The organism is Streptomyces amritsarensis (assembly GCF_001953875.1).
Lineage (GTDB): Bacteria > Actinomycetota > Actinomycetes > Streptomycetales > Streptomycetaceae > Streptomyces > Streptomyces amritsarensis.
Map to the genome: position 1 here is coordinate 1 of NZ_MQUR01000036.1, position 55,557 is coordinate 55,557.

Below are 55,557 nucleotides of genomic sequence, written 5' to 3' on the forward strand. Positions count from 1 at the left end.
ACGGGACGGCCCACCGCCCCCACGCACGCTGAAGGGGGCCGCCCGGCTTTCGGCCGGGCGGCCCCCTTCATGGTGCGGTGCGTGCGGGCGATCCCTAGATCTTCGCCTCGCGCTTGAAGGCCGAGCGGGCCCACAGGAAGCCGAGGAGGCTCAGGACGACGCCCCAGCCCAGCGCCAGCCAGGCGCTGTTGCCGATCTCGGTGCCCATGAGCAGGCCGCGGAGGGTGTCGGTCATCGGGGTGAAGGGCTGGTACTCGGCGAACCAGCGCAGGCCGACCGGCATGGACTCCGGCGGGACGATCGCGCTGCCGAGGAAGGGCAGGAAGGTCAGCGGCATGGGGGCGTTGCTGGCCGCCTCGACGCTGCTGGAGCCCAGGCCGATGGCCGCGGACAGCCAGCTGAGGCCGAAGGCGAGGAGGGCGAGGATGCCGAGGGCGGCGAGCCACTCGACGAAGGTGGCGTTGGGGCGGAAGCCCACCAGGAGCGCGACGCCGATGACCAGGACCAGGCTGATCATGGTCTGGATGACGTTGCCGACGACGTGCCCGGTCAGCACGGAGGACTTCGAGATCGACATGGTCCGGAAGCGGTTGATGATGCCTTCGGTCATGTCCGTGCAGACGGAGACGGCGGTCGAGACGGCGCCGGCGGTGGCGGCCATCAGGAGGATGCCGGGGGCGACGAAGTTGGTGTAGTCGCCGCGGTCGCCCGTGCCGCCGCCCGGCAGTTCGATGCCGGCGCCGAGCGCGCCGCCGAAGACGTACACGAACAGCAGGAGCATCAGGATCGGCATCGCGACGATCGAGATCGTCATCGAGGGGTAGCGCTGGGCGTGCTTGAGGTTGCGGCGCAGCATCGTCATCGAGTCGCGCATGGCGTACGTCGTGCTCATCGGCGGGCCTCCTGCGCCGTGGTGGCCGGGGTGGGAACGGTGGTCGCGTGGTGGCGCGACCCGTCACCGGTGAGGGCGAGGAAGACGTCGTCCAGGTCGGGCGTGTGGACGGTCAGCGCGTCCGCCTGGACTCCCGCGCTCTCCAGCAGGTCGAGTACGGAGCGCAGCGCGGGGATGCTGCCGTCGCTCGGGATGTGCAGGGTGAGCTTCTCCTCGTCGCGGGCGCCGGGGCCGAGGGCGAGCCGGTGGGCGGCGGCGTCCAGGCTGAGCACGTCGGAGAACTGCAGGCGGATGTGGCCGCCGGGGATGCGGCGCTTGAGCTCGTCCGCGGTGCCCTCGGCGACGATCTTGCCCTTGTCGAGGACGGCGATCCGGTCGGCGAGCTGGTCCGCCTCCTCGAGGTACTGCGTGGTGAGGAAGATGGTCACGCCCTGGGCGGTGAGCTGCTGGATCAGGTGCCACATGGTGCGGCGGCTGCGGGGGTCGAGGCCGGTGGTCGGCTCGTCGAGGAAGATCAGGCTGGGGTTGCCGACGAGGGTCATCGCCAGGTCCAGCTTGCGGCGCATGCCTCCGGAGAAGGTCGAGGCCATCTTGCCGGCGACCTCGGTGAGTTCGAACTGCCGGAGTAATTCGGCGGTGCGGCGCTTGCCCTCCGCGCGGTCGAGGTGGTGCAGGTCCGCCATGAGGAGCATGTTCTCCTCGGCGGTCAGCAGCCCGTCGACCGCCGCGAACTGGCCGGTGACACCGATCTTGGCACGAATGGCGTCCGCGCTCCGCTGCAGCGAGTGCCCCACGACGGTCGCCTCGCCGCCGTCGGCGGAGATGAGCGTCGAGAGGATCTGGACGGTGGTGGTCTTCCCCGCGCCGTTCGGACCGAGGAGCGCGAAGATCGTGCCCGCCTGCACGTGCAGGTCAATCCCGTCGAGTACGAGCTTCTCGCCGTACGACTTGCGCAGGCCGACTGCGCTGATCCCCTGGGGCGGGGCCTTCTGTTCGGTCGCGGCACTCATCGTGCCCCCTCCATTTCGTAGCTGTTGCGAGGCAGAGCTCTGACGTCAGGCGCCGTGCGCACGCTGGATGGTGATGTCGCCGAGGCTGGTCCTCGCGTGCACCTTGACGGTCTCCGCGCCCTCGGTGGGGCCTTCGGCGGAGCCGAGGGTGCTGTAGACCGTCCCGGACTGGGAGTTGATGTCGAGCCAGGCCGCGGTGCCCTGGCGGATCCCGACTTCGAGGTTGCCGGCTTTAGTCTGGAGCTCGACGGTGCCCCGCGCCACTTCCTCGATGCGTACGTTGCCGTTCGAGCTCTTTGACGACACGGACCCTTGCGCCCGGCCGACGGTGATGTTTCCATTGGCGACCTTCAGTCGCAGATCGCCCGCCACGTCGTCCAGCCACGTGTTGCCGTTGGAGTTCTTGATGTCGGCGTCGCCGCCGACGGTGCGGATCCTGACCTCGCCCGAGCCGGTGGTGACGTCCACGTCGCCCGCCGCCGTGTCGAGCTGGATGTCGCCGTGCTGGGTCTTGAGCCTCGCCGCGCCGGTCTGGTCGAGGCGGATGTAGCCGGCGCTGGTGCGGACCTCGCACTCGCCCAGCGTCCCCTTGCAGGTGATGTCGCCCATCTCCAGCGTGCCGACGAGACGCGAGCCCTGGGGCAGGGCCACGTCGACGGTGACCGAGCCGCGGGCGCTGAACAGGCCGCGCGCCTTCGGGGTGCGGATGGTCAGGGTCCCGTCGGCGAAGTCGACCTTCGTCTCCTCGGCGGCGCGCTGGTCGTCCTTGTCCCCGGCGGTGCGCGGGTGGATCTCGACGACCGTGTCGGTGCGGTCGCCGGCGCTGATCCGGGCGACTCCGACCTCGACGTGGATGGTCGCGGTGATGGGTCCCTTGGTCTCGTAAGAAGGCATGGCTGTCCCGTCCTCGTGGGTCTGGTGGCCGCCCCCGCTCCGGGGACGTGAAGACGGCGCGGGAGTGGTCGGCTCCCGTACGCCGGTGTCGTGTCCCGGCGCCGCCCCCTGCGGCGCCGGTCCGCTGTACTAGCTCACCCAGCCGGTGAAGCTCCGCCTGCCGCTGCCGCGCCGGGGCGCCTGGGTCTCGGCCGGCCGGCCGCCGCCGGTGTCGAGGGCGCCCGAAACCGCCCTGACGAGCCAGGCGTTGAGGGAGAGCCCCTCACGCGCCGCGGCCTGCTCGGCCCTCGTCTTGACGTGGCCGGGGAGCCGGAGGTTGATGCGTGCGGTGCTGCTGTCCTCCCCTTCCGGCGCGAGCGGTACGGCGGGCAGGGCGGCGGGGGCTTCGTCGAAGTCGCCGGCCTCGAAGGGCTCTTCCCTCGGCGGGGCGGTCACGACGAACTCGGGCTCGAGCCCGCGCAGCCGTACGTCGACCGAGCCGGGAGCGAGCTCCCGGGTGACCTCGCCCATGGCGTCCGACAGGGCGGTCAGGAGGGTGAGCCTGGCTGCCGACTCTAGCGGGGCGGTGAGGCGCTCGGCGAGAGCGCGGGCTTCTTCGCCGCCCGCTTCGGCGGCCACCGCGAGCTCGTTCCGAAGATTTGCGACGTAGGGGCTGAGGTCCATGTCCCCAGCATGACACACAGATGGCGCCATGGCGAGCCATTTTGGCGCCACTGGTGCCACCATTTACGAAACCGCAGGTCAGAGCGTGTGCCACGAGTGAGCCAGGCTGAGCCACCCGGCGCCACCACCCTCGCCTGGTGCCACCACGCCACCAGACGCGGGAAGCCGCGACACCGAGGCTCCGCCGCGTGCCGCACGGCGGACGGCGGACGGCGGACGGCGGACGGCGGACGGCGGACGGCGGACGGCGGAGAATTCGAGAGGGGGTGCCCGCCATTCCCCAATTATCCGGCGGAACGCATAAGAATTCACGGCGCCCCGATATGCGACCGCGGGGCCGTCCTGTCGACAGGACGGCCCCGCGGGGGTGCGGCGAATTGCGTCGCCGACCGAATACCGGGGCGGACCGAATCGCCCGGCCCGGCACGGAAAGCGTGGACCCGGGGAGGGATACGGCCCGACGGGTCAGCCGGCGGCAGGCGCCGGACGCAGTTCCAGCGTGCAGCACTTGGCACTGCCGCCGGCCTTGAGCAGTTCGGACAGGTCGACGCCGATCGGCTCGAACCCGCGTTCGGCGAGCTGGGCGGCCAGCCCCCGCGCCTGCTCGGGCAGCACCACGTGCAGGCCGTCGGACACGGCGTTCAGCCCGAACGCCACCGCGTCGGCCTCCTCGGCCAGGACCGCGTCGGGGAACCGCTCGGCGAGCACCTCGCGGCTCTCCTGGGAGAACGCCGCCGGGTAGTACATGACCTCGTCGCCGTCGAGGACCGCGAGCGCGGTGTCGAGGTGGTAGAACCGCGGGTCGACCAGGGTCAGCCCGAGGACCTGCCGCCCGAAGAACTCCTGCGCCTCCTGCTGCGCGCGCGGGTCGCTGCGGAAGCCGCTGCCCGCCAGGAGGGTGTCGCCGGCGAGCAGGAAGTCACCCTCGCCCTCGTTGACGTACTCCGCCTGCCGGACCTCGCCCCACCCCTGCCGGGCGAACCAGTCCAGGTACGCCGGGGACTCGCCGGCCCGGTATGCGTGCCGGAAGCGGGCGACCAGGACGCGCCCGTCCAGCACGGTGGCCCCGTTGGCCGCGAACACCATGTCCGGCAGGTCGGGCACCGGCTCGACGAGGTCTATCCGGTGCCCGAGCTCGACGAACAGGTCGTGCAGCCGCTTCCACTGGGAAAGGCTGGTTTCCGTCACCGTGGGCTTCGTGGGATCCATCCACGGATTGATCGAATACCGTACGTCGAAATAGTGCGGACGGCACATCAGATAATGCCGCGGCCTTGCCGTTCGCCCTGATTGGCTCATGGTTTCCCTCGATGCGGAGTCGGTTCACGGATACCTCGTGCCACGATATCCGCGCCGCCGCCACACTCAATAGGAGCGGGTGAACAGGTGGCCAATTTCCGGTTTCAGGGCATGGCCTCGAGTACGGCGTCCACGGTGAGTTTCCACGCCGGCTCGGCACCGGTCCCGAACGCCGCGGCGAGCGCGTACCCGACGGCCGCGTCGTACGCCTCCGGCTTCCCGTCCTCCCACTCGGCGGTCACCCGCCCGTCCCCGGTCGACACGAACACCCCGAGCCGCACACCGGCGCGCGAAAGCCGGCTGCCGTCGAGCGAGACGGGAACGAACCGGTGCTCGCCGACGTCGACGCGGTAGGACGCCCGGGTCAGGAACCCCTTGGAGGGCCGCAACTCCACCTCCTCGCCCGCCACCCGCATCACCAGGCTCGCGGGGTCCCTGGTGCCGATGGGCACATGGCTGTGCACCTCCGCCCCGGCGGTCCGCTCCATCACGACCCGCGGCACGCCGTCGCCGGTCACGACGAGGGTCCCCGCCTCGTGGTCGAGTTCGACGGTGACCGTCCCGAACAGCGGGTCCTCGGTGGGCGGGTGGGAGTACGACTGCATCGACCGTTCCTTGCTCTGCGGTGCTGGGGACACCATTGTCAGCGACCCCGGCACCGCAAGATCAACAAGTCGGACGCCGGACCTCCCCGAAGGCCGGCCTGTCGGCCTGTCGGCCTGTCGGTCCGTCAGTCCGTGACGGGGATCGAACCGTTCACGGAGGCCGGGCCCGCTCCCCCGCCCCGCGCCTTCCCGGCCTGGTCGGCCGCCAGGCCGCGGAGCATGGCGCCGAGGTCGATCCCGGTGGCGGAGCCCAGCAGCTCGACCCCCTGGGCCACGTTGTCGGTGACCGTGCGGGAGAGCTTGGAAGCGCCGTCGGTGGAGATGACGGGAAGCAGCGGGCCAGCGTACGGAAGTCGGCGGAGCGGTCCGAGCGTCCGGCCCGCCGCTCGTTCAGCGCCCGTACGACGGCCAGCAGTTGCGGGATCGCACCCAGCGCCCGGCCGCGCAGCAGTCGGGCCTGCGACTCGCGGCCGTCCCGGCTGAGGAACCGGGCGGCCAATCCCGTCCACCGGCCGGCCCACCGCTCGTACGCGGCCTCACGGGCGGCGGCCGCCCGCAGCAGCTGCTCGATGCTCCCGCCCTCCTCCAGCTCCAGGATCAGCCGGGCGATGCGGCCACCGAGGGTGATCAGGTCCTGGATGAAGCGCTCCAGGTACTGGATGAGCTGGTCCTTGTAGGCGAGGAACACCTCCTCCCCCACGTCGTGGAGGTCGATGGTCCGCTGGAGGGATCCATGAAGGCCCGCGCATTGTCGGCGAGCGCGCCGAAGCGACTGGCCAGCCCGTCCAGCGCCAGATGGGCTTTGGCCGCGTCGGGCTCCTCCTCGGCCGCGAGCACGAGCAGAGCCCGCAACTGCGTCACGATGTCGTGCAGCGCGACGGCCTGCAGCGCGCCGCGCCGGCCGAGCGCCTCGTCATACGCGGACAGGGCCTCTTCCGCAGCCTCGCCCTCCCGCGTGAGCTGGTAGATGAACCGCTTCCGGTAGAAGTCCTCGACGGCGGTGACCCGCCCCGTGTCCGGGTCGGCCCGCAGGTTCCCCCACACCACCAGGCTGTCGAGCGCCTTGACCACGGCGTCGAGCTCGGCCGGCCGGGCGGCGGAGGCCGGGCCCGCGTACACGTCCTCGGGCCGCAGATGCACGGCGAACCGCTCCTTGGCGACGAGGAAGGCCCGCATCACCGACCGGTAGAGCAGCACGTTCGGGGCGGTGAGATGCGCGAAGGGCCCGTACCCGTCGGGCGGGCCCTCCGCCCGCGGAGAAGTCGTGTCCATTGCCCGCCATCCTCCTGGAGCCCCGCCGGCGCTGGGGACAGCGGGCGGCCCCCGGTCGAGGCGCCCCGCCGGACCGGCCGGACGTCGGACGGGGACGCCGTCCGGGCCGGCCGCTCCGTGCCGGTCAGGACCCGTCGGCCGCGGCGCCGACGAGTTCGTCGAGCAGGTCTTCCATGGTGACGAAGCCGATGACGGTGCCCTTGGTGCCGGTGACCGCCGCGAGATGGGTGCCGGCGGACCGCATGGCCGTCATGGTGTCGTCGAGCGGGGTGTCGATGGCGACCTTGACGATCGGGTGCAGCGCCGCTCGCGGGAAGGGAGCGGTGCGGTCCGCTGCGCCGATGGCGTCCTTGATGTGCAGGTAGCCGAGGATCTCCCCGGCCTCGTGGGTGACGGGGAGTCGGGAGAAGCGGTGTTCGGCCGCCGCCCGTTCCAGGCCCTGGGGGGTGATGTCGTGGGCGACGGTGACGATGCGGTCCAGGGGCACCATCACGTCGCCGACGGGGCGGGTGCCGAGTTCGAGGGCGTCCTGGAGGCGTGCGCCGTCCTCGGGGCCGAGGAGGCCGGCGGCGCTGGAGTCCTTCACCAGTCGGGCGAGTTCGTCGTCGGTGAAGACGGAGCCGACTTCGTCCTTCGGTTCGACCCTCAGCAGCCGCAGCAGGGTGTTGGCGAAGGCGTTGATGCCGAAGACGAACGGCCGCAGGGCGCGGGTGAGGGCGACCAGCGGCGGGCCCAGGAGCAGTGCGGTCGGCGCCGGGGCGGCGAGTGCGATGTTCTTGGGCACCATCTCGCCGATGAGCATGTGGAGGTAGGTGGCCAGGGTGAGTGCGATGACGAAGGCGATCGGGTGGATCAGGCCCTGGGGCACACCGATCGATTGGAAGGGGGGCTCCAGCAGGTGGGCGATGGCCGGTTCGGCGACCGCGCCCAGGACGAGGGAGGAGACGGTAATGCCGAGCTGGGCGGTGGCCATCATCGCCGAGAGGTGTTCCAGGCCCCACAGCGTGGTCTTCGCCCGCCGGTTGCCCTTGATGGCGGCAGGTTCGATCTGGGAGCGGCGTACGGAGATCAGGGCGAACTCGGCGCCGACGAAGAAGGCGTTGGTGATCAGGGTGAAGGCGCCGATCATGAGCTGGATCGCGGTCATCGGGCCTCCTCCTCGGAGACGGCGGCGGTGGCGGTGGCGGTGGTCGGGACGGTGATCGACACCCGGTCGGCGCGGTGGTGTCCGACGTCGAGGACAGTGAGGTTCCAGCCGTCCACGTGCAGGGTGTCGCCGACCAGGGGGATCCGCTCGAGTCGGGTGGCGATCAGACCGGCGAGCGTCTCGTACGGCCCCTCCGGGGGTGTGAAGCCGATGGCCTCCAGCTGGTCGAGGCGGACGCTTCCGTCGGCCTGCCACGACGTGCGGCCGTCCCGGTCGGGGGCTGCGAGCAGGTCGGGGACCTCGATCGGGTCGTGCTCGTCGCGGACCTCGCCGATGACCTCTTCCACGATGTCCTCGACGGTGGCCACACCCGCGGTGCCGCCGTACTCGTCGATGACCACGGCCATGGTCCGGGCCTTGCGGAGCCTGCCCAGCAGCGTGTCCACGGGCAGCGAGTGGGGTGTGAGCAAGGGCTCGGTCATCAGGTCGGTCACGGGCGTCATGGCCCGCTTCTCATCCTCCAGGGCGAGGACGTCGCGGATGTGGAGGGTGCCGATGACCTCGTCGAGGCTGTCCTTGTAGACGGGGAATCGGGACAGGCCGGTGGCCAGGGTCAGGTTCTCGGCGTCCGCCGCGGTGGCGTGCGCCTCCAGGGCCTGGACGTCGACGCGCGGGGTCATGACGTTCTCCGCGGTCAGCTCGGCCAGGTGCAGGGTCCTCACGAACAGCTCGGCCGAGTCGGCCTCGATCGCACCCTGGCGGGCGGAGTGCCGGGCCAGTGCCACCAGCTCCTCGGGCGTACGGGCGGAGGCCAGCTCTTCCGCGGGCTCCAGACCGAACCGGCGTACCAGGCGGTTCGCGGTGCCGTTCAGGTGTCGGATCAGCGGGCCGAACGCGGCCGTGAAGGCGCGCTGCGGGCCGGCCACCACCTTCGCGACGGCCAGGGGGCGGGAGATCGCCCAGTTCTTCGGCACCAGCTCACCGACGACCATCAGCACCACGGTCGAGATCGCGACACCCAGCAGGGTCGCGGTCGTGGACACCGCCCCGGCGGGCAGGCCGATCGCTTCCAGGGGGCCGCGCAGCAGCGCGGAGACGGACGGCTCGGCGAGCATGCCGATCACCAGCGAGGTCACGGTGATACCCAGCTGGGCCCCGGAAAGCTGGAAGGTCAGGCGCTTGGCGGCCTTGAGGGCGCCTTCGGCGCCTCGCTCGCCGGCCGCGGCGGCACGCTCGAGCTCACTGCGCTCGACGGTGGTGAGCGAGAACTCGGCGGCGACGAACACGGCGCACGCCAGCGTCAGCGCGAGCGCCAGCAGGAGCAGGAGGACTTCGGTCACCGTGCCACCCCCGCTCCCGGCTCAGTGGTTCTCGGGCGGGGCGTGGCACGGTCGGGACTGGGAGGTTCACCCATTGCGGGTCTGCTGCTCCTTCTTCACTCGGGCTTACTGGCGCGGACGGCGCACAGGGCGGTTCAAGTATCCGTACGACGACTGTAAAGGAGCAGTAAAGCCCCTGGCCAGTGGTGTTTCACACGGCGCGAAGGGTTGCCTTTTCGGACATTCCCGCCGCATCGCATCCTGTGGCCTCGACAGCGGCCGCACTGCTCCTATGCTTCTACATGCTTGTAGATAGCGCCAGGGCGGGGGTGGCTTGCTCCGTGCTGCCCTGGCGGTGGTGCGCGCCGGCCGGCGCGCGTACAGGAGGGGAGACAGTCATGGCTTCGATCGATCTCGACAAGGTGCTGGACAAGGCGTGGGCGGACAAGAGCCTGCCCGAGGTGCTGGCCGCACCCGTGTCCGCGCTCAAGGGGGTCTCCGACCGGCAGGGCGAGCTGCTCAGGGAGGCGTTCGGCGTCAAGACCGTCGGCGACCTCGCCGACCTCAAGTTCGTCGGCTGGGCGAAGGCCCTCGCCGCCCTGGATGCGGCGAAGTAGCAGTGTGCGCGAGGCGCCGCGGGCCGGATCCCGGGTTCCGCGGCGCCTTCGGGCTCCTCAAGAGACCACCACGCAAGACATGTGAAGGAGAACGCCACGATGGTGTTCAAGCGCCTGCTCGGCTCGATGGGTGTCGGCGGCCCCGCCGTGGACACGGTCCTCGACGTGACCACCGCGGTTCCCGGCGGCAGCCTGACCGGCGAGGTCCGCCTCACCGGCGGCTCGGCCGGCTTCGACATCGAGCACATCACGCTGGAACTCGTCGCCCGCGTCGAGGCCGAGACCGAGGATGGCGAGCGCGAGGGTACGGTCGCTTTCGAGCGGTTCCACATCGGCGGCGGCTTCCGCCTCGCCGCGGCCGAGAACCGCTCCGTGCCGTTCGCCGTCACCCTGCCGTGGGAGACGCCCGTCACCCAGCTGCACGGGGAGCCTCTGGGCATCGTGCTGGGGGTGCGCACCGAGTTCGGCATCGCCGGCGCCAGGGACAAGGGCGACCTCGACCCCCTCTCCGTGGGTCCGCTGCCGGTGCAGGAGGCGATCCTGGAGGCGTTCGGGCAGCTCGGCTTCGGCTTCAGGTCCGCCGACCTCGAATCCGGGCGCATCGGCGGGACGGGCCAACAGCTGCCCTTCCACCAGGAGATCGAGCTCACCCCCGCCCCGCAGTACGCCCACCGGATCAGCGAGATCGAGGTGACCTTCCTGGCGAACCCGGGCGGGCTGGAGGTCGTCCTGGAGGCGGACAGGCGCGGCGGCCTGTTCTCCGGCCGCGACGCACTGGGCCGCCACGTGGTCAGCCACGACGGCGCGGCTCACCGGGACTGGAACGCCGTGGTCGAGTCCTGGATCAGCCAGCTCCTCGACGCCCACACCGCCCGCGCGGCCCACACCGCCCACAGCCCCTACGGCGACGACGCCCACGCCCACGGGGACGGCCACGGGCAGCACGGCGGCCACCGGTCCGAACCGGGAATGGGCAGCGTGGCCGCTGCCGGTGCGGCCGGTCTCGCGGTCGGGGTGGTCGGCGGGATGGTGGCGGCCGAGGCCGTCGACGAGATCGGCGACTTCTTCGAGGGCGACGAGGACGAGGGCGGCGACGAGGAGGCGTAGCGGCTGCGACACCCACCCGGCGGCTTCTGCCGTGGCGCGGAGATGACCGGTCCGGGCCGGCTCCCCTCAGAGGTCCGCGCCGTCGTCCCACAGGCCCGAGCGCACCACGGCGACAGGGCAGTCGGCATGGTGCAAAACGGCCTGGCTGACCGAGCCCAGCAGCAGTCCGGCGAATCCGCCGCGTCCGCGCGCGCCCACCACGATCAGCTGGGCGTGCCCGCTCGCCTCGATCAGCGTCGGCCGGGTCCGGCCCCGAACGACCCGGGGGCGTACGGCCACCTCCGGGTACCGCTCACGGTGCCCGGCCAGCGCCTCGGCCAACAGCCTCTCCTCCGCGGCGCGCTGCCGGTCCGCGTCACCGATCGTGTCCACGAGTTCCCCGGGACGGCCCGGTCGGTGCGCGCCGTGATCGCCCCACGCGCTCCAGGTGTGCAAGGCCACCAGTTCACCGCCCCGGATCGATGCCTCGGCGAACGCGAACGCGATCGCGCCCCGCTCCCGGGGGGAACCGTCCACCGCCACCAGCACAGGCCCCTCGGGGTCGGTCCGGCCGCGCACGACCATCACCGGGCAGTGGCCGTGCGCGGCCAGGTGGACGGCCGCCGAACCGAGGAGAACCTCCCTGACACCCCCCGAGCCGCTCCGGCCCACCACCATGAGCTGCGCGGTCCGTGACTCGGCCTCCAGGGCCGCCACCGCCTCCCCCGGCATCACCGCGCTCGTGGCCCGCACTCCCGGAGCCGCGGACCGGGCGCGGTCGACGGCCTCGCGGAGCAGGTGCTCGACGGACTCCCGTACGCCCCCGCCGGGCGGACCGAGGGCCGAGGCACCGGGCGGGACGTGCAGGGCGGGCCAGAGGAAGGCGTGCACCACGTGCAGCTCGGCGCCTCTGAGCAGGGCCTCCCGGGCGGCCGCGTCCACGGCGGCCAGGGCGGAGGGCGAGCCGTCCACCCCGACCACGACCGGACCGGACATCGCCCCGCCTCTCCTCACCCCCGGCCCACGGCCGCGGCCGGGCACGCCGTGCGTCTTCCCAGCCTCTCGCGCACCCCACCCCCTCGCCACCGGCGGCAGCCCCCGTCAGGCAGCTTGTCCGGCCAGGTCACAGGGGCGTGGCGGCGTGGAGGATGAAGAACAGCGTGACGGCGGAATTCGCCGAGGACAGCGCGGACACCGTGGTGCCGGCCGCCGCACCCCAGGTGGCCATGCCCACCGCGGTGAACACCGACGGCCAGCGACCGGATGCGGGGGCGGGCTCCAGCAGCGCGGCGACCCGGCTCGGGACCGGCCCCACCGCCGCGAACGAGGCCAGCGTGCCCAGCGGGGCGCCCCGGCCGATCAACGCCGCCTTCCCGATCGCCACCGCCACCGTACGGCGGCTGCCGACCTCGGCCGCCGCCTCCTCGTCGGCCCACCGCTCGGCGGTGTAGACCACCACCGACCTCAGGGGCCGCAGAAACGGGTTCGCGCGGGCGGCGAGCTGCACGGCCAACAGGAACCGGTGATGGCCTCCCGCCAGGTGGGCCCGCTCGTGGGCGAACAGCGCCCGGCGCTCGCGGGAGGTGAGCGCGGCCAGCATTCCCGTGCTGACCACGATCCGGTCACCGCGCGAGCCGGGCAGCGCGTAGGCGTAGGGAGCCTCGTCGGGCAGCACGGCCACCGGGGTCGCGGGCAGACCGGTCAGAGCACGCCGGCTGCGTCGGCGCACCCGCCGGTGGCGCCACGCAGCCGACGCGCACGAGGCGATCACGGCGAGGAGGGCGGGGATGGCGGCCCTGCCGGCGACCTCGTCGTACGGGACCGCTTCGCGGACCTCGGGATCGGACCAGCCGTCCGGCAGCGGGTTGCCGGGCAGCTGCGCGGTCCCCACCACCATGAGCAGCGCCAGGCACAGCGTGCTGCACACCGCCAGCACCGCCGCGGCGCAGGTCAGCAGCCACGTCGCGGTACGCGGGTGCAGATGGTGCCCGGCCAGCCGCGCGACCGGCCACGCCGTTAACGGCAGCACCAGCGGCAGGAACACGAAAACCCCCATGCCCCTCAGCCTTCCCCAGCCTCGGACGCCTTGCCCAGCAGTTCCCGCAGCAGCTGCTCGTCCCCGGGCGTGAGAGCGGTCACGAAGCTGGCCAGGACGGCCTGCCGGTCACTCTCGGCGTCCAGGACCTTCCGCATCCGCAACGCCGCCAGCCCGGCCTCGTCGGCGACCGCCACCCACTCGAACGACCGGCCCACCCGCTCCCGCGCCACGGCGCCCTTGGCCTGCAGCCGGGTCAGGATGGTCATCACCGTCGTGTACGCAAGGCCGCTTCCGAGGCGTTCTTGGACCCAGCCCGCCGTGACCGGCCCCGGCGCCTGGCACAGCGCGGTGAGCACCTGGCCCTCCAGCTCGCCCTGCCCCCGGCGGGGAGACGGGTCGCCGCCGCTCGTGTCTTTCCTCGTCATGCCGTCAACCTCCCGCCCTATGGCCTCACCCGACATGGCGTGGCGGTTCATCGTACTGATCCACCGGCCTGCCGTTCGGTGGTCGCGGGCGGACCGACTCCGCGCAGCCGCCACGCCGACCGGCACCCGCCAGTATATTTCTACAGTGTTGTAGATTCACCTTGATCCGACGGTGCGGCGTGACAGCCGGGGCCGCGGGGATACCGAAAAGGAGTCACGACATGGGTGTGAGCCTGTCCAAGGGCGGCAACGTCTCGCTGAGCAAGGAGGCGCCGGGCCTGACGGCCGTACTGGTGGGCCTGGGCTGGGACGTGCGGACGACGACCGGGGTCGACTTCGACCTCGACGCCAGCGCCCTGCTGGTGAACGCGTCCGGGAAGGTCCCCTCCGACCAGCACTTCGTTTTCTACAACAACCTCAAGAGCCCCGACGGCTCCGTCGAGCACACCGGCGACAACCTCACCGGCGAGGGCGAGGGCGACGACGAGGTCGTCAAGGTCGACCTCGCCGCCGTGCCCGCCGACGTCGAGAAGATCGTCTTCCCTGTCTCCATCCACGACGCCGAGTCCCGCGGCCAGAGCTTCGGCCAGGTGAGGGGCGCGTTCATCCGCGTCGTCAACCAGGCCGGCGGGACGGAGATCGCCCGCTACGACCTCTCCGAGGACGCCTCGACCGAGACCGCGATGGTCTTCGGCGAGCTCTACCGCAGCGGCGCGGAGTGGAAGTTCCGCGCCGTCGGCCAGGGCTACGCCTCCGGCCTGGCCGGAATCGCCGCCGACTTCGGCGTCGGCGTCTGAAACAACCGCGCGCAGGCGGGGGCGGGCCTCCGGGCCCGGCCGTCCGCCCCTGCCTGCGATGCAGCCACCCCCTGTTTCGGGGAACGGGCACGCCGTACACGGCCGTTGTGTTCTACAGTGCTGTAGAACCGATCTCAGGAGGACACGGTGGGAATCAATCTGGACAAGGGCCAGCAGATCAGCCTGCAGAAGGCGGGCGGGGGCACGCTGAGCGTGGTCCGCATGGGCCTTGGCTGGCAATCCGCCCCGCGCAAGGGCTTTCTCGCCCGGATGACCGCGCGGGAGATCGACCTGGACGCCTCGGCCGTACTGTTCGCGGGCAAGGATCCGGTGGACGTGGTGTTCTTCCAGCAGTTGGTCAGCAAGGACGGGTCGGTCCGCCACACCGGGGACAACCGCGTGGGCGGCGCGGGACAGGGCGGGGACGACGAGTCGATCCTCGTGGACCTCTCGCGGGTGCCCGTGCACGTCGACCAGATCGTCTTCACGGTCAACTCCTTCACCGGCCAGACGTTCACCGACGTGCAGAACGCCTTCTGCCGCCTCGTCGACGAGACCAACGGCCAGGAGCTGGCCCGCTACACCCTTTCCGGCGGCGGCACCTACACCGCCCAGGTGATGGCCAAAGTCCACCGGTCCGGTCAGGGATGGAACATGTCCGCGATCGGCGAGCCGGCCAACGGCCGTACGTTCCAGGACCTGTTGCCCGCCATCGCCTCCCACCTGTGACGGCCCCCGGTGGAGCGCGGCTGCACCGGGAAGGCGACGCGATGTCCGGCATCGGTGAAACGGTGCGACAGCGACCGTCCGCGTCATCGCCGTCCTGACCGCCGGGGCGAAGAGGCTGCCCGAACTCGCGCGGTCGGCGTGCGCGCCGGAGCCGCCCTCCGACGGGCGGGCGCCCTACCGGCGGGCCGCCAAAGCGGTATACCGTCCTCCATATCCGTCACGCCGCATCACCCACAGCGAGGGGAGCATGTCGCGCATCTGGGCCGCCATCGCCCTGGCCGCCATCGGCACGATCACCACCATGGCCGGAGCCGCCCTCTACCTCCTCCCGGGTCCCGGGCTCCCCGTTCTCGCCCTGGGCGTGGTGATGCTGCTGGCCGGCATCCTCATGCTGGGCCTGGACACCGACTGCCGTTAGCCGCCGGCATCTCCCTCCCGGCGCGACACCCCTGCCAACGCCGCGCAGTGCGGCCCTCGTTGAGCTCCTCGGCGCGGGTACCGGCTCCACGCGGCAGTGCTTGGCCGGGCTGCGGCCCCGGTCGCGTCCTCACGGCCTGTCGGGTGAACGGCGCACCCGGTGCGTCGGCGTGCCGGGGCCCGGCTGCCCGCTGCGTTCCATGCAGATCAGGCCCTCGCGGGCGTCCCACGAGTCGGTCACACGGAAGCCGAGCCGCTCGTACAGGGCGATCGCGGCGGTCCGCCAGTGCCATACGGAGAGCCGGACGGTGGTGACGCCGTTGGCGGCGCAGTGGGAGAGCGCCTCGTGGACGAGCGCGGAGGCCATGCCGCGTCCGCGGTGGGCCGGATCGGTCCACAGCCGCTTGATCTCCGCCCGCCCGCCGGCCGGTGCGGTCACCACCACACAGCCCATGGCGACACCGCCGTCGAGCGCCAGGCACACCGTGGCGCCGGCGAACGCGGTCTGCGGGTCCTGGATCTCCGCCCGATAGCGGGCGGGCAACTGCGCCGCGTCCTTTGCCGGTAGGCCCTTCTCCGCCTCGGTCTGCAGGTGATAGGCGGCCAACAGGGCGGCCAACCCCTCGTCTTCGCCGGTCAGGTGGCCGGGGCGGCGGACGAGGACCGCCGTGGGGTGCATGGTCATGAGCATCGAGGATGTCACCTGTCCTGGGTGGGGCCATGGTCGCGGCCGCGGCCGCCCGTGGTTGCGGGCCGGCCACTGGCGCGCCGTCATGGCGCCTCCCGGTACCAGCGCGGGCGCTGGGCCAGGGTGACCGCCCGCAGCGCCCACTCCACGGGACCGTAGGGATGGCGGGCCAGCCACCAGCGGCTGAAGACCAGTTGTACGGCGAACAGGGCCAGGGCGGTCAGGGTGACGAGGGCCGGGGAGACCCGCCCCACCAGGGCGGCGCCGAAACCGGTGAACACGAAGGCCAGCACCAGCGACTGGGTGAGGTAGTTGGTCAGGGTCATCCGGCCCGCCGGGGCGAGCGCCGCCGCCAGCCGCCGGCCCCGGGGTCCGGCCAGCGTCCGCAGCACCGTGGCCGCGTAGGCGGCGGCCAGCAGCGGCGCGGTCACCACGTCCACGGCCACCGCGACCAGTTGGTAGGCCGTACCGGAGTACCCGTGGCTCGCGTGCGCCCAGACCAGGCCGCCGGCGATGCCGACCGTGAAGCCGGCCCACTGCAGGCGGCGCAGGAACGGCGTGTGGCGGGCGAGGTCGGTCAGCACCCCGCGTTTGCCGGCCGCCAGGCCCAGCAGGAACGCGGCAAAGGCCGCCGGGGCCTGGAAGAAGGCCAGCATGAACACCACGTCGGGCAACTGCCTCAGATGGGCTCCGATCACTGATGCGGCGTCGCCGCGCAGCGCCTCGGTGGCCTGGCGGCCCTGTTCGGTGACGGCGGCGGCGTCGATGCCACCGCCTCCGGTGGCGGCGAGCGTCCAGGCCAGCAGCAGGTAGCCGACGGCGGTGACGGCGAACAGGACGACGGCGGCTCGCACAGCCGTGCGCGGCCGGATCCGGTGCACGGCGAGCAGGACGAGGCCGAGCACGGCGTAGGTGGTGAGGATGTCGCCGGGGAAGAGCAGGACGGCGTGGCAGAGCCCGAGGACGAACAGGCCCGCGCAGCGCCGCAGGAAGCGGGGCAGGAAGGCGGCGCCGGCGCGGTCCGCGGAGGCCAGCTGGAGGGTGAAGCTGTAGCCGAAGAGGAAGGAGAACAGCAGGTAGAACTTGGCCTCGAAGAAGACCTCGGTGACGAAGCGGACGGCGGTGTCGAGCGCGGAGCCGAAGGCCGGGTCGTCCACGCCGGTGCCGCGGTAGGCGGAGGCCATGAAGGTGATGTTGACCAGGAGGATGCCCCAGAGGGCGAAGCCGCGCAGGGCGTCGACGTGGGAGAGGCGCCGCGGTGCGGCCGTCCCGGCCGACGGTCCTGCCGTGGGTCCTGTTTTGGGTCCTGCCGCGGGTCGGGTGGTCATCGTTTCGCTCCTTCGGTGTCGACGGAGGCCAGGAACCGCTGCTGGTCTTCCAGGAAGCCGTCGGCGAACAGGGCCCTCGGCGCGCACAGCGCGGTCAGGGTGAGGCGGAGTGAGGAGTTCTCCACGTCGTGCTTGACGAGGCCGTGCGCGGCGTCCGGGTAGTGGCCGACGCGCAGCGCGGGCCCTGGCAGCAGCCGCCGGTAGGCGGCCTCGGTGTCGGCGGTGTCCACGTTCACGTCGTGTCCGGCGAGCACCAGCAGGACGGGCATGCCGCGCAGCGCCGGAAGGTCGGCGCTCGCGTCGGCGGTGTGGTTCTTCGAGACGAACCGCCAGCGGGCGGCCGTCATGCCCTGCGGATCGCCGACGGCGCGTACGTACTCCTCGTAGGACGCGCCCCTCCCCAGCAGTTCCAGGCCCGTGTCGCGGCGGCGCAGGGCGGCGGCGACCTCGGTGTCGGAGGCGCCGTCGCGGCGCAGCTCGGCGAGGAGGTTGTAGCGGCCCTGCTGGTGCCAGTTGACGGCGGGCGAGACGGCGATGACGAAGCGGATTCCGGGGTCCTTGGCGGCGATCTTGGGCAGGACCCAGCCGGCCTGGCTGGCGCCCCACAGTCCGATCCTGCTGCCGTCGATGTCCGGCCGCTGCCGGGCCCAGGCGAGGGCGTCGACGGCTTCGAGGGCCCGGTCGTCCATGGACTGGTCGAGCCAGTCTCCGGGCGCGCCTCCCACGCCCGGCTTGTTCCAGGACAGTGAGGCGTAGCCGGCGCGGGCGAAGGACTCCCAGATGGGCCGGTAGAAGGTGTCGTGAGTGGCGTCGACGGGCCCGTCGCCGTGGACGAAGACCACCAGCGGGAAGGGCCCCTTCCCCTGCTTGGGCAAGGCCAGTACGCCGTCCAGGGCCCGACCGTCCCGGCGTACCGTCACGGCCTCCTCGCGCAGGTCGTAGGTGTTCTGCCAGACCACCAGCCCGCCCAGGCCCGCCGCCGCGACCGCCAGTGCGGCCAGCGTCGCGAGCACGGCCCGCACCACCCGGCGACGGCGTTTCGTGCGTGTCGCACGCATGCGTTCCATCCGACCCCCAGTCAAAACTATCGATTTCTCAACGCTCGTTTTCGTTTCGACCGTACTATGTTCGTACACTGAACGCGAGGAGGAATCATGCACTCAGCAGTCGCCATCCGGCGCGGCGTGCCACGGGGGGCCGAGGAGCAGGTCGCCGAGCTGTACTGGGAGGCCTTCGGCCGAAAGCTCGGCGCCGCCCTGGGCCCGCCCGAACACGGCCGCGCCTTCATCGCCCGCCACCTCCACCACGACCGCGCCGCCGTCGCCCTGACGCCCGGCGGCGACCGGGTCGTGGGCGTGGCCGGCTACCAGCTCGGCGGGCGCGGCCTGACCGGGGGTGGCGTACGCGACGTGCTCTCCAGCTACGGACTCTTCCGCGGCCTGCCCCGGCTCGCCGCGCTGGCCCTGCTCGAACGCACCCCGGAGCCGGGCGAACTGGTCATGGACGGCATCGCCGTCGACCCCACCCACCGGGGCACCGGCATCGGCAGCGTCCTGCTGAGGGAGATCGCGGCCATCGCGGCCGAACACGGCTGCTCCCGGGTCCGCCTGGACGTGATCGACGTCAACCCCCGGGCCCGCGCGCTGTACGAGCGACACGGCTTCACCGCCGTACGGACCGAGCAGACCCCGTACCTCACGCGGCTCATGGGCTTCGGCGCGGTGACTACCATGCATCGCGCCATCCCAGGCACCGGCAAGGAGCAGCAACCATGACCAGCAGGCCTCCGAGAACTTCCGCAGCGGAACCCGCCGCACCGGAGATCGGGACCCGGACCCTGGTGTTCGCCCTCGTCCGCGAGGACGGCACCGTCGACGCCGGCGAGCTGTACGCCGTCGCCGAAGCCCTGGGCATGACCGACCAGCAGGTCAGACTGTGCGTGAAGCGGCTCGTCGGCGAGGGCCGGTTCACCCAGGAGGGGCGGGGTCGCAAGGCCCGGCTGCACGCGACGGCTGACCCCACCGGCTCCATCGCGCCGGACGTGGAGTACGTACGCCACGCCTACCGGCAGGACCAGGGGCTCGCCCCCTGGGACGGAACGTGGCACCTGTTCGCCTTCGCCATCCCCGAAACCGCCCGCCAGTCCCGCGACGCCCTGCGCGACGCCCTCCTCCACCTCGGCGCGGCCCCCCTCCAGGGCGGCCTCTACGTCAGCGCCAACGCCATCGGCGACATCGTCGAGGCCCATGCCCGCCACCTCGGCGTCCTGCCCTCCCTCACCCGCCTCACCAGCCAGGACCTACGGGTGGGTGAGGAAACCGAACCCGTCCGGCTGGCCGCCCTGCTCTGGCCCCTCCGGGCGATCGCCGAGGGCCACGAGACCCTCGCGGCGCTCGCCGAGGCCCGTCTGGCCGGACTGTCCGCACCGGACCGGCCCACCGGGACCGAACGGCTCATGTACGCGATCGAACTGGCGGCGGCCTTCACCACCGCCATGCGACCCGACCCGCTGCTGCCGCCCGAGCTGCTCCCGCAGCCCTGGCCCGGCGCCCGCGCTCGCGCCCTGACAGCACGCTGCTGGGACGCCCTCGCCCCGGGGGAGGACGAAGCCCGAGGCCGGCTGCGGCTGTTCAGCCTCTACGGCCACGCCCTCACCCCGCCCCGGCCGGACCCGCCCACGTAGACCCGCCCCCTGCCTGAAGTCCTCGACGGGCGGGGGAAACTGACGCTCACAAGGGCCGCCACCGCGCCGGGGAGTCCAGGACCGGGCTGCTCCTCGCGACGGACACGGTGCGGAAAAGGGGCACCGCTTGGTGCAGTTCAGGGCCCGGCGGGTCGGCTGGTCCCGGTCAGGACGGCCTGGGCCGCCAGTCGGAGATTCCCGATCATCGGATTCGGGTCGCCCTTGCGACTGACCAGGACGACCTGGCTGGGGGGAGCGCCCTCGATCGGGACCGTGACGAGGTGGGGCCGCAGTGAGCTACGCCGATCGCCGACCGGCAGCACGGCGATCGCCCGCCCGCTCGCGACGAGTTCGAGCTTGTCCTCGTAGCTCTCGATCGGCGGCACGCCCGCCCCGAGGATCCGGTAGGAAGTCCAGTCCGCGGTCTTTGACGCGCACGGCGCCGCCTCCTCGCCGGCCAGTTCGTGCGCGGTCACCGACGCGCGGTCGGCCAGGGGATGGCCGCGCGGGACCACGAGCATCCGGGGCTCCTCGTACAGCGGGGTGGTGGACACCTCGGCGGCGGCGAGCGGCAGCGGGGCCCGTGCGATCAGGGCGTCGACGCGCCTGTCGGCGAGTGCCCCGACGTCGCGGCAGCTCAGGTGCCGTGTGGTGACCTCGGCTTCGGGGTGGCGGCGGCGCAGTTCCCGTACGGCGGCAGTGATCACCAGGTCTTCGACGTAGCCGATGGCGATGCGTTCGGTCTCGGCTTGTTCACGCACGGCCAACTCGGCCTGGCGGGCGGCCTGCAGCAGGGCATGGGCCCTGGGGAGGAACGTCCGGCCGGCGGGGGTGAGCCGCGTGCCCCGAGGTGTGCGGTCCAGCAGTCGGGTACCGAGGTACTTCTCCAGCCGTTGGATCTGGCGGCTCAGCGCCGGCTGGGCCACGTGCAGCTCGGCGGCGGCGCGGCCGAAGTGCCGGTGCGCCGCCACGACGGTGAAGTAGCGCACCAGCCGCAGTTCCAGGTCCTGTCCGAGATCGTTCACCCTTCCAGCGTACGCATCATGCCGTTTCGGAATGACCGGGTTGCCGCACGGGTCTTGGACGGCGGCGCCGTCCTGGGCCTTGACTGAGGAAGCAATGTCTCCCTGAGAAAGCGACAGGCGCGATGAAGGCGATCCAGTTCCACGAAGCGGGCGGACCGGAAGTCCTGCGGTACGACGAGGTGCCGGTTCCCGAGATCGGCCCGGGCGAGGTGCTCGTCCGGGTGCACGCGGCGGGCATCAACCCGCCGGACTGGTACCTGCGTGAGGGGATGAGGGTGATGCCGGCCGAGATGAGGCCGGCGCTGGAGTTCCCCCTGATCCCCGGGACGGACATGTCGGGCGTGGTCGAGGCGGTCGCTCCGGACGTGCCGGGGTTCGCCGTCGGCGACGAGGTCTTCGGCATGCTGCGGTTCCCCGGATTCGACGGCCGGGCGTACGCCGAGTACGTGGCCGCGCCGGCTTCCGACCTGGCTCACAAGCCGGCCGGTATCGGCCATGTGCAGGCGGCCGGGGCGCCGATGGCCCTGCTGACGGCCTGGCAGTACCTGGTGGATCTCGGCCACGACGTGCCGTCTCCTTTCACCGGCCGGGTGCACCGGCCGGTGCCGATCACGCCGGGGATGACCGTGCTGGTCAACGGGGCCGCCGGTGGAGTGGGGCACTTCGCGGTGCAATTGGCGAAGTGGCAGGGGGCGCACGTCGTCGCGGTGGCCTCGGGCCGGCACGAGCAGTTCCTGCGCAAGCTCGGCGCCGACGAGTTCATCGACTACACCACGACGCAGGTCGCGGACGTGGCTTGCGGCGTCGATCTGGTGATCGACGCCGTCGGCGGCCCGGACAGCTCACGTTTCCTGACCGTGCTCCGGCGCGGAGGCACCATGCTTCCGGTGTTCTTCGCCCAGTACGACCCGCAGGAGACGGCACGTCTGGGCATCACCGTCTCGAACATTCAGGTGCGGTCCAACGGCCCCCAGCTCGCCGAGATCGGGCGCCTGTTCGACGAGGGCAGGCTCCAGGTCGCGGTGGACAGTACCTACCCGCTGTCCGAGGCGGGCAGCGCACACACGCGAGCCGCGCGAGGCCACATCCAAGGCAAGATCGTACTGACGGTGGACTCGTGAGCGTCGGACAACAGCAGGTGGCGGCGATGCTCGGCCCGGGCGCCGGGCGCGGAGAAGCCCCGGGGGGGCTGGTCAGCGGTCCACCGCTCCGACCGCGACGGCGGCACGGCTCAGGTGGGCGTCCAGTGAGTAGGCGCCCGCGCCGACGATGAGCAGGAAGAGGCTGCCGCACAGCTGGGCCAGGTCGGTGCGGGACTCGTGGACGAGGTCCCACCAGCCGGACTTGCCGTCGAAGAGCGGGGCGTCGCCCCACAGGATGGGCAGCTTGGTGATCAGCAGCGCGCCCAGCATGTTCACGATCATCGGGATCGTCGCGAGCCGGGTGAGCAGCCCGGCGAGGATCAGCAGGCCACAGCCGATCTCGAAGACGGCGTCGAGTGGCGCGAGGAGGCCGGGGGCGGGGATGCCGGCCCGGTCGAAGCGGCCGGTGCCGAGCTGGTCGGGGTAGAGGAACTTCTGGACGCCCTCGAAGAAGAAGACCGCCCCCACGTACAGGCGGATCAGGACGGTTGCGGCGGGGGCGTCGGTTCTGGCCGCCTTGGCCTGCCACGTGTCGAGCTGCGTCATGTGAGGGTGCCCCACTTTCGTCGCACGGCGTACCGGGGGGCCGATCGTCCCGCGCGCCAGAGGGCACCGGCGGTTTGCCGCGCCGCCCGGTCCGGCGTGTCGCGGTTGCCATGGGCGCGGGTGCGGCCCGGCCGCGGCCACGACGGCGCCGACGCGCACGACGGGGGGCCGCGTCCGCCGCGTCGCAGGCGAGGGCGGTGACCACCACGGCGGCGATCATGCGGGCGAAGCGGACGGACCGGCGCCACCGTACGCGCGCCGAGCGGCGGTACTCGGGCGGCCCCTGCCGAGGCCTGCCCGAGCCGCAGGGCGCACCGGCCGGATCAGGGGCGTCCGGCGGGCATGCCGGTCAGGGAGTTCAGCAGCGCGGCACCGCGTTCGGCGTCGTCCACGCTGACCGCGAAGTCCTTCCCCTTGACCCGGACCACCAGGCACTCACCGCTCCGCAGCATCACGGTCGTCCCCAGCCCGCTCAGCCGGTATCCCCAGCCGCCCACCTGCGCCGGCGTGCGGGTCTCGACGCGCGCCGACTCGATGTCGGCCGGCGCCCAGCGCCGCACCGGCCACGCGAGCGGGCCGAAGGCCGCCTCCACGCCCCGCCCGGTCACCAGCACCCGCACCGAGGAGCAAGTGAGGAAGGCCAGGGATACCATCGCGAGCGGCACGATCAGCATCCACATCGTTTCCGTCAGCCCGCTGAGCCCGATGAGCAGTACGGAGGCGGCCGCAACCCCGGCGACGGCCGAGATCAGACCCAGCCACGGATTCACCGTGCGGGAGAGCCACACCCGCCGCTCACCTGCGGGTATGTCCATCCGCGGCCCCTCGCCGGCCGGTTTCTCCGCCACCCGGGGCCGATGTCCGACCCGAGTCGCCGCGAGAGCGGCCGCCAGGCTCGCGGCGACCGTCACCGCCGCCCCGACGGTCACCGAGTCCGCATCGCGCCAGTCCGCGGCATAGAGATTCGCCCGGACGACCGACACCTGCACCCCTGCCAGCAGCACGCCGCCCGAGGCCAGGACCACCGTCGTCCACCCGCGCGCCGCCCGCCAGACGACGGCGCCCGCGACGAGCACCGCCCAGATCACGGCCGGCACCACCACCACCGCCCACAGCGGCAGCGACCCGTCGGGCTCCCCCGAGCCGCCCCAGTGCGTCGCCAGCCGCTCCCTCAGCCCCCGCCGTGCCGTCAACGGCAGCACCACGAGCAGGGCGAGGATCCCGGCCGCCCACGCGGCCACGCCCCACGGAGCCCCGTCCTTCGAGCCACCACGGTCGTCGCGGTCTCTCACTGCGCCTCCTTGATCATTTCCATGAGATCGCCCTTGCTGTAGCCCAGGCGCGCTCCGTCGGCCACCAGTTCCCGCACCCGCTCCATCAGCGCCGACCGGCCTGCCGCCCCGCCGGCCACGGTCACGCCGCGGCCGCGCCGGAACTCCAGCAGCCCTTCGTCTCGCAGCGCGCGCAGCCCCCGTAGGACGGTGTTCGCGTTGACGCCGAGTGCCAGCGACAGCTCCCGCGCCGGGGGCAGCCGGTCTCCCGGCGCACACTCCCCCTCGGCGATGGCCCTCCGGATGGCCCCGGCCACCTGCTCGTGCAGGGGGCGATTGTCCGCGATGTTCAGCCTCAGCAACATGATGCTAATGAAGCTAGCACCATCAGAGTCATTTGGCACCCACTCGCGCTGCCCTGTGAGTTGGCGGGCGCGCGAAGGCTCCATGGCCGCCCGGCAGGCAGGCAGGGAGGGAGGGACGACTGCGGGCCGACGGGCTGTCCGGAGGGCGTCACGGCACCTGCGGTTCTGTTCAGGCCCGCCCGCTGGTGGGCACCTTCGATGGGGGCCCGCCCCGGGCGCCTACGGGGCGCCTACGGGTTTGGCGGTTCTGGCGATGATCGCGGTCTCGGCCGAGGTGACACCGAGCGGGCCGAGCACGTCGGTGGTGAAGGTGTACAGGGATGCCAGGTCGGGGCAGTACACGGCGGCGATCAGGTTGGCGGGCCCGGTGGTGGCCGCGACGGCGTGGGTGTGGGGGTGGGCGGCCAGGGTCCGGCCCGCCTCCCGCAGCCGTGCCGGCGGCAGTTGGAGCCAGAGCGCGGCGTCGATGTCCATGCCGAGCAGGCGGGGGTCGACGACGGCGTGGGTCCGCAGCATTCCGGCGTCGGCCAGGCGGCGCAGCCGGCGGCGGACGGTGCTTTCCGGGGTGCCGGTGAGCTGGGCCAGGGTGGCGTGCGGTAGCCGGGCGTCGCGGCGCAGGTGTTCGAGGAGGCGGTCGTCGAGCGCGTCCGTTGCGCATGTCCCGGACCCGGCGTGGGCGGGGGCGAGGGCGCAGACCTGGTCGGGGGTCAGGACGTCGGCCCGCCAGTGCGCCGCGTCGGCGAAGACGTGAAGAACGCTGTGGGCGGTGGTGGCCGTGATGGCTCCGGTGGCGGGGAGCTGGTGGTGGAGCAGCCTGTCGCGGGTGAGCGGGCTGCCGGTGAGGACGACGTTGATCTCCTCCCCGCCCAGGACGATGTCGGCGGTGAGCACGTCGGGCCGCCTGGCGAACGATTGCGCGATGGTGTCGACCTTGCCCCGCAGGACCCGTACACGAAGCACGGTGGAGCCGATCGCCTGTGCCGGATCCGCTGCCCGCACGATGCGCAGCGCTCCGGTGTGCAGGAGTCGGTTCAGGCGGCGGGCGACGGTGCGCGGCGAGACTTCCAGGACCGCGGCCAGGCGGGAGATCTCCGCGCGGCCGTCGATCTGGAGGGCTCCGACGACGCTGCGGTCCAGTGCGTCGAGCGTGACGCCGGAATCCGCAGCACGGGTGTTCATGGAGTGCAGTATCCGCCATGTCGGCTCGGGGGAGGGCTCTTCGGGTCGCCGCTCACGTAGGTGTGGTGGCGCCCGGGCCGCCGCAGCCGCGGCCGGTCCGGCTGGGCGCCGTTCGGCGCGTACCGGTGAAGGAGTCACGGCATGAGTGGGTATCAGGAGTTGCTGCCGCACGTGGTGAAGGCGGTTCGTGAGGTGGGGGCGTTCGTGGCGGCCCGTCACACGGCGTCGGCGGTGGGCGGTCCGGACGTCGACGGGGTGATCGCGGTGTTCCGGATGGTCGACGCGCCGGCTTCGGAGCTGTTGCGCGAGCGGCTCGCAGCCCTTCGGCCGCAGGCCCGGTGGGCCCCGGACGAGATCGGCACGGCGGTGGCGGCGACCGGGGAGCAGTGGGTGTGCGACGCCGTCGACGGGGCGGTGCACTTCCTCCAGGGGCTGCCGTACTGGGGTGTGACGGTCACCTTGGTCGCGGATGGCCGTCCCGTGCTGGCGGTGTTGGACGCACCGCACCTGGGCTTCCTCTACACCGCGGTGGAGGGCCGCGGCGCCCATCTCAACGGCCGCCCGCTCAAGGCCTCGGGCAAGGACTTGTCGGCGGCGCTGGCGTGCACCAGTCAGCCGCCGTACAACAGGGAGCCGGAGCGGGCGGGCGCCTCGCTGACGGCGATGCTGCGACACACGCTCGCCGTCCGCAACCTCGGCCCGACGGCCCTGCAGGTCGCGCAGGTGGGATCCGGGCACGTGGACGTGTTCTGGGAGTACGGCGAGGACGCGAACAACCTCCTCCCCGGTGCACTGATCGCCCGCGAGGGCGGGGCGCTGGTCACCGACGCCGACGGCCATGCCTGGACGCCTGCTTCGCCCAGTTTCGTCGCCGCACCGGCGGCGCTGCACGCCGACGTGCTGCGGGTGCTCGCGGCCGTCCCCGCACACGAGGCCGCGTGAGCGGCGGCCCCCGCGCTGCGGCTGCACCGCAACCGGTGAACCCGGCAGGCCGCCCTCCGACCGGGATGGTGCACCGGTCGGAGGGCGGCGGTCCGTCAGTGGTCGCGTGTCAGCTCACACGTCGAAACGTGAGTGCGTCCGCTGTCGGGTTCAGGAGGGGTCGCCGTACTGGAGGCCGCGGCCGTTGGTGCCGACGTAGACGCGGCCATAGGTGTCCGGGTCGCCGGTGATGACGCCGACGCCGCCGATGCTGCCCCACTGGTGGGCGTCGTCGTTGACGCGGAGCCAGGTGGCGCCCTTGTCGGTGGAGCGGAAGACGCCGGTGACGTCCTTGACGGTGCCGATCAGGTAGAGAGCCTGGTAGGAGGCGCCGGGTGCGGCCTTGCCGAAGCCGAGGGCGGAGGCGGACTTCACCGTGGTGAGCGCGGTGAAGGTGCGGCCGCCGTCGGTGGAGTGCAGCAGCCCCTTGCCGCCGTCGGCGATCCACAGGTCTCCGGCGATGCCGGGGACGGCCGTGAGCCGGCCGGCGGGCAGGCCGGTCGCCCGGGCGGTGAAGGTCGCCCCACCGTCGGTGCTGACGTGCAGCGTGCCGCGGAACAGGGAGTAGAACGTTCCGGCCGAGGAGCGGTCGGCGACGACCACGGCGTCGGCGCCCAGGCCGCTGACCTTCGACCAGCTGGCCCCCTTGTCCGTCGAGCGGTACGGGACCTGGCCGGCCTGGGTCCAGACGATGGTGGAGCCGTCGGCCGAGAGCGCGACGCGGCCGTCCTGGGCCCCGGCCACCGGCTCGGCCTTGAAGCCGTTCCAGCTGATGCCGCCGTCGGTGGAGTAGGCGCCGTCCTGCGCGCCGCCGCGGCCGACGCGGACCATCATCGAGGGCATGGACTGGGCGAAGTCGATGTCCGTGCTGTTGGTCATCACCGGATTGCCCAGCCGCCCGGCCGGGACCTTGGTCAGGTCGTCGTGGCGGAAACCGCCCTGGTCGCCCATGGCGGTGACGACAGCGGCACCGCCGGGCGGGGCGATCGCGTCCATCAGCGCGGTCTCCTCAAGGCCCCGCGCCCCCGCGGTCCAGTGGCTGGTGCCGCCACTGTCGGTGGCGTTGGCGTCCTTGCTGCGCCAGATGCCGTTGCCGGTGCCGTACAGCACGTGCCCGGAGTCGAAGGGGTCGATGGCCAGAGCGGTCATCCAGTGCCCGGTGTGGGTGCCGACGTAGGGGGCGGCGGAGGCGTTCCGCACCGACTTGTCCGCCAGTGCCTTCCAGGTCGTGCCGCCGTCGGTGGTGCGGTAGATCTCGTCCTCGGGCCACCAGCGGTCGAGGGTGGTGACCATCACCGTGGACGGCTGGCGCGGGTCGACGGCCAGACCGGAGAACCCGTAGCCGCCCTGGGACGGGGAGACGTTCTTCCACGTTCCGCCGGCCGGTGCGTACTTCCAGACCGATCCCGCGGTCACGCCGTTGGGCCCGAGGGCGTTGGTGTACGTCAGGTACAGCGAGCCGTCACCGGAGAGCACGCCGTGCTGCGGCAACTGGCCCGTGGGCTGTCCGGGGACCGCCTGCCAGGTGCTGCCCCCGTCGGTGGAGCGGTACAGGGAGGTGGACTTGTCGGCGACGCCGGCGTAGACCGTGTTGCTGCCGGCCGGGCCGTACGTCACGAAGGAGATGCCCGCGCCGCTGCTCGCCCCGTCCTTGACGGGGAACGAGGAGACCTGCCGCCATGTCGCGCCGTGGTCGGTGCTGCGCCACAGGCCGTTCTTGCGGGTGCCGAGCAGCAGGGTGCCGTTGTCCGAGGGGTTGATGGCCAGCCGTTCGCCCGCCCCGCGGCCGTCCTCGTTGCCGCCCAGCTTGAAGGGGAGATCGGTGCGCTGGAAGGTGCGGCCCCGGTCCGTGGAGCGCAGGATCGCGCCGTTGCCGGCCCAGTCGTTGGTGTAGGTGCCGGTCGCGAGGTAGAGCCGGTCGGGGTCGACGGGGTCGGTGGCCACCGCGTCGATGCCCAGCAGGTTCCAGTCCTTCTCCCCGAGCCAGTCGGTCAGCGGGATCCACTGCTCGGCCGCGGCGTCCCAGCGGTAGGCGCCGCCCATGTCGGTACGCGCGTACAGCAGCCCCTTCTCCCGGGGGTTGAACACCAGGCCGGTGACGTAACCGCCGCCCACCACCTGGGCGTTCTTCCACACGTACGGTCCGGTCCCGGTGGCCGGCGCCTCGGCCGTCTTCACCAGCTTCCACTGCTGGTTGGTCCTGCCATGGCCGCCGTACTGGATGACCGCCGCACCGTCGGCCGTGGAGGCTCCGGAGACGTCCAGGACCTGGCCGCTCCTGCGGGAGGTGAGGGTGACGGCGTCGGAACCGCTCACGTCGTCGATCCGCCACTCCTGGGAGGCGGAAGAGCTGTCGGTCTGCTGTTCGGCGGCAGCCGCCTGCGCGGTCGAATCGCCCGCTATGCCGAGCACTTTGCCGCTGTTGCGGTTCACCAGCTCGTAGTAGCCGTTGCCGGTGGGCCGCAGCCGCCACTGCTGGTTGGCCGTGTTCTGATCGGTCCACTGCTGGATGCGGGTGCCGTCTGCGGTGGAGAAGGCGTTGACGTCCAGCGCCTTGCCGCTGCGGACCGAGACCAGCTTGTAGTAGGCCTTGTCGTCGACCGTCGCGGCCTGCGAGTCGTCCTGCACGAACAGGAGGTACGGCACGACGGTGGCGGGCACACCGAGCAGCAGGGCGGTGGCGGTGCTGCGACGGCGGTGACGTCCGCGGCGCCCGGTGGGGGTGGGGTTGTTCATGGGTGTTTCTCCTTGTGCAACCGTGGATCGGGCAGGTCAGCGCTGCAGGGTGAGGACGCCCGGCCGGTACGGCAGTTGGTCGTAGGGCCCGCCCGCGGTGGGGGCCTTGCCCTGGTAGAGGAACTGCAGGTTGCAGGGGTCGATGGTCATGGTCTGGTCGGGGTTGGTGCGGATCAGGTCACCGTGGCTGATGTCGTCGGTCCAGGTGGCACCGCTGTTGGCCTTGCCCGCGAAGGGGTTGCTTTCGCTGTCGGCCTGCGGGGTCCACGCACCGCTCAGGCTGGAGGCCGTGAACGAGCGGAAGTAGCGCCGCTCGTTCGCACCCCGCGCCTCGACGAGCATGAGGTACTTGTTCTGGCCCTGGACCTTGTAGACCTGCGGCGCCTCGAAGAGGTTCTTCGCCGTGTCGCTCATGACCGTCGTGTACGAGGAGCCGAAGTTGCCGGGGAAGTTCCCGATCGGCATGCTCGCCCGGTAGATCTTGCCGTTGTCACCGGCGAAGAACAGGTACATGTTCTTCTCGTCGGCGATCAGGGTCTGGTCGATCGGCCCGGTGCCGGATTCGGTACGGGGGATGCTGCCGGTGAACAGCGGCTGCGGCGCGGACCAGCCGTTGGGGTCGGTGGGGTCGCTCGACGTGCGGTAGCTGAAGGGCGAGGCACCCCACTGGTAGGCCAGCACCCAGATCTTCTTGGGCGCGAAGTAGAACAGGGTGGGCGCCACCGCGTTCTGGCTCATCCGGAGCTGCCCGGCCGACGCCATGTCCGACCAGTTCGTGAAGGGGCTGAACGCCATCGAGCCGTAGGAGGTTCCCGACGCGCTCGACGCGTAGACCAGGTGCTTGCCGCCCAGCACCACGTGGGTGAAGTCCTTCACCGCGGCCCATCCGTGCGACGGCTGTGCGAGGGGACCCGTCGAGCTCCACCTGTAGGTCGTCGGGAGATCACACGTGCCGCTGCCCGTCCCGGACGAGGCGGTCCAGGTCCACTTCTGGTTGGTGACGGACGCGCAGGCGTACAGCTGGATCGTGGTGCCGTTCGCGGTGGCGGCGCCGACGGCGTCGAGGCACAACCCGGACTGCACGCCGGTGATCGAGCCGTTGGTGTTGATGTTCCACTGCTGGTTGGCGCCGCCGTTGCAGTCCCAGACGATCACCGGGGTGCCGTTGGTGGTGCCCTTGCCCTTGGCATCCAGGCACTTGTTGCCGTGCACCTTCAGTTGCTTGGCGGCGGTGTAGGTCCAGCGCTGGCCCGCCTGTCCGCCGCAGTCCCACAGGTGCGCCCGGGTGCCGTTGGCGGTGGCCGAGCCGGGGATGTCGACACAGCGGCCGGACGCGGCGCCCTTGATCTCCCCCGTACCGTCGGTCGGCTTGCCCGGGGTGGTACCGGAGGCGGCATGGAGAGCGCTCACAACGGCCGTGTACGCGGGCTTGGGCTTGCCACCGCTGTCGAACAACAGCGGGCTTTCGCCGCTGCGCCATGAGTCGCTGTCGCGGACTCCCCACACGGTGATGCCGGTGCACCGGGCCACGGACAGGCAGGCGCTGACCGTGTTCGCGTAGTGGGCGGGTGATGCCTGGGCGATGTCCAGCTCGGTGATCTGGACGTCGACGCCGAGGGCGGCGAAGCCGGCCAAGGTGGTCTTGAAGCTCGCCGGCGGGCCGCCCGCCCCGAAGTGGCTCTGGAGCCCGACGCAGTCGATCGGCACGCCACGGGTCTTGAAGTCCTTGACCATGCGGTAGACGCCCTGGGTCTTGGCGTCCGACCAGTTCTCGATGTTGTAGTCGTTGTAGCAGAGCTTGGCCGCCGGGTCGGCCGCGCGGGCGGTGCGGAACGCCTCCTCGATGAAGCCGTCGCCCAGCACCTCCTGGAAGACCGAGCTGCGCAGTCGGCCGCTGCCGCCGTCGGCGAACGCCTCGTTGACCACGTCCCAGGCGTAGATCTTGCCCTTGTGGTGGGTCATCTGGGTGGTGATGTGATGGTTCATCACACCGCGCAGCGTCTGAGCGTCGCGGATGGAGCCGACCCAGGCGGGGAGCTGCGAGTGCCAGACCGTGGTGTGGCCGCGCACGCGCTGACCGCGTGCCAGGGCACGGTCGACGATCCGGTCCGCGGGGCCGAAGTTGAACTGGCCGCGGGACGGTTCGACGGTGTCCCACTTCATCTCGTTCTCCGGGGTGACCATGTTGAACTCCCGGTCCGCGATCGCGGTGTACGCGGGGTCGCCGAGCCTGCCGGCGGCCACGGCCGTGCCGAAGTACCTGCCCGAGGGGCCGGCCTCGGTGCCCAGGCCGGCGGCTCCGGCGGAGCCGGGCAGGAGCGTCACGACGCCGGCCACCAGCGCCGTGGCCGACAGTCCTACCGCCCATGTCCGGCGACCCCGGCGGAGCCGGTGCAGGCCCTTCATGATTCTCCTCGGCGGTCCTGCGTACCGGCCGTTCCGGGTTCGTGGGTGTGTTGCGTCATGTGAGGGGCTTTCTTCAGGGGATACGTCGGTGGGGGAGGTCGAGGCCCTGCCGCGTCGGCACGTCATGACGGCGGCGGGAAGGACACCCCTGAAGTGGAGGCTTGCGAGCACGCGCTCTCGTAACAGAAAAGTGGCGCCGCCCGCGGGATTGCCCAGTGATGCATCTCGCGGGCGGAAAGTGTTATGCCGGGCGCCGTGGGAAGGCCGCACCCGCGGCAGAGGGGCGTTGCACTGGTCTGCGGTGAACGCCGGCCGCGGTGGGGCGCCACCGTGGGGAATGGTGCTGGAGGATCACCGGCCGGGACCGTGCGCGTCGGTGGGGACCGCCCGTGGAGTGGTGCTTCAGGCGCCGGGGGTGCGCACGATGAAGGACGCCTGGCCGGCGAAGGCCCGCGTGCCGTCGGAGCCGTCGAGCCAGATGCCGCCGTCGCGGTGGCGCAGGACCGAACCCGGATAGTTGTGCGCGTGCAGGGTCACGGACCCGGCGACCGCCCCGGGACGAGGACAGAAGGTGGCGTCTTCACGGAACAGTGCGCTGCCGTCGTCGGTGCTCAGCCGCAGCCGCAGGTAGTGGTGCCGAAGATACCGGCCGTCCGCGGCGCGGAAGGTGACGCAGCGCGGGTCGGCCAGCCCCCCGACGACGGTGAAGGTGACCCGCTGTCGTGCCTGCGCGCTGCTGGACGCGGCGACGCCGCCGAGCGACGCGAAGTCGCCCGTGTACGTGACGAACAGGCCGGGACTGTCCGCGGACTCCAGCGACTGTGCGCCCAGCGCGACGGTGCCCGCGACGGCGGACGGGCCGACCGGGGACGGGCTCGCCGGGGGCGGGCTCACCGGGAACGGTCCGGCCGAGGTGGTGGTGCGCGAGGGAAGGGGCGTGGGAGCGGCGGCCGTGGGAGCGGCGGTGGCGCCGGGCACCCGAGGCGCCGGTTCGGGCCAGGTCGCGTAGGTGACGGTTCCGGCGACGAGCACCGCGCCGGTCGCGAGGCTCATCAGCGGATGGGCGGTCACCGCCTGGAGTTTGCCGATCAGAGCGCCGTGGAGACCGCCTCCCCCCGTCGCCGTCGCCGTCGCCGTGCCGACGGCGACGGGGGCCGCGGCCAGCCCGGCGGCGCTCGCGGCCGTACCGGACAGCAAGCCCTTGGCGGCCAGTGCGGCGATCAGTGCGGCCGGGACGGCCAGCGTCGTGAGGCTGAGGGGCAGCAGTTCGGCCGGTACCCGTTCTGCCGACGTCGCCCCGCAGACCCGGCAGTCACGGGTGTGCCGCGCGATCCGCTTGCGCCACACCGATGCTTGGCGTCCGTCCCAGCCGACGACGGTCTCGTCCAGCTGGGGACAGCGCGGGTCGGCCTCCAGCGAGGCGACGATCGTCCGGCACAGTTCCAGCTGTTCGCGCATGCGTTGCAGGCGTACTCCGACGTGCGCGACCGTGAGCCCCATGGCGGCGGCCATGTCCTCCCGGCTGAGCAGGCCGGCGCATTCCTGCCACCACAGCGCCAGCAGCATCCGATGGTCCGGGTCGAGCCACCGGCCGGCTTCGACGACCCGACGGCGCTCGTCCGACACATGCAGCCGCAGGATCGTCACGTCCACGGGTTCGGCGCCGGCGTCCGGTATCCGGCGTGCCTCGTCGATGCCCGTGGTCCGGTCGGCGAGGGCATGGTGCCGGAGCCAGTGGGTGTTGATCTGGCGGAGCGTGATCGCCACCAGCCAGGACCGGAAGCTCTCCGGGGCACGCAGGTCGGGCAGGTCACGCACCACACGCAGCAGGGTTTCCTGGACGACGTCGTCGACGTCGGCATGTCCGCCCAGCGCCCGCCCGACGATGTTGTACAGCAACGGCAGGTATGCGGCGATGAGTTCCTCGCGCGCCCGCTCGTCACCGGCCTGCGCCGCGACGACCAGATCCGCGTGGTCTGCGTCCTTGAGCCCCATTCCCACCTTCTTCAGGGGAGCGATCCGCCGAGTACGGCGGCACACCCTAGCCGCGACGAAGGCATACGGCCAAAGCCTGCGCCTCGGCCGGACCGGCCGAGGACTGCCTCGACGCCCTCGGCCAGGACGGCTCGGGCCGGGCCCGGCCGGAGGCGCCCCCGGTCAAGCGCCCCGTGGGCCGGGTGCGGGTTGCTCGCCCGATCCTCGGACGATCAGTCGGGTGGGGACGGTGACGGTGCGGCCGCGGGAGCGGTCGCCGTCGAGTCGGTTCAGGGCGGTGGCCGCTGCCGTTCTGCCGAGTTCCTCGGGATCCTGGACGACGACGGTCAGGGCCGGTTCGAGGGCCTCGGCCAGGGATACGTCGTCGAAGGCGACGACGGCCACCTGCTTGCGCCTGCTGCGGGCCAGTTCGATGACGATGCCCAGCGCCATGATGTTGTTGCCGGCGAACAGGGCTGTGGGGGGATCGGCCAGGTCGAGCAACCGGGAGGTCACGGCCTCGGCCCCTTGCTGGTCGTGGGCGTTGACGACGAGCGAGCGGTCGTAGGGGATGCCGGCCTCCTCCAGGGCCGAGCGGTAGCCGGCCAGACGTTCGCGGCGGGTGTACAGCTTCTCGGGCAGGTCGCCGACGAAGCCGATGCGCCGGTGGCCGTGGGCGATGAGGTGGGCGACGCCTTCGTGGGCTCCGGCACGGTTGGAGCTGACGATGCTGTCCGTGGCGAGACCGGCTCCGGGGCGGTCGAGGAAGATCACGGGCAGTCCCGCCGTACGGTGGGACCTGAGGTGGGAGTGATCGGCGCCGACGGAAGGTACGACGATCAGGATGCTGACGCGACGGGCGAGGAACTTGTCCGTCAGGGCGCGTTCGCGCTCGGGGTCGTCCGCGGAGGAGCCCATGAGCAGGGTCAGGCCGCGTTCGCGGACGGTGTCCTCGATGGCGCGGGCCACGGCTCCGAAGAAGGGGTTGGCGAGGTCGGGGATGACCAGTCCGATGGTGGTGTCCGGGCCGCCGACGCGGATGTTGCGGGCCATGAGGTTCGGCTGGAAGCCGAGCTTGGCCACTGCGGCGAGCACCCGCTCCTTGGTCTGCGCGGAGGCGGGTCCGTCCTCGTTGAGGACTCGGGAGACCGTCTTGGCGCTGACGCCGACTTCTCGGGCGACGTCGGCCAGGGTGGGGCGGCGGTTCGCTGCCATGGAGAAACCGTCTCCTGAGGGCTCTCGGTTCCGGCTGCGGCCTCGGCCGGAACTGCGAGAGCGGTGTTGGTGCTGTCAGATGGCCTGGACGCCGGCGGCCTTCGCGGCTTCCGAATCCGCTACAACAGTGTCTCCGGCCTCGTCGATGCTGAGTGCGCCGGTCATGATAGCGACGACCTCCGCCATGGAGTAGTCGCAGGGCCTGATCACCGCGGCGCGTCGACCGAGCCGGTGGACGTGGATCCGGTCGGCGATCTCGAAGACGTGCGGCATGTTGTGGCTGATCAGGACGACCGGCATGCCCTTGTCCCGGACGCGGCGGATGAGGTCCAGGACCTGACCGGACTCCTTCACGCCGAGCGCGGCAGTGGGTTCGTCCATGACGACGACGCGGCTGGCCCAGGCGACGGAGCGGGCGACGGCGACGGCCTGCCGCTGTCCGCCGGAGAGTGTCTCCACCGCCTGGGTCAGCGAGCGCAGACCGATCTTCAGGTCGGCCATGTGTTCGGCGGCCTCCTGGCGCATGCGCTTCTTGTCGAGCATGCGCAGGACGCTGCCGAGGACGCCGGGGCGGCGCAGTTCGCGCCCGAGGAACATGTTCGAGGCGATGTCCATGGAGGCGGCCACGGCGAGGTCCTGGTAGACCGTCTCGATGCCGTGGGCGCGTGCGCTCTGCGGGCCGGCGAAGGTGACGGGCTCGCCGTCGAGGCGGATCTCGCCCGCGTCGGGAACCACCGCACCGGTCAGCGCCTTGATCAGACTGGTCTTGCCGGCTCCGTTGTCGCCGATGACCGCGAGCACCTCACCGGGCATCAGGTCGAAGTCGGCGCCGTCGATCGCGGTGACGTGACCGTAGCGCTTGACCAGGCCGCGGGCCTGCAGGACGGGCGTGGGAGAGGAGATGGCGGTCATCGGGTCTTCTTCCGGGAGATCTGGTCGACGGTCACCGCGAGGATCACCAGGACGCCGGTGATCAGGGTCTGGTAGATGGAGGCGACGCCCATCAGTTGCAGGCCGTTGCGGAAGACACCGACGATGAGGACGCCGATGAAGGTGCCCAGGACCGAGCCGCGTCCGCCGAAGAGGCTGGTGCCACCGAGGACCACGGCGGTGATGCTGTCGAGGTTGTCGGTCTGGCCGGCCTGCGGGTCGCCGACTCCGGTGCGGGAGATGAGCAGCAGGGCGGCGAGACCGTACAGCAGACCCGCCACCGTGTAGATGCCGATGGTCAGGCGGGAGGTGCGGATGCCGTTCAGGCGGGCCGCTTCCTGGCTGTTGCCCAGGGCGTAGACGTGCCGGCCCCAGCCCGTGCTGCTGAGCGCGTAGGCGAGAAGCAGGAACAGGGCGATGGTGACCAGGGAACCGTAGGTGATGTCGGTGTGGCCGAGCGGGAAGGTCTCGCCGAGGGCCGTCAGCGGGCCGGGCAGGTTCGTGACCGTCTGCTCCTCGGAGTAGATGTGGGTCAGCGCGAACGCCACGTTCAGCATGCCGAGGGTGACGATGAACGGCGGCAGCGGGATCTTCTGCACGAGCAGCCCGTTGAGCAGCCCGAAGCCACCGCAGACGGTGATGCCCAGCGCGATGGCGACGAGCGGGGGCAGGGAGCCCTCGGCGGCCATCTTGGCGATCACGATGCTGCCGAACGCCATCACGGCACCGCAGGAGAGGTCGATGCCCGCCGTGAGGATGATCAGGGTCTGGCCGATGGCGAGAGTGCCGACGACCATGACCTGCTGGACGATCAGCGAGAAGTTCCCGCCGGTGAGGAACTGTTCGGTCGAGAGCGAGAAGAAGGCGCAGGCCAGGAGGAGGGCGACCAGGGGGCCGGTGGTCGGCGCCGTGAGCAGTCTGCGGGCCGTGGTCGGTGCTGCGAGGCTGGCGTACGGCGAGTCTGTGGTCGCGGGCGTGGACGTGGCAGTCATGCGAGGTCCTTGTCGGGAGACAGAGGTCGTTGTCCTTCGTCGGAGGAGGACGGGAGGACGAGCGGGCGGCCCTCCCCGGTCAGGGCGGAAGGGACGGCCGCCGCGCTGAGGGCAGAGGCGCAGTCGTACGGTGCTCGGGGGGCGGCTCAGCCCCAGCAGCTCTCCAGGCCGTAGGCGGTGTCCTTGGACGTGGCCCCGGCCTGCGTCGTGTCGGTGATCAGGGTGACGCCCGTGTCGGTGTAGCCGGACGCCTTCTTGCCGTCCTTGGCATACGCCACGACGGCCTTGACGCCCTCGGCGGCCATCTTCAGCGGGTACTGCTGGGACGTCGCGGCGATCTTGCCGTCCTTGACGGCCTGGGTGCCGGTGCAGCCGCCGTCGACGGAGACGATCAGGACGTCCTTCTCCCGGCCCTTGGCCTTGAGCGCGGTGTACGCACCCAGCGCGGCGGGCTCGTTGATGGTGTAGACGACGTTGATGTCGGGTTCCTTCTGGAGACAGTTCTCCATCGCCGTCTGGCCCTTGGCCTGATCGCCGCCGGTGTCCTGGGCGCAGAGGACGTCCTTGTCGTCGGCGCCGAAGCCCTTGAGGAAACCGTCGTGCCGCTGGACGCCGACGGAGACGCCCGGCGCCAGGTCGAGGGTGGCGATCTTCGCGCTCCTGCCCTTCATGGCGGCCTTGGCGTACTCGCCGATCAGCTCGCCGGCCTTGACGTTGTCGGTGGCGAAGAGGGCGTCGACCGCGCTCTCGGGGTCGGTCGGGGAGTCCAGAGCGATGACCAGGACGCCCTTGGCGCGGGCCTTCCGGATCGCGGGCACGATCGCCTTGGAGTCGCTCGGGGTGATCAGGATGCCCTTCACCCCGGCGGCGACCATGTTCTCCACGGCGGTGACCTGTCCGGCGTTGTCCCCGTCGAACTTCCCTGCGGCGGTGGACAGTTCGGCACCGTTCTCCTTGGCGGCCTTCTGCGCGCCCTCCTTCATCTTCACGAAGAACGGGTTGGTGTCGGTCTTGGTGATCAGGCCGACCTTGACGCTGCCCGAGCCGGAGCCCGTGGAGCCCGACGCGGGCCCGGAGCCGGAGCCGGAGCCGCAGGCCGTCAGGGTGAGGGCCGCGGCGCCCGCGGCCGCGACGGCTTTGAGCAGGGAGGAGGAAAGGCGAGTCGTGCTGGACATGATCGGCTCCTGTGGGATGGCGAGCGGCACGGGATGGGGAGGAGAGCACACCGCTCGGGATGTCATCGTTGACTTATGTCATCGTTGACACCGCCTGGCGAGGATGATGGACTCCCGATCCCGGCAACGTCAATGCCTTCCCCTCGTCACATGCAGGCAACGTCCGCCATCTCGTTCTCCGCGCCGCCCTTGCCCGGTCCTTTCCGAGTCCATCCGAGAGAGAGCAGCCCATGAGCCCGCGTCAGATCACTGTTCTGGGAGAGTGCGTCGCGGACGCCTTCACCGAACCGTCGAACGCCTCGAACGAACTCGCCCTGCGGGTGCTCCCGGGCGGCGGACCCGCGAACACGGCGGTGGCCCTGGCCCGCCTCGGCACCCCGGCCCGCTTCCTCGCGCGCCTGTCCGGGGACGTGTTCGGCCGCCTGTTCCGGGCCCATCTGGAGGCATCCGGCGTGGACCTGTCGTGCGCCGTCGCCGCCGGCGAGCCCAGCACGCTGGCCGTGGCGGAGCTGGACGCCCACGGGCAGGCCGCGTACTCCTTCCATGCGCAGAACACGGCCGACTGGCAGTGGTCCCCGGGGGAACTGGCGAGGGTGGACCTGTCCGAGACGGCGTGTGTGCACACCGGGTCACTGGCTCTGGTCCGGGAACCCGGCGGGGCGGTCATCGAGGAGTTCCTGGCAGCGGCCTCTCGGCAGGCCACCATCGGCATCGACCCCAACGTTCGGCCGCTGCTGGAGCGCCCCGAGGCCTACCGCGACCGGCTGACGCGCTGGTGCGGCCTCGCCGACATCCTGCGGCTGAGCGAGGACGACCTGGAGCTGCTCCTGCCGGGCACCCCGCCCGAGCAGGCGTGCGACACCTGGCACGCCGCCGGGGTCCGCCTCGTCGTGATCACGCTCGGCGCCGAGGGCGCCCTGGCCTCCCTCGAAGGCGAGCGACTGCGACTGCCCGCGGTGGCCACACGGGTGGTCGACACGGTCGGCGCGGGGGATTCCTTCACGGCCGGGCTGCTGCACCACCTGGGCAACCACGGCCTCCTCGGCGGCCGTCTGGCCGGTGTCGGCATCGAAGACGTGGCGGAAGCCTGCCGGTTCGCCGCCCACGTCGCGGCCCTGACCTGCTCCGTCCCCGGCCCCAACCCGCCGTGGCGAAGCCAGTTGGAGCAGTTCGCGGCGGTCGGCGGCGTCTGACGCGCGGACAGCCCGCGCCGGGCCGTCCCGCCCGGACCGTTGCCGTGTCGGCCGGATCGCGCCCACCATCGGGCCACGACGGCGGGCGGCCCCGTAACGCGCATCCGGACCTGCCCCGGGCGGGTGGCGACCACCGGCGGACGCCGGCGGGTGCGGTGATTCCCGGAAGGAATCGGCTGCCTCCGGGCGCTCGGCGAAGCCCGGCCGACGCCGGGGCGGCGAAGAGGTTGGTGTGCGGGGCCGAGGGAACCGGGTAACGTCTTTGTCATGTTCTTCCAGACGCCGATTCACGAGTGAGAGCGTGACGGGCCTCTGCTGACGTCCTTCGGCGTCGCCGCCCGTCCCCCACCGATGAATCCGTAGATCACCTCACATCACCACCGGGAGAACCCGTGACCGACAGCAAGAACATCAACAACCCCGTGGGCCAGGGCGGCGGCCAGCGCAAGAGGCTGTCCCGCGCCGAACGGCAGAACAACGGTCCGCACCGCAACTCCGACCGCCAGAGTGCAGCGGACAAGAAGGCGGAGCTGGTACGCAAGATGCGCGAGAAGACAGGCGCAGCTGAGGACGCCGGGCAGGCGGGCGGCGAACCCGCACAGAGCTGACGCACCGCCGCAGCGGTCCTCGTCGAGGTGATCCACCCCGGATCGTCCGTGGGCGGCGGCGGCTGGCACACCGCGCCCTTCGTGGCCGTGCCGCTCCCCGCCGTCCGCCTCACCGTCAAGGTCGCCGGAGCCGTCACCAACCCCGGGCTGAGTCGTCACCTTCCGCGGCCAAGGCGGCCCGCGTCCGCCGCTGCTCGCGAGCAGAACCCATGTCCCGTTCCAGTGGTGTACGGCTCACGGCCGTCGCGAGGTCCTCCAAGGCCTGCTTTTGCAGTTCCGCACCGCGGCGCACCACGGGGCTCCGATCCACAGCGGCGTCCGGCCAGGCCTGGAGCACCTCCTCCACGCGCCCCCAGTCCGGGTTCCTGTGCTCGCGCATGGCGACCGCAGCCTGGGCGGTGTCCGCTTCCATGGCCTCGGCGAGCCGCTCCACCTCGGGCGCGCGCGGGCTGCCGGCCCGCGGGACGTGGCTCTCCATGAGCATCGCCGCCCTGTCGAACCCCTTGAGCGCCTCCTCCGCCTCCTCCGCCTCGCGGGAGGTCAGGCCCCCGGGGGGAACCGGTTCCTGTCGTGCCTGGTCGTACGCCTCGTCCCAGGCGGCACGTGCCTCCCTGCTCGCCAGTTGGGCCCGGCGCATGTCGGCGCGATGCTCCCTGGTCGGTTCGGCGTAGCTGCGGAGCACTGCGGCCGCGTAGCGGCCGTTCGCGGCGAGCCAGTCCGCGAGCCGGCCCGGCAGCCGGGGTGTCTCCCACGCGGGAAACACCGCGTACGCCAGCATTGCCAGGGCCCCGCCCAGCAGAGTGAGCACCACCCGCTCCGGGACCGTCTGCTCCCATGCCTGGCCGCCCATGGCGAGCAGGAAGACGACGTACGCGGCGGTGAAGCACTGGGAGTAGGCGTAGCCGGTACGGATCAGCGTGTAGGACAGACCTGCCGAGACCACTGCCAGCACACCGAACAGCTGGGCGTCGGGGCCCAGGGCCCGCGCCATCCCGGTGGCGAGCGCGACCCCGGCCAGGGTCCCGGCGAGACGGGCGACCGCACGCGCGTACGTCTGGTGGAAGTCCGGCCGCATCACCATCACCGCGGCGATGGGCGCCCAATAGCCGTGGCCCAGGGGCAGCCAGGTGGCGATGAGATAGCCGAGCACGGCCACCGCCGCCAGGCGGACGGCGTGCCGGAACACGGGCGAGTCCCGGCGGAGCTCCCGGCGGACCGCCCGCACGACAACCGGGACCAGCGGCAACATGGTCGGGCGCACCAGGAACCGGGCGTCCGCGGGGCCGCGCGGGGTGGGCGTCCTCCCACGCGTGCTGCCGGTCCCGGCGATCTCGAGGGCCTCGCCGAGCAGTTTCACGAGCCGCTCGGCGGCCTGCCGCGCGGGCCCCTCCAGCACCTCGTGGTCCTCGTCGACGCGCAGGACGTCCGTGCTCCCGGGCGGTACCTCCGCCGGGGTGCCACGGCGGATCGAACGGGCGGCCGCGTCCAGCACGTGGGCGGCCGCGTCGAGCAACTCCCGCGCGCGGTCCCGCCCGGCTCCCTCCGCCGGGGCGCCGACGTCCGGGTCGGCGAGCGCGGCGAGGGCCGGCAGAATGCGCTCGGCGAGTCCCCGCGGACCGTGGAGGACGGTGGGGCGGGTGCGGGCCTGTGACGGCGTCACGGCCGCCGCGTCCCGGGCGGTCATCAACGGGTCCGGGTCGAACGGGGCGGTCGGGTCGTGACGCAACCGACGGGCGTGGTCCGCCACGGCGGCCAGGGCGTCGGCCAGCGCGTCACGATGCGCCCCCCATCGGCGGATCGGGAACAGCAGGATCAGCACGGCTTGTGCCACGCCCCCGAGCGCGATGACCCCGGCTTGCTCCAGAGCCCGCCCGACGCTCGTGGGCAGGGTGACGGTCACCAGCATGCTGCCGACCGTCGTCGCCGCGACGATCCCGGCGGTCGATCCGACGGCCCACGCCATCCCCGCGGCAAAGGCCCATACGGCCAGCAGTGGGAGGAACGTCACGAGTCGCCCCGCCGCCAGATAGCCCACGAAGGTACTGAACGCCAGACCGACGCCCGCGCCGAGCGCGATCACCTTGCGTGGACGCCAGGTGCGCTGGAAGGTGGCCGCGCCCGCGGAATACGCACCGAGGGCGGCGGACGCGGCGTACTCGGGAGAGGCCAGCCACAGCGCCGGCCCCACGATGATCGCCACCCCGGCAGCCGTGCGCAACGCGAGCAGGGGCTCCAGTCGCGCCTCCTCGATCGTGAGCCCGGATCGCACGACTTCCCGCAGGGCCCGCAGCCACGTCACGGCACGAGCCTAGCCGGGCCTCCAGCCGGGTCGCGCCGGCCACGCCGCCGTCGCGACATCTTCGGACCGGACGACCACCCGCCCCCGACGCGTCTGCGACTCAGGTCACCAGCTGGTCACCGTGGTCGTCTTGGAGCATCTGGCGACGTTCCTTCTCGCGTGTGGAGTAGGCGGCTGCGCGGATCGTCTCGTCGCTCTCCAAGCCTGATCCCAGCGCGCCGGCCACCGTGGCGACCGAGGCGACGAACCAGGACAACGTCAAGTACGCCGTGGCGTGCAGCGGGGTTCCTGTCATGGAAGCGAACACTCGGTCGTTGAGGATGAACAGCGCCCACACCAGGTTGATGACCATCAAACCCGCGTAGCAGACGAGCGCCCCGATACCGACGGTGAGGACCGTCGAGGTGTTGTAGAGCCGGGCCCTCTGCCTCGCCTCCGGCGAGGCCCCTGTTGATCGATGCCATAGCTCCCCGTCCACGATCAGCCAGCCGATCAGGAGCCCGACGGATCCGACCATGGCGATCACGAGGCGTGGCCCGCTCAGGGCCCCGGAGATGCTCCAGGTGGTGGAGTCCAGGGTGGCGATGGCCCCCGTGGCGAGTGCGGCCGCCAGGGCTTTCGACAGGCCCGATACCAGCCGCCAGGGCCGGTTGGCGCGAACCATACCGACGAGCACCCGCAGGTAGCCGCGCGGCCCGCTGACGACATATCGAAGATCGGCAGTCTCCTCGTCACCGACCTGGCCTCGATGGATAGGCGCGAGCCGACCGGCGAAAGGGCCCCGAAGCGGCTGACTCTGCGCAAGCCCCTCAGCTCCGGTGGCCTGCGGACCCGCCAAGCCGAGCACGGCTTCTTCCACGGCCCGCCCGGCCCGCGTCTGCAGCCGCAAGCCCCCGAGGGAAGGAAGAGACAGCAGCGCCAAGCCGTGTTCGTGGCTCAGATCGACGACGATCCTGCGCCCGTGCGAGTGCAACGGAAGGTCGGTGAGGGCCACGACGATGTCCCAGTCCTCCGCACGTCCGCGGTCCATGATCCGGCGCATCAAGGTGGGCGGGTCCTCGGTCCCTGAGGTGAAGGGCTCACTGACCACCTTGACGTCGAACCGTTGCCCCTGCCCCGCCCTTTCGGCAAGCCGAGCAGGAAGTATCCGGGCCATGCGCCGCGCGATGTCCGTGGGCGCGTCCGGATCCGCCAGGAGAGCCACGACCGTAACGCCCTGCGACGACACCGGACCATCCTCCTCGGCTGCTCTCCGGGACTGCAAGGGTTCACAGGATGCCCCGGGGTAAGGGCGAAGCCGCGGTGACACGCTGCTCCTGCGGCTCACGTTCATGTGCTGCGCGTCCACCGACGCCGTGGTGGTGGATCGGGGCCACCTGTGGGGTCCGTCGGGGGCAGGGTCAGCGCGAGGACACGGACCCGCCCGGTACCGGCCGGCGTCCCTCGGGGCCGGCGGTGACGAGGTTTCCCCGCCTTTCCCGGTGCTCGTGCACGAGGCGGATCGCCATGGCGCCTTCACCGGTCGCCGAGGCCACCCGTTTGACCGAGCCGCTTCTGACGTCGCCGGCGGCGAAGACTCCGGGAAGGGTGGTCTCCAGCAGCATCGGATCGCGGCCCAGCGAGGCCCACCGGTTCGCGTCGGCCACCGCCCGGGCGTCGGCGCCGGTGAGGACGAAGCCCTTCTCGTCCAAGGCCAGCACGCCCTTGAGCCATTCCGTGCGCGGCCGGGCCCCGATGAACACGAACAGTGCCGAGGCCTGCAGCTCGCGGCGCTCACCGCTCGTGTTGTCCTCCACTGTCAGCGACTCCAGCTTCTCCTCCCCGCCGGCGTCCCGTACTTCGGTGTGGAGGAGCACCTCGATCCTGGGGTGCTGCTCCACCTGGTCCACCAGGTAGCGCGACATGTCCGCGTTGAGATCACCGCCCCGGACGAGGAGGTGGACCTTGGACGCGTGGTTGGCGAGGAACAGCGCAGCCTGCCCGGCGGAGTTCCCACCGCCGACCACGGCGACCGGATCCGCCTCGCAGAGACTGGCCTCGTGGACCGTCGCCGCGTAGTAGACGCTGATGCCTTCCAGACGTTCCAGGCCGGGCCTTTCGAGCCTGCGGTACCACACGCCCGAGGCGAGCACCACGGCGCCGGCCCGGGCCCGGGACCCGTCGGAGAAGGTGACGGCATACTCGTCGTCCTGCGGGGTGAGCCCCGTGACCTGGGCCGGCACCATGAGGCGGGCGCCGAACTTGTGGGCTTGGAGCACCGCGCGTTCGATGAGCTCGCCCCCGGAGATGCCCGACGGGAAGCCGAGGTAGTTCTCGATGCGTGACGAGGTGGCGGCCTGCCCTCCGGTGGCCACCGCGTCGACGGTGACCGTGGTGAGGCCGTCGGAAGCGCCGTACACGGAGGCGGCGAGTCCCGCGGGGCCCGCACCGACGACCAGCACGTCGCACCGTCCGGTATCGGAAGAGGGGACGGGGGCCGGCAGCCCGATGAGCCGGGCGAGTTCGGCGTTGCTCGGATTGCGCAGCACCCTGTCGCCCTTCCAGAGGACCACCGGTGTCTCCTCGGTAGGGATGGCGAACCGGCGCAGCAGTGCCTCCGCATCCTTGTCCCTCTCAAGATCCACCCAGCGGTGGGGCAGCCGGTTGCGTGCCGCGAACTCGCGCAGCCGCACCGTGTCCGGTGAATAGCACGAGCCCAGGATCCGGAAGCCGGCGCCGAGGCCGATGAGCAGGTACCTGCGGCTCAGATAGGCGCGGAGGATCAGGTCGCCGAGGACGGGGTCGCGCCCGACCAGGGCGCGTTGCTGCTCCACCGGTACGGCCAGGATCTCGCCGGCCCGCCGCACCACAGCGGTGTCGAACGCTGCCTGGCCCTCCAGCAGCCCGAGTTCACCGAGGAACCTGCCGGGGCCGTGTACAGCCACCGTGCGCTCGTCGGGCCCGCCGTGGTCGTGGAGGATCTCGACGGTGCCGCTGAGGATCGCGAGGAACTCGCGGAACGGCTGGCCCTCGCAGAACAGCACCTCGCCCACGGCGGCCCTGCGGCGTTCACCGTGCGCGGTCAGGTCCAGGAGCTGCTCCGGTGTCAGGCGCGGGAACGCCCCGTACCGGTCAGGTGTCTCGCGGAACGCAGCGTGCTTGTGCTCGGCCGCGCTCATCAGACCAGGGCCTCGTGAACGAAGCACCAGCGCCAGTCCTCTCCCGGCTCGAAGGACTGCACTATGGGGTGACCGACGCTCCCCGCGTGCCGTCTGGCGTGCTTGAGGAGAGAGGAGTCGCAGCAGCCGACGTGCCCGCAGGTGAGGCAGAGGCGCAGGTGCACCCACGGGGCATGCTCCCTGAGGCACTCCTCGCAGCCCTCCGGTGTACGGGGCGTCACGGGGCGCACCATTGCGAAGTGCGGGTCGGGAATCGTGGCCATGAGGGTTCACCTTCCGTGTCGTGGGGCTCTGACGGTGACCGCACCGTGGTGCTCACCCTCCTACGGTGGGTTGTCGGCCCGCCATCGTCTGCTCGACCCACGCGCGCAGAACGTGTGCGGGTGCCGCGCCGGCCTGCCGGCCGACCGTCTCGCCCTTGTCCAGGACGAGGAGGGTCGGAACGGCCTGCACTTCGAAGCGGCGGCTGAGCTGTGGGTTCATGTCGACATCGACCTTGACGAGCTTGATCCGTCCGGCGAGGTCGCGGGCGACCTGTTCGAGGGCGGGGCTGACCATGCGGCAGGGGCCGCACCAGGTGGCCCAGAGGTCGACGATGACGGGTACCGTGGCGTTGTCGGCGACCTCGGCGAAGTCGTCGTCGCCCGCGTCGACGACCCAGGGCAGGGGCTGCTTGCAGTGGCCGCACCTGGGCCGTCCCTCGGCGGCCACGGGAATCCGGTTGCCGCGCCCGCAGTTCGGGCAGGTCACCGTCGTCGTCCGGGTGGAGTTCACGCCGCCCTCGCCTCCCGGGCCCCCTCCTGCTGGTCGTAGGTGACCACCAGCTCTCCGTGCTCGGCGTCGACACGCACCGTCGCACCGTCCTGGACGTCGCCGCGCAGCAGGGCGCGCCCGACCAGCGTCTCGACCTCGTGGGAGATGTAGCGCCGCAGCGGCCGCGCCCCGTACACCGGGTCGTAGCCCTGGTGGGCAATCGCCTCCTTCGCAGCGTCGGTGAGTTCGACGGTGATGCGGCGCTCGATGAGCCGCTGCCGCAGCTCGTCGAACTGCAGCTCCACGATCCGCTCGATCTGCCGCTCACCGAGCGGCTTGAACAGGACGATGTCGTCGATGCGGTTGAGGAACTCCGGGCGGAAGTGTCCGCGCAGCTCGCCCATCACCAGGGCGCGGGCGTCGGGCTTGATCTCACCCTCGGCGGTGGCGCCGTCGAGAAGGTGCTCGGAGCCGATGTTGGACGTCATGATGATCACGGTGTTGCGGAAGTCGACGGTACGGCCCTGAGCATCGGTGATACGGCCGTCGTCGAGGATCTGCAGCAGAGTGTTGAAGACATCGGTGTGCGCCTTCTCGACCTCGTCGAACAACACGACCGAGTACGGCTTGCGGCGTACGGCCTCGGTGAGCTGGCCGCCCTCCTCGTAGCCGACATATCCGGGCGGTGCGCCCATGAGCCGGCTGACGGTGTGGCGCTCCTGGTACTCACTCATGTCGAGCCGGACCATGTTCTCCTCGGAGTCGAACAGCGCCCGGGCGAGCGTCTTGGCCAGCTCGGTCTTCCCGACGCCGGTGGGGCCCAGGAAGATGAAAGAGCCGATGGGGCGGCGAGGGTCGCGGATACCGGAGCGAGCGCGGATGACGGCGTCGGCGACGAGCTTGACGGCCTCGTCCTGGCCGATGACGCGCTCGCGCAGGATCTCGTCGAGGCGCAGCAGTTTCTCGCGTTCGCCCTCCTGGAGGCGGGCGACGGGGACGCCGGTCCAGGCGGCGACGATCTCGGCGATCTCCTCCTCGGTGACGACCTCGCGCAGCAGTCGGTTCTGTCCTTGTTTGGCGGCCAGTTGCTCCTCCTCCGCGGCGAGTCGGCGCTCCAGGTCCTGGAGGCGGCCATAGCGGAGTTCGGCGGCGCGGTTGAGGTCGTAGGCGCGTTCGGCCTCCTCCGCCTCGTGACGGACCTGCTCCAGTTCCTGGCGCAGTTCCTGCACGCGGCGGATCGCCTGCCTCTCGGCCTCCCACTGGGCGTGTTTGGAATCGGCCTCGGCGCGCAGGTCGGCCAGTTCCTTGCGCAGCTCTTCCAGGCGGGCTTCGCTGGCGGGATCGGTCTCCTTCGAGAGGGCGGCCTCCTCGATCTCCAGGCGGGTGACGCGGCGGGTGATCTCGTCGAGTTCGGCCGGCATGGAGTCGATCTCGGTACGAAGCCGGGCGCACGCCTCGTCCACGAGGTCGATGGCCTTGTCCGGCAGGAACCGCTCGGTGATGTAGCGCTGGCTGAGGGTGGCCGCAGAGACCAGCGCGGTGTCCTGGATCTTCACTCCGTGGAAGACCTCCAGACGTTCGCGTAGTCCTCGCAGGATGGAGATGGTGTCCTCCACGCTCGGCTCGTCGACCACCACCTGCTGGAAACGGCGTTCGAGGGCGGCGTCCTTCTCGATGTGCTTGCGGTACTCGTCGAGGGTGGTGGCGCCGATCATGTGGAGTTCTCCGCGCGCGAGCATCGGCTTGAGCATGTTGCCCGCGTCCATGGCTCCTTCGGCGGCACCTGCGCCCACGACGGTGTGCAGTTCGTCGACGAAGAGCAGGATGCGCCCCTGGGCGGCCTTGACCTCGCTGAGCACGGCCTTGAGCCGTTCCTCGAACTCACCGCGGTACTTGGCCCCGGCGACCAGGGAGCCCATGTCGAGGGCGAACACGGTCCTGTGGCGGAGTCCTTCGGGCACGTCGCCGCGGACGATGCGCTGGGCGAGACCCTCGACGATGGCGGTCTTGCCGACGCCGGGGTCGCCGATGAGGACCGGGTTGTTCTTGGACTTGCGGCTGAGGATCTGGGTGACGCGGCGGATCTCGGTGTCCCGGCCGATGACCGGGTCGAGGCTGCCGGTCCTTGCCTCGGCGACGAGATCGCGGCCGTACTTCTCCAAAGCCTCGTAGGCCACTTCGGGGTTGGCGGAGGTGACGCGCTGGTTCCCCCGGACCTGGGTGAGCGCGCTCAGGAACGAGTCCCTGGTGATGCCGGCCTCCTTGAGCAGACGCCCGGCGGCGGTCGACGAGCCCTCTTCCGCCAGGGCGAGGAGGAGGTGCTCCACCGACACGTACTCGTCCTTGAGGCGTTTGGCCTCGCGTTCGGCAGCATCGAGCAGGCGGGCCAGGCGCTGGGTGACGAAGACCTGGCCGGGGGCTGCGCCGGGGCCGGTGACCCTCGGGCGGCGGGAGAGTTCCTCGCGCACGGCTGCGCGCAGGGCGTTCGGCTCGGTACCGGCCTGTTGCGCCAACCGGGGGATCAGACCGTTCTCCTGATCGAGGAGTGCGAGCAGCAGGTGTTCCCCGTCGACCTCGGTCTGCCCCATGCCGACAGCCGCGGTCTGGGCTTCCTGGAGGGCTTCCTGGGACTTCTGGGTGAGACGATTCATGTCCATGGGGGTGTTTCACTCCTCGTGCCGCGGCGGCGCAGGTCGGCTTCGAGCAGGCTGATGCGATCGAGCAGGTCGAGCACCAGGCCGATCGAGGCGTAGTTGAGGCAGAGTCCGGAGCGCAGCCGCTGGATGCGGGCGAGCACCGCCGGGGCCTCGGGGTCGAACACCAGGTGCCCCGCGGCGTCGCGGTCGGCGTCGACCAGTCCGAGGGCGACGAACCGGCGGATCAGGTCGGGGTGGAGGCCCGAGCGGAGGGCCACGGCGTCCAGGGAGAGTCTGCGGACGGGCACGAGCGCGTACCGGACAGCCGTCGCGAAGGTGGGGGCCGTGCTCGTTCGTACCGGCCGGTCACCCATGCCGGTCCGGCCGATGCCTGCCGCTCCCGCAGGTCGGTCGTTCATCGTGTCCTCCTGGGGTCGAAGGAGGAGGTGGCGGCGAGCTCCTCGAACAGTTCGCGCTCCCGCTCACCCAGGGTGGGCGGCACGACGACGCGGAGTTCGGCGTACAGGTCGCCGTCGGCGCCGCGCGGATTGGGCATGCCCTCGCCGCGCAGCCGCAGTCGCCGGCCGCTGGACGAGCCCGCGGGCACGGTGACCTTGGCCGTGCCACCGCCGGGGGTGGGCACGGGCACGGTCGCACCAAGGGCCGCTTCCCAGGGGGTGACGGGGACCTGGACGTGGACATCGCGGCCGTCGAGTCGGAACTGTGGGTGGGGCTGGACACGCACCCGCAGGTACAAGTCTCCTCCGGGGGCGTCACCACTTCCCCGGCCGCCCTCCCCCGCCAGCCGGATGCGCTGCCCGTCGGTGACGCCCGGCGGCACGTTGACCTCGTACCGCCGCGGCTGACCGGCGGGACCGGCGAGGGTGACGGCGCGACGGCCGCCCTTGAACGCCTCCTCCACGGTGAGCGGCAGCTCAGCCTCCTGGTCGGCCCCCGGTACACCGCCGCGGGCGGCTCCTGCTCCGAAGATCGAGCCGAGAAGGTCCTCGATGTCGACACCGTCCGCCCCGAAGTCGTCGCCGAAGCCGGTGGCGTACCGGACGCGGGGGCCTCCCGCGCCCGCAGTCCTCCGCGCGCGGAAGCCGCCCGCGCCGGCCGCGACCCGTTCGTCGAAGTCCTCGGGGATCTTTCGGAAGTCCTCGCCGAAGCGGTCGTAGCGGGCCCGGGTCTTCGGGTCCGACAGGGCGCTGTACGCCTCGTTGAGGTCCTTGAAGCGTTCCTCCGCCCCCGGGTCCTTGTTGACGTCGGGGTGGTTCTTGCGGGCGAGTGTGCGATATGCCTGCTGGATCTCGTCCTGGCTCGCGGTCCGCGACACGCCCAGCACCTCGTAGAAGTCCCGTGCCATGACCGGTCACTCCCGTTTCGCGACCGTCACGGCGGCGGGCCTGAGCTGCCGCTCGCCGTCCCCGAAGCCGGGGCGCAGCACCTCGACCACTGTGCCCGGCGGCGCGTCGGGGTCCTGGACGACGGCGACCACCTCGTGCCGGGCCGGGTCGAAGGGGACGCCGGTCTCCGCGTGCCGCGGGTAGCCGAGCAGTTCGAGGACGTTGACCGCCTGATCGCGTACGGCCCGTACGCCCTCCACGATCGCGCCGGAGTCCGCTCCTGCATGGGCCAGGGCGAGTTCGAGGTTGTCCAGGACGGGCAGGAAGGCGGCGGCCGTACGGGAACGCTCGACCGTCCGCTCCCGCTCCAGCTCCCTGACGTGACGCTTGCGGAGGTTGTCGAGGTCGGCAAGTGCGCGCCGCCAGCGGTCTTCCAGCTCCCGGATCGCGGTCGTGTGCTCGTCCTCGGACGGTGCGGGGCCGCCGGCCGCGTCGGGGCCGGGTTCCTCGTCCGTGGCAGTCCCGGGCCCCGTCGGCTGGCCCGAGGGCGGGAGATCCCTGCGGGGACGGCGTTCGGTGCCCTCCGGAGCCGGGCCGGCCTGGTCCTGCACGGTGGGGTGAGGTTCCCTGGGGTGGATCGGCATGACGGGTCCTCAGCCCTTGTCGAACTCGGCGTCGATGACGTCGTCGTCACTGCCACCGCCGGTCGCGCCGCCCCCGGTGGCGTCCTGGCCCGGTCCGTCGGTGGCGGCACCGCCCTGATGCGCCGCCAACCCTGCGAGCACCTGCTGGAGTTCGGACGTCAGGGGCCGAACCCGCTCCGCGCCTGCCTCCTCCTTGACCGCCGAACGGGCATCCGACACGAGCATCTCGGCGCGTGCCTTCTCGTGCGCGGGTGCGGCGTCCCCCAGCTCGGCGAGGCGCCTCTCGACCTGGTACGCAACGGCGTCGAGCTCGTTGCGGGCATCGACGGCCTCGCGCAGCGCCTGGTCCTGGCCCCGGTTGCTCTCGGCCTCCTGGACCATGCGTTCGACCTCGCTGCGGTCCAGGTTCGAGCTCTCGCTGATGGTGATGCCCTGTTCCTTGCCGGTGTCCCGGTCCCGGGCTTTGACCTCGAGAATGCCGTTGGCGTCGACGTCGAAGGTGACCTCGACCTGCGGTTCGCCCCGCGGCGCCTGCCGGATGTCGGTGAGCTGGAACCGGCCGAGCACCCGGTTGTCCGCGGCCCGCTCGCGCTCACCCTGGAGGACCACCACATCGACCGCCGGCTGGTTGTCCTCGGCGGTGGAGAAGGTCTCGGAGCGGCGCACCGGGATGGTGGTGTTCCGATCGATGATCTTCGTCATCACGCCGCCACGCGTCTCGACACCCAGCGACAGGGGCGTGACATCGAGCAGCAGGACGTCCTTGACCTCGCCCTTGAGCACCCCGGCCTGGATCGCGGCACCCAGGGCCACGACCTCGTCGGGGTTGACGCTCATGTTGGGTTCCTTGCCGCCGGTCAGCCGGCGCACGAGGGCCTGAACGGCGGGGATGCGGGTGGAACCGCCGACGAGAATGACCTCGTCGATGTCGCTCTCGCCGACTTTGGCGTCGGCCATGGCCTGCTGGACCGGTCCCAGGCACCGCTCCACCAGGTCGCCGGTGATCTGCTCGAACGTGGACCGCATGATCGAGTCGGTGAGGTGCTTGGGACCGGAGGCATCGGCCGTGACGAACGGCAGGCTGACCTGCGTCTGCGTCACCGAACTCAGCTCGGTCTTGGCCTTCTCCGCCGCCTCGAAGAGGCGTTGCAGCGCCTGCGGGTCCTTGCGCAGATCGATGCCGTTCTCCTTCTGGAAGTCGTCCGCCAGGTAATCCACCAGACGCCGGTCGAAGTCGTCGCCGCCCAGGTGGCTGTCACCCGCTGTGGACCGCACCTCCACCACACCGTCGCCGACGTCGAGGATGCTCACGTCGAAGGTGCCGCCGCCCAGGTCGAAGACGAGGACGGTCTCGTGCTGCTTCTTGTCCATGCCGTACGCGAGGGCCGCCGCGGTCGGCTCGTTGATGATCCGCAGCACTTCGAGTCCTGCGATCCGTCCGGCGTCCTTGGTGGCGGTGCGCTGAGCGTCATTGAAGTAGGCGGGCACCGTGATGACCGCCTCCGTGACCCGCTCCCCCAGCTGCTTGGAGGCGTCGTCGGCGAGTTTGCGCAGCACCTGGGCGCTGATCTCCTCAGGCGCATACAGCTTGTCGCGCACCTTGAAGCGAGCCGCGCCGCCGTCGCCCTCGACGACGTCGTAGGCCACTGCCCTGGCCTCGTCGGAGATCTCGTCGAAATGCCGACCGACGAACCGCTTGGCCGAGTAGATGGTCCCCTTGGGATTGAGGATCGCCTGGCGCCGGGCCAGCTGGCCCACCAGTCGCTCACCGGTATCGGTGAAGCCCACTACAGATGGTGTCGTGCGATTGCCCTCGCTGTTGGGCACCACGGACGGCTCGCCGCCCTCCCACACAGCGATCACCGAGTTCGTGGTACCCAGGTCGATACCCACTGCCTTGGCCATGAGAAAATCTCCTCCCGGTGCGGCGGTCCTGCGCCGGCTCTCCTGATCACGTTCGTTCAGGTACGAGTGGGCCGAAAAGCCAACCGATCAGAACACCGGGAAGCGCGCCGCTCGCCGCGCCGTGAAGCGCGGCCCTGCCGTAGTCGATCCGTCCGGTCACCTGCTCCACAAGGCGCAGGTCATGACCGATGATCGCCACCCTTTCCAGTCCTTCCTGCCGGTGCCCGCGGAGCGTGCCGGACCCTGCCCAGGATTGCCGGGCGGGTTGCTTCGCGCCTGCTCCTGACGAGTCAGAAGTGCACGGGCCCGGTACCCCCACGAGTACGAGAGGGGAGATTGTGGAGATCTCGAATGAGTCGCCCCCGAGTGGGTAGGCGTAGAGGTGATCGCCTCCCCGGAGCTCCGGGGAGAACGGAGTGATCCCATGGCCGGCAGCCGGTCACCCTACGCGTACGGCCGCTGCTCCGACTGGGAGGGCAGCCTTCCGCAGGGTGGCGCCGGGCGGCACCCCGCGGGTGCGCGGGGAGAGCTGCGCCCATCGGCCGCGAGTCCGGCCGCCCATGCCCTCCACGCAATGACGGAGCTCTCCCGCGCCCTGTTCGAAGCCCCGGGCGAAGGCGAGATCCTGCGCCTGGCCATGCACCACATAGCCACCGCCGGGCCGTACTGTGCCGAAGCCGGATACCTCCACGTCGACGGCGACCTGGTCCCCAGCCCGAGGAACGATCACACCCATGCCGAATCCGTGGACCGGAGGGTTCGGGAACTGGAGGGGCAGGACGGGCCTGTGACCGTCCCCGACAGGCCCTGGGGCTGGGCCCTGGGGCTACGCGGGAACGAGAGACTTCACGGGTACCTGGTGGTGACCTCCCGAACCCGGCCCACGAGCGCCCAGCGGTCTCTGCTCGCCACGCTCGTCTGGCATACCGCTGCTGCTCTCTCCGTCGCTTTCGCGCAGCGCCGCCAACGCGAGGACGCGCTGGAGCTCTACCGGGTCAAGGAGGACCGCGCCGCTCTTCAGCAGCAGCTGATCTCCGTGGTGGCCGAGCTGAGGAATCAGCGGGCCGTTCACACCCTCATGGCAGACATCGCCGCCTCGGGCGGCGGTGAGGAGGCCGTCACCCGCGCACTGCATGGGCTCACCGGACTTCCGGCGCTGGTCGAAGACCGCTTCGGACGGTTGAAGGCCTGGTCAGGTCCCGGCCGACCCGACCCCTACCCGGAACCGGACCCCGTCCGCCAGAACCACATGCTGCGCGCAGTCGCCCGCGAGGCCGGCCCCGTACGGGTAAAGGACCGACTGATCACTCTGGTCCGCCCGCATGGGGAGTTCCTGGGCGTGCTGGCACTGGTCGACGCCCTCGGTGAGGCCGACGAACACACCCTGTTCGCGCTGGAACACGCCGCCGCGTCGCTCGCCCTGGAGCTGACCCACCTGCGCAGTCTGGCCGAAGTGGAGCTGAGGCTGCACCGTGAGCTGGTCGACGACCTCCTGACAGGAACGGACGCCGCGAGCGCCTACGCCCGGTCCGAGGCAGTCGGACACGACCTGCACCGCAGCCACTACGTCGTCGTCGTGGAGTGGTCGAACCGGACCGCAGACGATTCGTTCGCCCGGGCCGTGGGCCGGGCGGCCTCTGCCGTCGGCATGCACTCGCTGGTGACCCGACGCTCCGACCACGTAGTCCTGGTCGCTGACGACAGGCCGCACGCTCGCGCGCTGCACGAGGCGCTCACCCGGGAGACGGGAACGCGGTCTGGGACGATCGGGGTGAGCGCCCCCTCCGATTCCGTGCCCGACATCCCCCACCGCTACCGGGAGGCGCAGCGCGCTCTCGAAGCGCGCCTCAGTTCGCGCGAGCGGTACGGCACGACCTTCTTCGACGAGCTCGGCCTGTACCGCATCCTGGGACCCGGTGCCGATCACCAGGAACTGGAGACGTTCGTCCACGAGTGGCTCGGGCAGCTCATCGACTACGACTCCCGACATCACGCAGCCATGGTGGAGACCCTCTCCCGGTACTTCGACTACGGCGGCAACTACGACGAGACGGCCGCGTCCCTCGCGATCCACCGCAGCACGCTTCGCTACAGGCTGCAGCGCATCCGCGAGATCAGCGGCAACGACCTCGCGAACGTCGAAGACCGGCTCAACCTCCAGGTGGCCACCCGAGTGTGGAAGATCGTGCTGGGCGGATCCGGCTGACGCCCCTCACAACAGCTGTGCCAACGGGCCGGTGCTGCGGGCACACCTCCCAGCATGGCTTCGTCCCATCGGACCCGAGAATGGATGCCCGGGCCGACGACGCCGCCCTGGCACGGTCCCGCTTCTGTCGTCCCGGAGGCCGGTCGGTCAGCTTGTCGCCCGTACCGCGTCTCTGATCAGGTCGGCGACCCGGGTGGGCTCGGAGAGGGCGACGGCGTGGGAGGCGTCCGGAAGTTCGACGACGACGGCTCCGGCCCGTGCGGCGCCGAAGCGCTGGACCTCGGGGCTGATCGTGCGGTCCGCCCCGGCCACCAGGGCCCAGGCCGGTTTGGTCCGCCATGCCGCCGCGGACGCGGTCTCGGTGAAGGCGGCCACGGCGAGCGGGCGTTGAGCCGCTGCCAGGACGCCTGCGATGTCCTGGGGCACGTCCGCCGCGAACACGGAGGGGAAGGCTGCCTCTTCGATGGTGACCTCGACCCCACAGTCGCCGTCGAGGAGCGGGTACGTCCACTCCTTCAGGCTGCCCGTCAGCGGGGGCTCGGGGAAGTTCCCTTGGAGCTGGCCGAGGCTCTCGCCCTCGTGGGGCACGTAGGCGGCCACGTAGACGAGCGCCACGACGTTCTCCGCGGCGCCGGCCACGGTGATCAGCGCACCGCCGTACGCGTGGCCGACGAGTACGGCCGGGCCGTCGACCTGGGCCAGGACGGAGGCGAGGTAGGCGGCGTCCGATGTCAGGCCCCGCAGCGGGTTGGACGGAGCGATCACCGGGATACCGCTGCTGCGCAGTTCCGAGATGACGCCTATCCAGCCTGTCGCGTCGGCGAAGGCACCGTGCACGAGGACGACGGTGGGGTTGGTCATGGGAGTTCTCTTCTCGGTGTCGGGCCACATGGGGGGCGTCGTCACGACGGTCAGGTCGCGGCCCGGAGTTCGGCAAGAGGTCCGTGCGACCGTTACTCACGG

At 71.5% G+C, this 55,557-nt stretch carries 50 protein-coding genes and 1 pseudogene; 12 read left to right on the forward strand and 39 right to left on the reverse strand.

Annotated elements, in window-relative coordinates; genetic code table 11:
• Positions 1-94: 94 nt before the first annotated feature.
• The 9 genes and pseudogenes from AVW11_RS17065 to AVW11_RS17105 all read right to left on the reverse strand — a co-directional run bounded on the left by AVW11_RS17065 (position 95) and on the right by AVW11_RS17105 (position 9,122).
• Positions 95-892: an ABC transporter permease gene (locus tag AVW11_RS17065; RefSeq protein WP_030838603.1), complete on the reverse strand. Its 798-nt coding sequence runs from the start codon at positions 890-892 to the stop codon at positions 95-97.
• On the reverse strand, positions 889-1,902 hold the full coding sequence (locus AVW11_RS17070; RefSeq protein ID WP_030838600.1) for a daunorubicin resistance protein DrrA family ABC transporter ATP-binding protein: 1,014 nt from the start codon (positions 1,900-1,902) through the stop codon (positions 889-891). Before AVW11_RS17070 ends, AVW11_RS17065 begins: the two co-directional genes overlap by 4 nt.
• Before the next feature lie 45 nt (positions 1,903-1,947).
• The gene (locus AVW11_RS17075) at positions 1,948-2,796 is read right to left on the reverse strand and encodes a DUF4097 family beta strand repeat-containing protein (protein WP_076044538.1); all 849 of its coding nucleotides are present in this window, start codon (positions 2,794-2,796) and stop codon (positions 1,948-1,950) included.
• Positions 2,797-2,925: 129 nt separating this feature from the next.
• Positions 2,926-3,459 (reverse strand): toxin-antitoxin system HicB family antitoxin, encoded by a 534-nt coding sequence (locus AVW11_RS17080; protein WP_030838594.1) that lies wholly within the window; start codon positions 3,457-3,459, stop codon positions 2,926-2,928.
• A 465-nt stretch (positions 3,460-3,924) separates the two neighbouring features.
• Entirely contained in the window at positions 3,925-4,758 is an 834-nt protein-coding gene (ddaH, locus tag AVW11_RS17085) for a dimethylargininase (protein ID WP_076044540.1), read from the reverse strand.
• A gap of 104 nt (positions 4,759-4,862) precedes the next feature.
• Complete coding sequence (locus AVW11_RS37420; protein WP_030838588.1) at positions 4,863-5,363, reverse strand: hypothetical protein; 501 nt, start codon at positions 5,361-5,363, stop codon at positions 4,863-4,865.
• 151 nt (positions 5,364-5,514) lie between these two features.
• Positions 5,515-6,635: pseudogene (locus tag AVW11_RS39285) on the reverse strand (TIGR02677 family protein).
• Positions 6,636-6,759: 124 nt separating this feature from the next.
• Positions 6,760-7,782, reverse strand: a complete 1,023-nt coding sequence (locus tag AVW11_RS17100; protein ID WP_030838570.1) for a hemolysin family protein — start codon at positions 7,780-7,782, stop codon at positions 6,760-6,762.
• Positions 7,779-9,122 carry a hemolysin family protein gene (locus AVW11_RS17105; RefSeq protein WP_076044542.1) on the reverse strand — a complete coding sequence of 448 codons (1,344 nt, stop codon included), beginning with the start codon at positions 9,120-9,122 and terminating at the stop codon, positions 7,779-7,781. Before AVW11_RS17105 ends, AVW11_RS17100 begins: the two co-directional genes overlap by 4 nt.
• Positions 9,123-9,499: 377 nt before the next feature.
• On the opposite strand from AVW11_RS17105, the gene AVW11_RS17110 reads away from it, so the two are divergent.
• Both AVW11_RS17110 and AVW11_RS17115 read left to right on the forward strand, forming a co-directional pair.
• A complete protein-coding gene (locus AVW11_RS17110; protein WP_030838562.1) occupies positions 9,500-9,718 on the forward strand; it encodes a hypothetical protein in 219 nt (72 codons plus the stop codon).
• 99 nt (positions 9,719-9,817) lie between these two features.
• Entirely contained in the window at positions 9,818-10,825 is a 1,008-nt protein-coding gene (locus AVW11_RS17115; protein ID WP_076044544.1) for a sporulation protein, read from the forward strand.
• A 66-nt stretch (positions 10,826-10,891) separates the two neighbouring features.
• Here AVW11_RS17115 and AVW11_RS17120 read toward each other — a convergent pair whose 3' ends face one another.
• The 3 genes from AVW11_RS17120 to AVW11_RS17130 form a co-directional block, all read right to left on the reverse strand.
• Complete coding sequence (locus AVW11_RS17120) at positions 10,892-11,800, reverse strand: universal stress protein (protein ID WP_076044546.1); 909 nt, start codon at positions 11,798-11,800, stop codon at positions 10,892-10,894.
• 127 nt (positions 11,801-11,927) lie between these two features.
• Positions 11,928-12,860 carry a M56 family metallopeptidase gene (locus tag AVW11_RS17125; protein ID WP_030838553.1) on the reverse strand — a complete coding sequence of 311 codons (933 nt, stop codon included), beginning with the start codon at positions 12,858-12,860 and terminating at the stop codon, positions 11,928-11,930.
• Between the two features lie 5 nt (positions 12,861-12,865).
• Positions 12,866-13,267: a BlaI/MecI/CopY family transcriptional regulator gene (locus AVW11_RS17130; protein WP_030838551.1), complete on the reverse strand. Its 402-nt coding sequence runs from the start codon at positions 13,265-13,267 to the stop codon at positions 12,866-12,868.
• Between the two features lie 221 nt (positions 13,268-13,488).
• On the opposite strand from AVW11_RS17130, the gene AVW11_RS17135 reads away from it, so the two are divergent.
• The 3 genes from AVW11_RS17135 to AVW11_RS37720 all read left to right on the forward strand — a co-directional run bounded on the left by AVW11_RS17135 (position 13,489) and on the right by AVW11_RS37720 (position 15,211).
• Positions 13,489-14,064: a TerD family protein gene (locus AVW11_RS17135; RefSeq protein WP_060177811.1), complete on the forward strand. Its 576-nt coding sequence runs from the start codon at positions 13,489-13,491 to the stop codon at positions 14,062-14,064.
• A gap of 147 nt (positions 14,065-14,211) precedes the next feature.
• Complete coding sequence (locus AVW11_RS17140) at positions 14,212-14,793, forward strand: TerD family protein (RefSeq protein WP_030838548.1); 582 nt, start codon at positions 14,212-14,214, stop codon at positions 14,791-14,793.
• 247 nt (positions 14,794-15,040) lie between these two features.
• Positions 15,041-15,211, forward strand: coding sequence for a hypothetical protein (locus AVW11_RS37720; protein ID WP_167389231.1), 171 nt, complete (start codon positions 15,041-15,043; stop codon positions 15,209-15,211).
• Between the two features lie 129 nt (positions 15,212-15,340).
• Here AVW11_RS37720 and AVW11_RS17145 read toward each other — a convergent pair whose 3' ends face one another.
• The 3 genes from AVW11_RS17145 to AVW11_RS17155 all read right to left on the reverse strand — a co-directional run bounded on the left by AVW11_RS17145 (position 15,341) and on the right by AVW11_RS17155 (position 18,284).
• A complete protein-coding gene (locus tag AVW11_RS17145; RefSeq protein WP_076044592.1) occupies positions 15,341-15,895 on the reverse strand; it encodes a GNAT family N-acetyltransferase in 555 nt (184 codons plus the stop codon).
• An 86-nt stretch (positions 15,896-15,981) separates the two neighbouring features.
• Positions 15,982-17,226 carry a DUF418 domain-containing protein gene (locus AVW11_RS17150; RefSeq protein ID WP_076044548.1) on the reverse strand — a complete coding sequence of 415 codons (1,245 nt, stop codon included), beginning with the start codon at positions 17,224-17,226 and terminating at the stop codon, positions 15,982-15,984.
• A complete protein-coding gene (locus AVW11_RS17155; protein WP_107423288.1) occupies positions 17,223-18,284 on the reverse strand; it encodes an alpha/beta hydrolase family protein in 1,062 nt (353 codons plus the stop codon). Before AVW11_RS17155 ends, AVW11_RS17150 begins: the two co-directional genes overlap by 4 nt.
• A gap of 96 nt (positions 18,285-18,380) precedes the next feature.
• On the opposite strand from AVW11_RS17155, the gene AVW11_RS17160 reads away from it, so the two are divergent.
• Together AVW11_RS17160 and AVW11_RS17165 are read left to right on the forward strand one after the other, a co-directional pair.
• On the forward strand, positions 18,381-19,001 hold the full coding sequence (locus tag AVW11_RS17160) for a GNAT family N-acetyltransferase (protein ID WP_076044552.1): 621 nt from the start codon (positions 18,381-18,383) through the stop codon (positions 18,999-19,001).
• Positions 18,998-19,909, forward strand: coding sequence for a PaaX family transcriptional regulator C-terminal domain-containing protein (locus AVW11_RS17165; RefSeq protein WP_076044554.1), 912 nt, complete (start codon positions 18,998-19,000; stop codon positions 19,907-19,909). Before AVW11_RS17160 ends, AVW11_RS17165 begins: the two co-directional genes overlap by 4 nt.
• Positions 19,910-20,046: 137 nt before the next feature.
• On the opposite strand, the gene AVW11_RS17170 is transcribed toward AVW11_RS17165, so the two are convergent.
• On the reverse strand, positions 20,047-20,934 hold the full coding sequence (locus AVW11_RS17170; protein ID WP_030838540.1) for a LysR family transcriptional regulator: 888 nt from the start codon (positions 20,932-20,934) through the stop codon (positions 20,047-20,049).
• Between the two features lie 122 nt (positions 20,935-21,056).
• Here AVW11_RS17170 and AVW11_RS17175 point away from each other — a divergent pair, with 122 nt between their 5' ends.
• A complete protein-coding gene (locus tag AVW11_RS17175; RefSeq protein WP_060177817.1) occupies positions 21,057-22,055 on the forward strand; it encodes an NADP-dependent oxidoreductase in 999 nt (332 codons plus the stop codon).
• A 72-nt stretch (positions 22,056-22,127) separates the two neighbouring features.
• Here AVW11_RS17175 and AVW11_RS17180 read toward each other — a convergent pair whose 3' ends face one another.
• From AVW11_RS17180 to AVW11_RS17195, 4 genes are all read right to left on the reverse strand, one after another.
• Positions 22,128-22,622, reverse strand: coding sequence for a DoxX family protein (locus AVW11_RS17180; protein ID WP_076044556.1), 495 nt, complete (start codon positions 22,620-22,622; stop codon positions 22,128-22,130).
• Between the two features lie 323 nt (positions 22,623-22,945).
• The gene (locus AVW11_RS17185; protein WP_240528202.1) at positions 22,946-23,914 is read right to left on the reverse strand and encodes a DUF1648 domain-containing protein; all 969 of its coding nucleotides are present in this window, start codon (positions 23,912-23,914) and stop codon (positions 22,946-22,948) included.
• Positions 23,911-24,258, reverse strand: coding sequence for a GntR family transcriptional regulator (locus tag AVW11_RS17190; protein ID WP_030838529.1), 348 nt, complete (start codon positions 24,256-24,258; stop codon positions 23,911-23,913). The genes AVW11_RS17185 and AVW11_RS17190 overlap by 4 nt, the downstream gene beginning before the upstream one ends.
• Positions 24,259-24,477: 219 nt before the next feature.
• Positions 24,478-25,437, reverse strand: a complete 960-nt coding sequence (locus AVW11_RS17195; protein WP_060177820.1) for an Lrp/AsnC family transcriptional regulator — start codon at positions 25,435-25,437, stop codon at positions 24,478-24,480.
• Between the two features lie 141 nt (positions 25,438-25,578).
• Here AVW11_RS17195 and AVW11_RS17200 point away from each other — a divergent pair, with 141 nt between their 5' ends.
• Positions 25,579-26,379, forward strand: coding sequence for an inositol monophosphatase family protein (locus tag AVW11_RS17200; RefSeq protein WP_030838523.1), 801 nt, complete (start codon positions 25,579-25,581; stop codon positions 26,377-26,379).
• A gap of 150 nt (positions 26,380-26,529) precedes the next feature.
• Here the strand turns inward: AVW11_RS17200 and AVW11_RS17205 are convergent, their stop codons facing one another.
• The 7 genes from AVW11_RS17205 to AVW11_RS17235 all read right to left on the reverse strand — a co-directional run bounded on the left by AVW11_RS17205 (position 26,530) and on the right by AVW11_RS17235 (position 37,846).
• On the reverse strand, positions 26,530-29,154 hold the full coding sequence (locus tag AVW11_RS17205; protein ID WP_060177821.1) for an RICIN domain-containing protein: 2,625 nt from the start codon (positions 29,152-29,154) through the stop codon (positions 26,530-26,532).
• A gap of 36 nt (positions 29,155-29,190) precedes the next feature.
• A complete protein-coding gene (locus AVW11_RS17210) occupies positions 29,191-31,560 on the reverse strand; it encodes a non-reducing end alpha-L-arabinofuranosidase family hydrolase (RefSeq protein WP_076044560.1) in 2,370 nt (789 codons plus the stop codon).
• A 402-nt stretch (positions 31,561-31,962) separates the two neighbouring features.
• Positions 31,963-33,555, reverse strand: a complete 1,593-nt coding sequence (locus AVW11_RS17215) for a sigma-70 family RNA polymerase sigma factor (RefSeq protein WP_076044562.1) — start codon at positions 33,553-33,555, stop codon at positions 31,963-31,965.
• 162 nt (positions 33,556-33,717) lie between these two features.
• Entirely contained in the window at positions 33,718-34,749 is a 1,032-nt protein-coding gene (locus AVW11_RS17220; protein ID WP_076044564.1) for a LacI family DNA-binding transcriptional regulator, read from the reverse strand.
• Positions 34,750-34,824: 75 nt separating this feature from the next.
• Positions 34,825-35,661 (reverse strand): ATP-binding cassette domain-containing protein, encoded by an 837-nt coding sequence (locus tag AVW11_RS17225; RefSeq protein WP_030838514.1) that lies wholly within the window; start codon positions 35,659-35,661, stop codon positions 34,825-34,827.
• Positions 35,658-36,671, reverse strand: a complete 1,014-nt coding sequence (locus AVW11_RS17230) for an ABC transporter permease (protein ID WP_076044566.1) — start codon at positions 36,669-36,671, stop codon at positions 35,658-35,660. The genes AVW11_RS17225 and AVW11_RS17230 overlap by 4 nt, the downstream gene beginning before the upstream one ends.
• Positions 36,672-36,817: 146 nt before the next feature.
• Entirely contained in the window at positions 36,818-37,846 is a 1,029-nt protein-coding gene (locus AVW11_RS17235) for a sugar ABC transporter substrate-binding protein (RefSeq protein WP_076044568.1), read from the reverse strand.
• Between the two features lie 230 nt (positions 37,847-38,076).
• On the opposite strand from AVW11_RS17235, the gene AVW11_RS17240 reads away from it, so the two are divergent.
• Together AVW11_RS17240 and AVW11_RS17245 are read left to right on the forward strand one after the other, a co-directional pair.
• Entirely contained in the window at positions 38,077-39,039 is a 963-nt protein-coding gene (locus AVW11_RS17240; protein ID WP_076044570.1) for a carbohydrate kinase family protein, read from the forward strand.
• 392 nt (positions 39,040-39,431) lie between these two features.
• Positions 39,432-39,647, forward strand: coding sequence for a DUF6243 family protein (locus AVW11_RS17245; protein ID WP_060177829.1), 216 nt, complete (start codon positions 39,432-39,434; stop codon positions 39,645-39,647).
• Positions 39,648-39,780: 133 nt separating this feature from the next.
• Here AVW11_RS17245 and AVW11_RS17250 read toward each other — a convergent pair whose 3' ends face one another.
• The 11 genes from AVW11_RS17250 to AVW11_RS37725 all read right to left on the reverse strand — a co-directional run bounded on the left by AVW11_RS17250 (position 39,781) and on the right by AVW11_RS37725 (position 52,587).
• Complete coding sequence (locus AVW11_RS17250; protein ID WP_076044572.1) at positions 39,781-41,946, reverse strand: FUSC family protein; 2,166 nt, start codon at positions 41,944-41,946, stop codon at positions 39,781-39,783.
• Positions 41,947-42,046: 100 nt separating this feature from the next.
• On the reverse strand, positions 42,047-43,150 hold the full coding sequence (locus tag AVW11_RS17255; RefSeq protein WP_076044594.1) for a hypothetical protein: 1,104 nt from the start codon (positions 43,148-43,150) through the stop codon (positions 42,047-42,049).
• A gap of 196 nt (positions 43,151-43,346) precedes the next feature.
• A complete protein-coding gene (locus AVW11_RS17260) occupies positions 43,347-45,104 on the reverse strand; it encodes an FAD-dependent oxidoreductase (RefSeq protein WP_076044574.1) in 1,758 nt (585 codons plus the stop codon).
• A complete protein-coding gene (locus AVW11_RS17265) occupies positions 45,104-45,367 on the reverse strand; it encodes a UBP-type zinc finger domain-containing protein (RefSeq protein WP_060177831.1) in 264 nt (87 codons plus the stop codon). Before AVW11_RS17265 ends, AVW11_RS17260 begins: the two co-directional genes overlap by 1 nt.
• A 52-nt stretch (positions 45,368-45,419) precedes the next feature.
• Positions 45,420-45,878, reverse strand: a complete 459-nt coding sequence (gene trxA / locus AVW11_RS17270; protein WP_076044576.1) for a thioredoxin — start codon at positions 45,876-45,878, stop codon at positions 45,420-45,422.
• A complete protein-coding gene (clpB, locus tag AVW11_RS17275; RefSeq protein ID WP_076044578.1) occupies positions 45,875-48,514 on the reverse strand; it encodes an ATP-dependent chaperone ClpB in 2,640 nt (879 codons plus the stop codon). Before clpB ends, trxA begins: the two co-directional genes overlap by 4 nt.
• Entirely contained in the window at positions 48,505-48,912 is a 408-nt protein-coding gene (locus AVW11_RS17280; protein WP_060177834.1) for a chaperone modulator CbpM, read from the reverse strand. Before AVW11_RS17280 ends, clpB begins: the two co-directional genes overlap by 10 nt.
• A complete protein-coding gene (locus AVW11_RS17285; RefSeq protein ID WP_076044580.1) occupies positions 48,909-49,859 on the reverse strand; it encodes a DnaJ C-terminal domain-containing protein in 951 nt (316 codons plus the stop codon). Before AVW11_RS17285 ends, AVW11_RS17280 begins: the two co-directional genes overlap by 4 nt.
• A gap of 6 nt (positions 49,860-49,865) precedes the next feature.
• On the reverse strand, positions 49,866-50,483 hold the full coding sequence (locus AVW11_RS17290; RefSeq protein WP_076044582.1) for a nucleotide exchange factor GrpE: 618 nt from the start codon (positions 50,481-50,483) through the stop codon (positions 49,866-49,868).
• Positions 50,484-50,492: 9 nt separating this feature from the next.
• On the reverse strand, positions 50,493-52,388 hold the full coding sequence (gene dnaK / locus AVW11_RS17295) for a molecular chaperone DnaK (protein ID WP_060177837.1): 1,896 nt from the start codon (positions 52,386-52,388) through the stop codon (positions 50,493-50,495).
• A gap of 46 nt (positions 52,389-52,434) precedes the next feature.
• Positions 52,435-52,587, reverse strand: a complete 153-nt coding sequence (locus tag AVW11_RS37725; RefSeq protein ID WP_167389230.1) for a general stress protein — start codon at positions 52,585-52,587, stop codon at positions 52,435-52,437.
• 375 nt (positions 52,588-52,962) lie between these two features.
• Here AVW11_RS37725 and AVW11_RS17305 point away from each other — a divergent pair, with 375 nt between their 5' ends.
• Positions 52,963-54,594, forward strand: coding sequence for a PucR family transcriptional regulator (locus AVW11_RS17305; RefSeq protein WP_240528203.1), 1,632 nt, complete (start codon positions 52,963-52,965; stop codon positions 54,592-54,594).
• 147 nt (positions 54,595-54,741) lie between these two features.
• Here AVW11_RS17305 and AVW11_RS17310 read toward each other — a convergent pair whose 3' ends face one another.
• Positions 54,742-55,455, reverse strand: coding sequence for an alpha/beta fold hydrolase (locus tag AVW11_RS17310; RefSeq protein ID WP_060177838.1), 714 nt, complete (start codon positions 55,453-55,455; stop codon positions 54,742-54,744).
• Positions 55,456-55,557: the final 102 nt, after the last annotated feature.

What these genes read in the sequence shown, in the direction of transcription:
- AVW11_RS17065 (WP_030838603.1), bottom strand. Translation starts at nt 892, where the DNA reads ATGAGCACGACGTACGCCATGCGCGACTCGATGACGATGCTGCGCCGC.
- AVW11_RS17070 (WP_030838600.1), bottom strand. Translation starts at nt 1,902, where the DNA reads ATGAGTGCCGCGACCGAACAGAAGGCCCCGCCCCAGGGGATCAGCGCA.
- AVW11_RS17075 (WP_076044538.1), bottom strand. Translation starts at nt 2,796, where the DNA reads ATGCCTTCTTACGAGACCAAGGGACCCATCACCGCGACCATCCACGTC.
- AVW11_RS17080 (WP_030838594.1), bottom strand. Translation starts at nt 3,459, where the DNA reads ATGGACCTCAGCCCCTACGTCGCAAATCTTCGGAACGAGCTCGCGGTG.
- ddaH (WP_076044540.1), bottom strand. Translation starts at nt 4,758, where the DNA reads ATGAGCCAATCAGGGCGAACGGCAAGGCCGCGGCATTATCTGATGTGC.
- AVW11_RS37420 (WP_030838588.1), bottom strand. Translation starts at nt 5,363, where the DNA reads ATGCAGTCGTACTCCCACCCGCCCACCGAGGACCCGCTGTTCGGGACG.
- AVW11_RS17100 (WP_030838570.1), bottom strand. Translation starts at nt 7,782, where the DNA reads ATGACCGCGATCCAGCTCATGATCGGCGCCTTCACCCTGATCACCAAC.
- AVW11_RS17110 (WP_030838562.1), top strand. Translation starts at nt 9,500, where the DNA reads ATGGCTTCGATCGATCTCGACAAGGTGCTGGACAAGGCGTGGGCGGAC.
- AVW11_RS17115 (WP_076044544.1), top strand. Translation starts at nt 9,818, where the DNA reads ATGGTGTTCAAGCGCCTGCTCGGCTCGATGGGTGTCGGCGGCCCCGCC.
- AVW11_RS17120 (WP_076044546.1), bottom strand. Translation starts at nt 11,800, where the DNA reads ATGTCCGGTCCGGTCGTGGTCGGGGTGGACGGCTCGCCCTCCGCCCTG.
- AVW11_RS17125 (WP_030838553.1), bottom strand. Translation starts at nt 12,860, where the DNA reads ATGGGGGTTTTCGTGTTCCTGCCGCTGGTGCTGCCGTTAACGGCGTGG.
- AVW11_RS17130 (WP_030838551.1), bottom strand. Translation starts at nt 13,267, where the DNA reads ATGACGAGGAAAGACACGAGCGGCGGCGACCCGTCTCCCCGCCGGGGG.
- AVW11_RS17135 (WP_060177811.1), top strand. Translation starts at nt 13,489, where the DNA reads ATGGGTGTGAGCCTGTCCAAGGGCGGCAACGTCTCGCTGAGCAAGGAG.
- AVW11_RS37720 (WP_167389231.1), top strand. Translation starts at nt 15,041, where the DNA reads ATGTCGCGCATCTGGGCCGCCATCGCCCTGGCCGCCATCGGCACGATC.
- AVW11_RS17145 (WP_076044592.1), bottom strand. Translation starts at nt 15,895, where the DNA reads ATGACCATGCACCCCACGGCGGTCCTCGTCCGCCGCCCCGGCCACCTG.
- AVW11_RS17150 (WP_076044548.1), bottom strand. Translation starts at nt 17,226, where the DNA reads ATGACCACCCGACCCGCGGCAGGACCCAAAACAGGACCCACGGCAGGA.
- AVW11_RS17155 (WP_107423288.1), bottom strand. Translation starts at nt 18,284, where the DNA reads ATGCGTGCGACACGCACGAAACGCCGTCGCCGGGTGGTGCGGGCCGTG.
- AVW11_RS17160 (WP_076044552.1), top strand. Translation starts at nt 18,381, where the DNA reads ATGCACTCAGCAGTCGCCATCCGGCGCGGCGTGCCACGGGGGGCCGAG.
- AVW11_RS17165 (WP_076044554.1), top strand. Translation starts at nt 18,998, where the DNA reads ATGACCAGCAGGCCTCCGAGAACTTCCGCAGCGGAACCCGCCGCACCG.
- AVW11_RS17175 (WP_060177817.1), top strand. Translation starts at nt 21,057, where the DNA reads ATGAAGGCGATCCAGTTCCACGAAGCGGGCGGACCGGAAGTCCTGCGG.
- AVW11_RS17180 (WP_076044556.1), bottom strand. Translation starts at nt 22,622, where the DNA reads ATGACGCAGCTCGACACGTGGCAGGCCAAGGCGGCCAGAACCGACGCC.
- AVW11_RS17190 (WP_030838529.1), bottom strand. Translation starts at nt 24,258, where the DNA reads ATGTTGCTGAGGCTGAACATCGCGGACAATCGCCCCCTGCACGAGCAG.
- AVW11_RS17195 (WP_060177820.1), bottom strand. Translation starts at nt 25,437, where the DNA reads ATGAACACCCGTGCTGCGGATTCCGGCGTCACGCTCGACGCACTGGAC.
- AVW11_RS17200 (WP_030838523.1), top strand. Translation starts at nt 25,579, where the DNA reads ATGAGTGGGTATCAGGAGTTGCTGCCGCACGTGGTGAAGGCGGTTCGT.
- AVW11_RS17205 (WP_060177821.1), bottom strand. Translation starts at nt 29,154, where the DNA reads ATGAACAACCCCACCCCCACCGGGCGCCGCGGACGTCACCGCCGTCGC.
- AVW11_RS17210 (WP_076044560.1), bottom strand. Translation starts at nt 31,560, where the DNA reads ATGAAGGGCCTGCACCGGCTCCGCCGGGGTCGCCGGACATGGGCGGTA.
- AVW11_RS17215 (WP_076044562.1), bottom strand. Translation starts at nt 33,555, where the DNA reads ATGGGGCTCAAGGACGCAGACCACGCGGATCTGGTCGTCGCGGCGCAG.
- AVW11_RS17220 (WP_076044564.1), bottom strand. Translation starts at nt 34,749, where the DNA reads ATGGCAGCGAACCGCCGCCCCACCCTGGCCGACGTCGCCCGAGAAGTC.
- AVW11_RS17225 (WP_030838514.1), bottom strand. Translation starts at nt 35,661, where the DNA reads ATGACCGCCATCTCCTCTCCCACGCCCGTCCTGCAGGCCCGCGGCCTG.
- AVW11_RS17230 (WP_076044566.1), bottom strand. Translation starts at nt 36,671, where the DNA reads ATGACTGCCACGTCCACGCCCGCGACCACAGACTCGCCGTACGCCAGC.
- AVW11_RS17235 (WP_076044568.1), bottom strand. Translation starts at nt 37,846, where the DNA reads ATGTCCAGCACGACTCGCCTTTCCTCCTCCCTGCTCAAAGCCGTCGCG.
- AVW11_RS17240 (WP_076044570.1), top strand. Translation starts at nt 38,077, where the DNA reads ATGAGCCCGCGTCAGATCACTGTTCTGGGAGAGTGCGTCGCGGACGCC.
- AVW11_RS17260 (WP_076044574.1), bottom strand. Translation starts at nt 45,104, where the DNA reads ATGAGCGCGGCCGAGCACAAGCACGCTGCGTTCCGCGAGACACCTGAC.
- AVW11_RS17265 (WP_060177831.1), bottom strand. Translation starts at nt 45,367, where the DNA reads ATGGCCACGATTCCCGACCCGCACTTCGCAATGGTGCGCCCCGTGACG.
- clpB (WP_076044578.1), bottom strand. Translation starts at nt 48,514, where the DNA reads ATGGACATGAATCGTCTCACCCAGAAGTCCCAGGAAGCCCTCCAGGAA.
- AVW11_RS17280 (WP_060177834.1), bottom strand. Translation starts at nt 48,912, where the DNA reads ATGAACGACCGACCTGCGGGAGCGGCAGGCATCGGCCGGACCGGCATG.
- AVW11_RS17285 (WP_076044580.1), bottom strand. Translation starts at nt 49,859, where the DNA reads ATGGCACGGGACTTCTACGAGGTGCTGGGCGTGTCGCGGACCGCGAGC.
- AVW11_RS17290 (WP_076044582.1), bottom strand. Translation starts at nt 50,483, where the DNA reads ATGCCGATCCACCCCAGGGAACCTCACCCCACCGTGCAGGACCAGGCC.
- dnaK (WP_060177837.1), bottom strand. Translation starts at nt 52,388, where the DNA reads ATGGCCAAGGCAGTGGGTATCGACCTGGGTACCACGAACTCGGTGATC.
- AVW11_RS17305 (WP_240528203.1), top strand. Translation starts at nt 52,963, where the DNA reads ATGACGGAGCTCTCCCGCGCCCTGTTCGAAGCCCCGGGCGAAGGCGAG.
- AVW11_RS17310 (WP_060177838.1), bottom strand. Translation starts at nt 55,455, where the DNA reads ATGACCAACCCCACCGTCGTCCTCGTGCACGGTGCCTTCGCCGACGCG.